The organism is Pleomorphomonas diazotrophica, assembly GCF_002844595.1.
Taxonomy (GTDB): Bacteria; Pseudomonadota; Alphaproteobacteria; order Rhizobiales; family Pleomorphomonadaceae; genus Pleomorphomonas; species Pleomorphomonas diazotrophica.
This window is the reverse complement of the sequence record NZ_PJNW01000011.1, coordinates 224,418-279,345: the sequence shown is the minus strand read 5'-3', so window position 1 is coordinate 279,345 and position 54,928 is coordinate 224,418. Positions and strand designations below refer to the sequence as shown.

The window sequence follows — 54,928 nt, the reverse complement described above, 5'->3', positions numbered from 1 at the left end:
GCCGGCAGGGCCTATGCCAATCCCTTCGGCTGGCCGGACCCGGAAATCTTCGCCGAGGGTGCCGACTGGGCATTGCCGCAGGGCGGCATCGACGCCAATGAGGACATCGTCACGGCGGCACGACGCGAACTCTGGGAGGAAACCGGTGTCACGAGCGCCGCGCTGATTGCCGTTACCCAGGAATGGTGGAGCTATGATTTTCCGGTGCGCGGCGCCAGGATCCACAAGCTCCATCCCTTTCGCGGCCAGCGCCAGCGCTGGGTGGCCTTCCGCTTCACCGGCGAGGAGAGCGAGATCACGGTGGCCGCGACCCACACGGAGGAGCCGCCGGAGTTTCTTGAATGGCGCTGGCGACCGCTTGCCGAGCTGCCGTCTGTCGCGCCGTTGCATCGGCGACAGCAATACGCGCGCGTTGTGAGTGCCTTTGAGGACGTCGGCCCGGCTTGAGCCTATCGCCGCCGCCGGCCGGCCGCCTGATCGGCGGCACGGGCGAGCGTCAGAAGTGTTTCTCCGACGATGTCGGCTGAAAGTGCCGGGTTGAGGCGGGCATCGCGCGCCGCATCGCCGAGCACGACGATCGCCCGCGCAAGCCGCGCCGGCGGCCATAGGCCAAGCGCCGCCTCAACCCTGCCTTTGCGCTTGAAGAACACCGGCGGCCGGGCGCCGTTGACTGCATCGCCGGGAGAGACGCCGCCATCGACGGCGGCACGCAACTCGTCGAGCAGCATGAAGTGTCGAAGCGCCGCGCCGGCGATCTGGCCGGCATCGACCCCCTCGGCCCGTGCCTTGGCCAGCCCTTCGACCAGTTCGGTCAAGGCGCCGCCGGCGGCAGCGTCGATCACCTCGTCGACGGCAAAGGTGGAGCTGTCGCCGATGAGCGTCTCGACATCGGCAAGCGTGATAGTCCCCGTGCCATGGGCATGCAGACAGAGCTTCTGGATCTCGCCGCGCGTCATAAGCCGGTCGCCACCCAGCAGCGACACGAGAAGCGCCCGCGCCTCCGCTGCGATGGAAAGGCCGGCGGCCCGCACCTCCTCATCGACCAACGCGCCGATCGACCGTTCGTCGTCGGCAAAGCAGGGAATGGCGTAAGCCCGGCTTTCCTGCTCGAACAGCACCCTGAGCGGGCTGGATTTCTTGAGGTCCCCCGCCTCGACGACGATCGCCGTGTCGGTCGGCGGCTGCTTGAACAGCGCCCGGAACCGCCCGGCGAGATCGGAGCGACCGCCGTCGCGCACCAGAATGGCCCGCCGGCTCGAAAACATCGATACGGCATAGGCCTCGTCGGCGAGACGCGTCGGATTGGCCGTGAGATCCGACGCCTCGATGCGCACCAGCGCGAAGGGGTCGCCTGGGTCCGCGAAGGCGGCGGCAATGGCTTTCGCCCGCTCGGACACAAGGCCGGTATCCGGCCCGTAGACCAGATAGAAGGCCACATCCTGCGGCGGCCGCGCGACGAGGCGATCGGCCTCCTGGGCGCGCGCCGCCACCATCGCCTCAGCCCTTGCCGATCAATGCAGAGGAGAGACGCAAGCGAATGTCGGCCGCCGCAGCCCGCGCCGCCCGATCCTCGGCATCCTGCTGGGCTCTGACATTGGCATAGCGCTGCGAACTGACGTCGAACGACGACGTGGTGTAGACGTTGTCCGAGGTGACCACGCGGCCGGTAGCGATCTCGGTCAGCGTGTAGGTGGCGGTGAGCGATACCAACTTGGCCACCGGAATATCCTCACGGGCGCGAATGGCGAGATCCGAGACGCGTATCGTCAGGATGAGATCCAGGCGATACTTCGGCGCGACCAGCGCACCGCCGCCACGGAGCTGGAAGATCAGCTCGTTCATCAGAGCCTGTCCCAGACGATCGGTCTGCGCCTCGACGGCGATCGAGGCAAGCTCGGTGGCCATCGCCGGGCTGGCGCCCATGGCCGCCGAACCGGTCGGTGCATAAACCGGGCGGACCTGGCAGGCCGCAACAAGACCGGCAACCGCGAGCAGCAGAGCACCGCGGCGAAGGATATCAGACGACCACATTGACGATCCTCTGGGCGACGACGATGACCTTCTTCGGGCTCTTGCCGTCGAGCGCCTTGATCACGGCTTCGAGCTTCAAAACCTCGGCTTCCACTTGGGCGGGCGAAGCGGTGCGCGCCACCGTAACATCGGCGCGCTTCTTGCCGTTGACCTGCACCGGCATGGTCACCTCGTCCTCGACGAGCAGGGCACGATCGACCGCCGGCCAATCAGCCAGCGCCACCAGGCCGTCGTGACCGAGCGCCGCCCAGCTTTCTTCGGCGAGATGCGGCGTCATCGGCGCCATCATGCGGACGAGCAGGCCAGTCGCCTCGGCCAGCGCGGCGGCGGCGGCGCCGTCGGCGGCCAGCAATGGCTTGTCGTTGGTGAGCGCGCCGGCCAACGTGTTGACCAGTTCATAGATCTTGGCGAGCGCCACGTTGAAGCGCAGGCCCTCGATATTCTCCTCGACAGCGGCCAGAGCCTTGTGCGCCGCCTTGCGCAGCGAGAGGGCCAGCTTGTCGCCACCCTCGGCGCGACCGGCGGTCGGCACCAGCTCGGATGCCTCCGACACGATGCGCCAGACGCGCTGCAGGAAACGGGCGGTTCCCTGGGCGCCCGCCTCGGTCCACTCGACGTCGCGCTCCGGCGGGCTGTCGGACAGCATGAACCAGCGAGCGGTGTCGGCGCCGAAGCTGTCGATGATGTCGGTCGGGTCGACGGTGTTCTTCTTCGACTTCGACATCTTCTCGATCGGGCCGATCTTGACCGGCGCACCGGAGGAGAGCAGCCGAGCCTTGCGGGCACCGGCCTCCTCGATGACCTCGACATCGGCCGGTGACACCCATTCGCCGTCCGCCGACTGGTAGGTCTCGTGCACCACCATGCCCTGGGTGAACAGGCCCCGGAACGGTTCGTCAAAGCCGACGTGGCCACATTTCTTCATCGCCCGGGTGAAGAAGCGCGAATAGAGCAGGTGCAGAATGGCGTGCTCGATGCCGCCGATATACTGGTCGACCGGCAACCAGGCGTTGGCCACCTCCGGCACGGTCGGCATCTGGGCGCGCGGCTCGGTGAACCGGGTATAGTACCAGGACGAGTCCACAAAGGTGTCCATGGTGTCGGTTTCGCGACGTGCCGGCTTGCCGCACTCCGGACAGACGCACTTGGTGAACGTCGGATGGCGATCGAGCGGATTGCCGGGACGGTCGAACTCGACGTCCTCGGGAAGTCGCACCGGCAGGTCCTTGGCCGGCACCGGCACCACGCCGCAGGCTTCGCAATGAATGACCGGGATCGGGCAGCCCCAGTAGCGCTGGCGCGAAATGCCCCAGTCGCGCAGGCGGTAATTCACCTGCCGCTTGGCCGCCGGCGCGCCATGAAGCGTCGTCGCCTCAAGCTTGCTCGCCACCAGGTCCTTGGCCGCATCGACGTCCATGCCGTCGAGGAAGTCGGAGTTGAACAGCTTTCCGTCGTCGGTATAGGCGACGTCGCCCACCACGAAGGCGGCGGGGTCGGCGCCCTCGGGCAGCACCACCGGCGTGACGGTGAGGTTGTACTTCCGGGCGAAATCAAGGTCGCGCTGATCATGCGCCGGGCAGCCGAAAATGGCGCCGGTGCCATAGTCCATCAGAACGAAGTTGGCGATGTAGACCGGATAGGTCCTTCCGTTGAAGGGATGCTTCACCGAAAGGCCCGTTGCGAGACCCTTCTTCTCGGCCGTCTCCAGCGCAGCTGCAGACGTGCCGATACGCCGGCACTCCTCGCAGAAGGCCGCAATCGCCGGGTCCTTTTCGGCCAGCGCCTTGGCCACCGGATGATCGGCGGACAGCGCCAGGAAGCTCATGCCGTAGAGCGTATCCGGCCGGGTGGTGAACACCTCGATGGTCGGCTCGCCGCCCACCGCCGCGCCATCCAGCTCGAACCGGACGCGCAGGCCTTCCGACCGGCCGATCCAGTTTTTCTGCATGGTCCGGACCTTTTCAGGCCAGCGGTCGAGCGTATCGAGGGCGGACAGCAGTTCATCCGAATAGTCGGAAATCTTGAGGAACCACTGCGTCAGCTCGCGCTGCTCAACCAGCGCGCCGGAGCGCCAGCCACGTCCATCGATCACCTGCTCGTTGGCGAGCACGGTCATGTCGACGGGGTCCCAATTGACCTTGGACTTCTTGCGGTCGACGAGGCCCGCCTTCATGAAGTCGACGAACAGCTTCTGCTGCTGGGTGTAATAGTCCTCGTCGCAGGTTGCGAACTCGCGGCTCCAGTCGAGCGACAGGCCCATGCTCTTCAGCTGGCCGCGCATGGTGGCGATGTTCTCGTAGGTCCAGGTCTTGGGATGGACGTGGCCCTTCATCGCCGCATTTTCGGCTGGCATGCCGAAGGCGTCCCAGCCCATGGGATGCAGGACATTGAAGCCCTTGGCGCGCTTGTACCGGGCGACAACGTCGCCCATGGTGTAGTTGCGCACGTGCCCCATGTGGATGCGGCCGGACGGATAGGGAAACATCTCGAGGACATAATACTTCGGACGCGGATCGTCGTTCTTCGTCTCGAATACCTTGGCCTCGGTCCAGGCCCTCTGCCAGCGCGTTTCCGCTTCGCGCGCATTATATCGCTCGGTCGCCATCGTCTCGTCTTCTGCTCTGATCCACGCCTGTCGCGGGTCGGCGGCGCAAGGGCGCACGGCCGCGCGAAAAACTCACGGCATGACCATCATCAGAAACGGTCCCTAGGGTCAATGCTTTGGAACACCGAGGCCGGCGTTTTCCGTCCGACCGCGGCAGGTGGGCGAAACTGACCTCGCCGTCAGGCGCCGACGAAATCGGTCGCGTGGTCCTTGGCGAAGGTTTCAAAGAATCGCGGCGGACGGCCGGTCATCTTCTCGATGGCCGGGCTGACGATCGATGCCTTGCCGTCGCGGATGGTATCAAACTCGGCAATCCGTTCGGCGATCAGCTTTTCCGACAGACCGTCGGCGGCGAGGCGCGCCTCGTAGTCGGCAACTGCGATTGGCCGGAAAATAACCGGCCGCCCCGTCACATGGCTCATCACCTCGGCGGCGCGCGACAAGGGTAGCGCGGCGGGGCCGGTGAGAACCAGCGTCTGGCCGTCGAAGTCGGACGTGGTCAGCGCGGTAGCCGCCGCTGCCGCTACATCGCGACCGTCGATGAAACTGATAAGCCCCTCGTCGGTCGGCAACGCCAGCTCGCCCTTGCGAACGGCATCCTTCCAGATGGTGCGGAAGTTGTCGGCGAACCAGTTGGCCCGGAGAATGACGAAAGGCAGGCCGGAGTTTTCCAAGACCAGCTCTAGACGGCGGTAGGGATTGTCCTCGGAGACGTCAGCGGCGATGGTGGATAGCAGAACTGCCTTCACCTTGCGGTCGACCACGTGTCGCATCACCGGCATCAGGGCGGCGATGACATCGAGCGGCGCCGACGGCATTAGGACAAAAACGCGATTCACCCCCTCGAACAAGGGCGCGATGCTGACGGGGTCGCGATAGTCGAACCGCAGAACCTCGGCATCCGGATGCGCCTGCCCTTCCAAAGCGGCCGCCTTCACGGTTTCGCCTTTGGCGACCAGTTCGGAAACGACCAACTGACCGATGGTACCGGTGGCGCCGAGAACGAGGATGCTGTTTGCCATGGGGGTCTCCGTCGGGAAGTCCGTTCCGGCCGGACGGCCGGCGCAAGAGACAACGCCCTCACCCCGCGTCCGGTTCCCTCCTCGTGCCGGTCTCCACCGCCTCAGCAAGACGATCGATTTCGTGGTCGGCATAAACGCCGATGCCGTGCGCGGCGAGCAGCGTGGCCGTGACGCCGGCTCCGGCCATCCGCCGACCCGAGAAAGTACCGTCATAGATGTTGAAACTGCCGCAGGACGGGCTGCGATCGATGAGAAGCGCAAAATTGCAGCCGTTTCGCCGGGCGAGATCGAGCGCCACCTCGGCACCGGCGACGAAGGCTGCCGTCATGTCCTCTCCGGCCGCGGTCACGACACGTGCGCGCCCGGCCAGCACGTCGGCGCCGATGCCTCCGGCGATCTCTGCAGCGGGTCGCGGCACCGGAAGCTCTCCCATGAGTTCGGGACAGATGGGCACCAACCGCCCCTCGGCCTGCCAGCGCTCGAGGCGCGGGTCGGCGAGTCGCCTGCCGGTACCATCGTAGCGGACCGGCCGGCCAAGCAGACAGGCAGAAATCAGAATACGGTCCATCGGCACCACCGCTGACATGGAAAGGGCGCCTTCCCGGAGAGGAAGACGCCCTGTTGTCTCGTTATGGAGGACCGACGTCAATCTTCGTCGGTGCGCATCAGGATCTCACGCTTGCCCGCGTGGTTGGGTGGGCCGACCAGCCCTTCCTTTTCCATCCGCTCGATGAGCGACGCGGCGCGGTTGTAACCGATGCCGAGACGGCGCTGGATGTAGCTGGTGGTGGCGCGCTTGTCGCGCAGCACCAGCGCCACCGCCTGATCGTAGAGGTCGGCGTTTTCATCGACCGGGGCAAGGTCGCCGCCGCCACTTTCTTCCTCGTCGTCGGCCGTGATGGCGTCGAGATAGTCGGGCGTTCCCTGCGTCTTGAGGTGAGCGACGATCGCCTCGACTTCGCCGTCGGAGACGAACGGGCCGTGGACGCGCTGGATGCGGCCGCCGCCCTGCATGTAGAGCATGTCGCCCTGACCGAGGAGCTGTTCGGCGCCCTGTTCGCCGAGGATGGTGCGGCTGTCGATCTTTGACGTTACCTGGAAGGAAATGCGCGTCGGGAAGTTGGCCTTGATGGTGCCGGTGATGACATCCACGGACGGGCGTTGCGTCGCCATGATGACGTGAATGCCGGCGGCGCGCGCCATCTGGGCGAGACGCTGCACCGCGCCTTCAATTTCCTTGCCGGCCACCATCATCAGGTCGGCCATCTCGTCGATGATTACAACGATGAACGGCAGCGGCTTGAGCTCCATCTCCTCGGTCTCGAAGATCGGCTCGCCGGTTTCCTTGTCGAAGCCGGTCTGAACGGTGCGGTTGATGCTCTCGCCGCGCTCGATCGCCTGCGCCACGCGGGCGTTGAAGCCCTCGATATTGCGCACGCCGACCTTGGACATCTTCTTGTAACGGTCCTCCATCTCCCGGACCGTCCACTTCAGGGCCACCACCGCCTTGCGCGGATCGGTGACCACCGGCGTCAGGAGATGCGGGATGCCGTCGTAGACCGACAGTTCGAGCATCTTCGGGTCGATCATGATCAGCCGGCATTCCTCCGGCGTCATCCGGTAAAGGAGGCTGAGGATCATGGTGTTGATCGACACCGACTTGCCCGAACCGGTGGTACCGGCGACCAGCATGTGCGGCGTGCGGGCAAGATCGATGATCACCGGTTCGCCGCCGATGGTCTTGCCGAGCGCCAGCGCCAGGCGACCCTTGAACTTCTCGAAATCCTGGCTGGCGATCAGCTCGCGCAGATAGACCATCTCGCGCCGCTGATTGGGCAGCTCGATGCCGATGGCGTTCTTGCCTGGAATGACGGCGACGCGGGCGGCGACCGCACTCATCGAGCGGGCGATGTCGTCGGCGAGGCCGATGACGCGGGACGACTTGATGCCGGGTGCCGGCTCCAGTTCGTAGAGCGTCACCACAGGCCCGGGCCGAACGTTGAAGATCTCGCCCTTGATGCCGAAGTCCTCCAGCACGCCCTCCAGCAGGCCGGCATTCTGCTCCAGGCTATCGGGCGTATACTGGACACCGTTGCCACCCTTGGGTTCGGCCAGGAGATCCATGGCCGGGAACTCGTAACGGCTCTCATCGAGCAGGGAGAGCTGCGTGCCACCCTTGGCCCGCTTGCCGGGCTGCATCGGTGGCGCCGGCGCCTTGACGCGGGCAGCCGGCTTTTCCTGCTGGGCGGCAGGCTTGCCGATGCGAGAAGCGGGGCCACGAAGCGGGGCGGGACGCGCCTCGTAGGTACGCGGCGCCGGCGCTACCGCGACCGGCTCCGGCGGCGCGATCAGCTCCGTTTCGTCATAATCGGACAGCCGATCGTCCAGGGCGAAGGGCGGCGCATCATCGTCATCGTCCTCGTCGAACACGGGCTCCGCGGGAGCGGCGCGCGGCCGTTCCGTCGACTGGAAGGACGGCTCGACGCGCGCGCCTCGCCGTTCGGCCGCCGGTGCCTCGTATTCGTCCTCGTCTTCGTCGTCATCGGCGGGCGACACCACGGGCCGTGGCCTTGCGGCAAGCGTCGGTTCCGCCCGGCGGGCGACGGGCGGCTCATAGTCGTCCTCTTCGTCATCATACTCCTCGCCCGGATAGGCAAAGGCCGGACGACGGAACAGGCGACGGGTCAGGCCGGCGCGCAGCGTCAGCCACCAGTGGCCGACAACGCCAGCCAGCGCGCCGAGCCGGCTTTCGCGCCCTTCCTCATCCTCGTCATCCTCATCGTAGTCATCGACGACAGCCGCCGGAGCACCGATGCGGTGGCCGGGCACGCCCGAGGCATAGATCATGGCGGCGAGGGCCAGCGGCCCGGTCAAGATCAGCACAATGAGACGCAGCGTATCCGTGAGGACGCCGTTGTTGAAGGCGGCCGGGAGCTGCAGCATGAGGTCGCCAATGGCGCCGCCGAGCCCGGTCGGCAGCGGCCAGCCGGTGGTTGGCGGCAGCGCCCCCATGAAGGCGGCACCGATCAGCGTGCCGATCAGCCAGCCGATCAGCCGGTTGCGCGCCACATGCGGGATGCGGCCGATGGTCAGCTGCCAACCCCAGATCACCACCGGCGCCAGGAACAGCGCGGCATTGAGGCCGATAAGTTGCATGATCAGGTCGGCGATCACCGCGCCGGCCGATCCCATGACGTTGCGGGTTGGTCCGTCGGCAATATGGCTCCAGCTCGGATCGTCCACCGACCAGGTGGCAAGCGCCGCCGACAGCGCCGCGACGCCGGCGATCAGCAGCAAGCCAGAGGCGCCGGCGATGTTGCGCAGCATGGCCTGTCGCAACCGATCCTCGCGGGTCGGCGCCGCGTGGCGCATCCGCTTGTCGAGTTCCTTGAGATTGGCGGCACGGCGAGCGTTGACCGGGCGCGGCTCATAGGGACCGTCGAGCCGGTTGCCGGCGTCGCGAAGGCGGGGGCTGGTCCTCATTTCTGCTCTCATGACAGAACCTCCGAGAGACGGCTCAGCGCCTCGCGACTCGTCTCCAGGCTTTCGACCATGGCGATACGGATGAAATCACGGCCCGGATTGATGCCATCGGACCCGGTCGCCGACAGGTAACCGCCCGGCACCACCTTGACGCCCATTTCTCTCCAGAGCCGCTGCGCCACCTGCTCGCCATCACCCCAGCGGCCCACGTCGAGCCACAGGAAGAAACCGCCCGGGGGCACGAGGTCCGGAAACCGATCGCCCAGGATCTCCTTGGCGACGGCGTACTTCAAATCATAGAGGCGCCGGTTTTCGACGACATGTGCCTCATCGGCCAGGGCAGCGACGGCCACCGCCTGGATCGGCATCGGCACCTGAGGCGCCGTGACGTTGCGCAGCGCCGCCCAGGCCTTCAAAAAGGCTGGGTCGCCGATGGCAAAGCCGCAGCGGGCGCCAGCGAGGTTGGAGCGCTTGGACAGCGAGTTGAAGGCGACGACGCCGGCAAGCTTGCCTCGCGCGGCCGACAGCACGCCATCAGGTGCCCGGCCACGCCAGATTTCCGAGTAGCACTCGTCGGAAAACAGGAAGAAGCCATACTCGCGAGCCAGTTCGATCAGGCCTTCCAACTGTGCGAGGTGGGCTACCGCTCCTTGCGGATTGGCGGGGCTGGCATGGAAGGCAGCCACCGTTCGGGCGAGGAGTTCGTTCGGCAGCCGGTCGAAACGCGGCAGAAAGCCATCCTCACGATGGGCGGCAACCAGTACGGGCTCGGCACCGGCTGCCTCGGCCGCGGCGGCGTAGACCGCATAAAACGGATTGGGCAGCAGAATGGCCGGACGCGACCCCTTGCTTTCGCCCGCAAGACGAGCGGCGGTAAGCGTTGCGTGGAACAGGCCTTCGCGCGAACCGTTGAGCGGCAATACGCCGTCGTCGCGGTCGATCGTGCCGGCGGCGAGCCCGAACCGCCGCTCCGCCCACCCGGCGACGGCATCGCGAAACGCCGGCGTGCCCTTGATCGGCGGATAGCGAACAAAATCGGCCAATGCGGCCGAAAGCACCGGCCCGACGAACCCCGGCACCGGATGGCGCGGCTCGCCCACTGACACGTCGATCGGTGGGCGGCCAGGCTCGACGCCGGCGATCAGCCGACCTAGGCGCTGAAAGGGAGACAGGGGAAGCGGCACGCGGGACGACATGAACACCAGGCTCGGGCAACGGGTGATTCGGCCCGCCGCTCAGGAGCAGCCGGACCTTTCTGCTGCCCGCCACTCTAGGCATCCATGGTTAAACGCTCTTTAACCCTACGCCGCCGTTGCCTCAGAGTGCCTCCTCGTCCTGCTCGCCGGTACGGATGCGCAAGGCATGCTCGATGGCGTAGACGAAGATCTTGCCGTCGCCGATCTGACCCGTCTTCGCGGCGGACGCGATGGTTTCCACCACCTTTTCCGCTTCGATGGACGGCACGGCCACCTCGATCTTCAGCTTGGGCAGAAAGCTGACGGCATATTCGGCACCGCGATAGATTTCAGTGTGGCCTTTCTGGCGGCCGTAGCCCTTGACTTCCGTGACCGTCAGGCCGTGGACGCCGAGGGAGGTCAGCGCATCTCGAACCTCGTCGAGCTTGAAGGGCTTGATGATGGCCGTCACGATCTTCATGGAGCACCTCTTTTCGGTCTGTTTCGAGATTGCGTGGCGGCGGACCGCCTCCGGTCGATGCGACGACCATAGCGTCATGGACGCGAGCGCCAAGAGGGAAATAGGGCGAAAGCTGTCCCGCACGCGAAGTTCTGCGGTCATTGCGCCCAAAGGATGAGGTCGTTCAAGGGACTAACCAACGCCAACGGGCGGACTCCTCTCGGAATCCGCCCGCCGCCTGTCGTTGAGAAAGGACGAGACTTAGTTGTAGGCGCGCTCGCCGTGGGTGGTGACGTCGAGGCCTTCGCGCTCGGCCGTCTCGGTAACGCGCAGACCGATGATCGCCTTGACGATGGTGAGAGCGATCACCGACACGATGCCCGACACCAGGATGCAGACGATGACGGAGACGATCTGGGCCGTGACCTGCGGCGCGAAGCCGACATAGTCGGCCTTGAGACCGCCCAGCGCCGGATTGGCGAACACGCCGGTCAGGATGGAGCCGACGATGCCGCCGACACCATGCACGCCGAACACGTCGAGCGCATCGTCGTAACCGAACTTCGACTTGACCCAGGTGGCCGCCCAGAAGCAGATCGCGCCGGCGGCGAGACCGATGATCACGGCACCGAACGGACCGGCGGTGCCGCAGGCCGGGGTGATGGCGACGAGACCGGCAACCACGCCCGAGGCGCCGCCCAGGAGCGAGGCGTGACCGCGGGTCAGCCACTCGGCAAACGGCCAGGCGATGGCAGCGGCGGCGGTGGCGACGATGGTGTTGACCAGGGCATAGCCGGCGATGCCGTCAGCCGCCAGCTCGGAGCCGGCGTTGAAGCCGAACCAACCGACCCACAGCAGCATGGCGCCGATATAGGTCAGCACCAGGTTATGCGGGGCGAAGTTGTCGCGGCCGAGGCCGATGCGCTTGCCGCCCATGATGGCAATGACCAGACCGGCGATACCGGCGTTGATATGCACCACGGTGCCACCGGCGAAGTCGAGCGCGCCCCAGGTGGCGCCGAGGTAGGAACCGGCGCCGCCCCAGACCATGTGGGCCATCGGCAGATAGGCGAAGGTGAACCACAGGACCAGGAAGAAGATCACCGCCGAGAACTTAACGCGCTCGGCCGAGGCGCCGATGATCAGCGCCGGCGTGATGCAGGCGAAGGTCATCTGGAAGGCGACGAAGACGATCTCCGGAATGGAACCCGACAGGGAGGCGGGAGTGATGCCGGCCAGCATCACCTTGTCGAGCGTGCCGATGAACGGCGACAGCGCAGTCGCCTCGCCCGGCATGGTGAAGGCGATCGAATAGCCGTAGGTGATCCACAGAATGGCCATGACGGCAAAGCCGATGAGGCACTGCATCAGGATCGACAGCACGTTCTTGGAACGCACGAGACCGCCATAGAACAGCGCCAGTGCCGGCACCGTCATCATGATGACCAGCACGGTGGAAATCAGCATCCAGGCGGTATGGCCGGGATCGGCGGTGGGCGCCGGAGCGGCGGCCTCGACGGCCGGTGCGACGGCGTCCTGGGCGAAAGCCGCGGCGGCCGAGAGCGCCAGGACCGGCGCGGCCGCGAGAAGTGGCTTGAGATACTTCATCGAAATCCTCTTGGATCGGTTATCGACTGTCCGTCCGGCCCCTGCCCGGTGATTGGCGAGAACGTGGACGGCAATACCTGGAAACCTGACGGCTTCCCGAATGGGTCAGAGCGCCTCGCCGTCGGTCTCGCCGGTGCGGATGCGTACGGCGTGTTCGATGGAGGTGACGAAAATCTTGCCGTCGCCGATCTGGCCGGTCTTGGCGGCCGTCGAGATGGCCTCGACCACCTTGTCGACCTGGTCGGTGGCGACAGCCACCTCGACCTTCAGCTTGGGCAGGAAGCTGACGGCGTATTCGGCGCCGCGGTAGATTTCGGTATGGCCCTTCTGGCGGCCATAGCCCTTGACTTCCGTCACCGTGAGCCCGTGCACGCCAAGAGCGTTGAGCGCGTCGCGCACCTCGTCCAGCTTGAAAGGCTTGATAATGGCCATGACGATTTTCATGGGGTTCCTTCCATCGATTGGTTCCCGGATCAAACGCGCACCCCCGCGATGCGCCCCGTCGCGGAACTCGATGCCGTCAATAGAATCAATCTTTGTGCCAAGCCGACCGTGGATGCGGCACAATCTGCTTTATCTTAACCAAATGCCTTGTTTTCGCCGATTTTGATGGCGGTCGCGGCTTCTCGGATGACCATTTCCCTTGCAAAAAGTCGAATGTGCTCATCTTGAAATCAGAGCGCCGGCTCATTGATGCCTATTCTATGGGCAGTATTTGCCCGTATGGAGCGCCGTCTGTCGCCATTCGCTCAATGAGCGCCCAGAAAGGCGTCACACACATCCTTGGCCGTTATCCGCAATCCCACTATGTTGAAGGCTGCGCCCGTGATCGGAAGGGAAGATGAGATGACCGAGCCTGTTGAAAGGGTAGATGTGCTGATCGCCGGCGGCGGCTACGTCGGCCTTTCCGCAGCCCTCGCCATCGCCGCCTCGGTGCCGGGCGCTCGCGTGGCGCTTGCCGATCCTCGACCCTGGCGCGAAGCATCGGGCGATCTCCGAGCCTTCGCCGTGGCTGCGGCTGGCCGGCGCATGCTCTCAGCCCTCGGTGTCTGGAGCGGCCTCGCCGACGAGGCCGAGCCGGTCCGCGAGATGATCGTCACGGATTCCCGCCTCGACGATCTGATCCGGCCGGTGTTCCTGACCTTCGAGCGACAGGAGGAGGGTGAGCCACTTGCCCACATGCTGCCGAACGGACCTCTGGTCTCCGCGCTTGGCGCTGCGGCCGAGACGGCCGGCGTCCGCTTCTTGACGCCGGACAGCGTGTTGGCCACCGAACAAACTCCGGGCGGCCGTCGCGTGCGGTTCACGTCCGGCAAAACCATCATCGCTTCGCTGGTGGTGGCCGCTGACGGTGCCCGTTCGCGCCTCAGGGCCGAAGCCGGTATCGGCACCAACTCCTGGAGTTATGGGCAGTCGGGCATCGTCGCCACCGTCGAGCACCACCGGCCACACGAGGGACGCGCCGAGGAGCACTTCCTGCCGGCTGGCCCCTTCGCCGTGCTTCCACTCAAGGGCGGCCACAAGTCCTCCCTGGTCTGGAGCGAACGAAGCGACATTGCCGACCGGCTGGTTGCCGGTGCGCCTTTCTTGTTCGAGGCCGAACTCGTCCGCCGCATCGGTCACCATCTAGGAGACGTGCGCGTCATCGGGCGGCGTCAGGCCTTCCCGCTCGGACTGACGCTGGCCCGTCGCTTTACCGCCGACCGGCTGGCCCTGATCGGCGACGCTGCTCATGCCATCCACCCGATCGCCGGCCAGGGTCTCAATCTCGGCTTCAAGGATGCCGCCGCGCTGGCCGAGGTGGTGGCCCTCGCCCTGCGGGCCGGCCGCGATCCCGGCGCCGCCGACGTTCTCGACGAGTATCAGCGCTGGCGCGGGTTCGATACCTTGCGCATGGCCGCCATGACCGACGGTCTGAACCGGCTGTTCTCAAACGACCTCGGCCCGTTGCGCCTGATCCGGGACTTCGGTCTAGGTCTGGTCGACCGGTTGCCGCCGATCAAGCGCGTCTTCGCCGATGCCGCCGCTGGCGCACCGGGCGCTTTGCCCCGCCTCGTCGTCGGCGAACCCATCTGACGCGGAAGACCTCAGCCGAAAACGATGACGGTCCGCTCGGACAATCGCGGCAATAACTTCAGCATGTCGGCGCGATCGAGCGCCAGACACCCGGCCGTCGGCCGAAAATCAGCATGTGCAAGATGGAAGAAGATGGCGCTGCCACCGCCCCGGACGCGCGGCCGGAGGTTGAAGTCGAGGATAAGGACGACATCGTAGACACGATCCTCGCGCCACATCGCCTCATGGCTCCGGGGATATGGGCGCCGGACCGGCCGGTTATAGTTGCGGTCGGCAGGCTCGTCGCACCAGCCGTCATCGGGCCGGAGTGGGCGAAGTGGAAAGCCAGCGCGCGGCCGAACCCCGAAACGGTCCGCCCGATAGAAACCACCGACGATGCGAAAGCTGCCGCGCGGGCTCGCCCCGTCGCCTTCCCGTTTCAACGCCGTCAAACCCGATCGACCGATGACCGCAGCGGTGTCCACGCCGGCACCGACAAGCCGCCCGAGCGTTACCCGGGGCGATCTCACGCGAACGTGAAGACGCGTGAGCGCCGCCCCCTTCGGTTTCAACTTGCCGTGCATATTTTCCGCCTTGCTTGACAGACGGTCGCGAAGGACCGACAGACGGTATAATTTTGTGAAGTATCCGGTCCGCCGTGATAATCTGGCAGAGATCGGATGAATCGCCAAGCCGGCGCAATGCACCCCGAAGACGAGGGGCCTCTTCCTGGCAGCGATCATCTTTGACGGGGATGACATGACCGCTCGAAAAATTCTGATCGTCGACGACGACCCTGACCTCCGTGAGGCACTGGTCGAGCAGCTGTCGCTGTTCGACGAGTTCGAGCCGCTCGAGGCGGAGACTGCCACCAAGGGCATGCAGCTCGCCCGTACGGCGCATGTCGATCTCGTACTGATGGACGTCGGCCTGCCCGACATGGACGGCCGAGAGGCGGTTAAGATCCTCAGGAAAGGCGGGTTCGCTGCGCCGGTGATCATGCTCACCGGCCACGACACGGACAGCGACCAGATTCTCGGCCTTGAAGCCGGCGCCAACGACTATGTCGCCAAGCCGTTCAAGTTCGCCGTTCTGCTCGCTCGCGTGCGCGCTCAACTTCGCCAGCACGAGCAGTCGGAAGAGGCGGTGTTCACCATCGGCCCCTACACCTTCCGCCCCTCTGCCAAGCTCTTGGTCGACGCCAAGGGTGGCAAGATCCGCCTCACGGAGAAGGAAACGTCAATTCTGAAGTTCCTTTACCGGGCCGGCGACAAGGTGATCACCCGCGACGTGCTGCTTCATGAAGTCTGGGGCTACAACGCGGGCATCACCACCCACACCCTTGAGACCCACATTTACCGGCTGCGCCAGAAGATCGAGAAAGACCCGGCCAACGCCCAGTTGCTCGTGACCGAAGGCGGCGGCTACAAGCTGGTGCCCTGAACCCTCAACGCCCTTCGGGGTGGAAAACCCGGCCGGCACCGGCAGGCCGGGGATTGGGCGGTTAACCTTCTGCGGGCGACATGCTAGGGAATCTGCGTCATGCGCCGCGTGGGCGGCGCATGACCTGCAGGTTCCGCCACTGTTCGTCCCGCCCGCGCCAGGCCATCCATGAGTCTCGAGTCCGATATAAAGCTGCTCGGCACGGTGTCCATGCTCTCCGATTTCACGGAGGACAAGCTGCGTCTGCTCGCCTTCTCGGCCGAGAACCGCGACTTCCGGGATGGTCAGCGGCTTTATTCGGCGGGTGACCGCGCCGACTGCGCTCATGTGGTATCGTCGGGCGAGGTGGCACTGTTCCCGCCGGGAGACACGGAAACCGCCGCCGAGGTGGTGGGCCGCGGCGCCCTGCTCGGCGGCCTCGCGCTGATCGTCGACAGCGAGCGGACGATGACCGCCGTGGCGCGCGGCCGGGTCGAAACCATCCTGATCCGCCGGCCGCTGTTCCGCCGCATGCTCGACGAGTTTCCCGAGATCGCCGCCGGCCTGCATCGCCGCCTGTCGGCCAACGTCCGCGACACCACCTCGCGGCTGATGTCGGTGCGCGACCGCCTCGACAGGCTGGGGAACTAGCCCCCTGAGCTCAGACCTCGATGCTGACCACCACCGGTGCGTGGTCGGAAGGCCGGTCCCAGTCGCGGGCATCCTTCAGGATGCGGAAATCGCTCACGCGCGCCGCCATGTTCGGGTGAGCCCAGATGTGGTCGAGTCGCCGCCCCTTGTCGGCCGCCCGCCAGTCCTTGGCGCGGTAGCTCCACCAGGAATAGAGTTTTTCCTCAAGCGGCACGAAACGCCGGGCGATATCGACGTAACCGACGGAAGAACGCACGGCTTCCAGCTTCTCGCACTCGATGGGCGTATGGCTGACGATCTTCATCAGCGCCTTGTGCGACCAGACATCATGCTCGTGAGGCGCGACGTTGAGATCGCCGACCACCACGTCGGGCAATCCGCCCCCTGCGGTCGGCAGAAAATCCTTCATCTCGTCTAGGAAGCGCAGCTTGTGATCGAACTTGGGGTTGATCGTCGCATCCGGCTCGTCGCCGCCGGCAGGCACGTAGAAGTTATGGACGCGGAAGGCCGAGTTGCCCTCCCCGATCACCGCCGAGATATGGCGTGGATCGCCGACCTTCTCGCAGAACTCCCGCACCTGGACGTCGGCGAGCGGCAGACGCGACACGATGGCGACGCCATGGTAGCCGCCGCGTCCGCCATTCAGCGCGACATGGTCATAGCCGAGCTTACGGAAGTCGGCGACCGGAAACTGGCCGTCCTGACACTTGGTTTCCTGCAGGAACAGCACGTCTGGCGCCGCCTCGTTGAGCAAGCGCTCGACGATGAGCCGGCGCATGCGCACGGAGTTGATGTTCCAGGTGGCGATCTTGACCTGTCGCATGGGCTTTCGGGATCTCCGGATGTGAAAAGGCCCGCGTGCAAAGCGCGCGGGCCCGGAACGATCGGTCAGCCGTGGGCTGCGCTCACTTGTCGGCCTTGGCAGCGTCGTTGAGTTTGCGGGCGCGGGCGTTGTTCGCCTCGAAGATACGGGCCGCCTTGCCGCGCAGGTCGCGCAGGTAATAAAGCTTGGCCCGGCGCACCTTACCGCGGCGCACCACTTCCAGCGAATCGATCATTGGCGAATACATCGGGAAGACGCGCTCGACGCCCTCGCCGTAGGAAATCTTGCGGACGGTGAAGCTCTCGTTGAGACCGCCACCCTTGCGGGCGATGCAGACGCCCTCGTAGGCCTGCACGCGGGTGCGGCTGCCTTCGGTGACCTTCACGTTGACGCGAACGGTGTCGCCAGGGGAGAACTCGGGCAGCTCGCGCTGGGCCTTGACCACGGCCATCTGCTCGGCCTCGAGCTCCTGGATGATCTTGCTCATCTTTGGATTCCTTCTTTTTCCTGAGCCGACCAGAGCGCCCGAACATCGTCACAGCGGAGCGAAGGGGCGGATACGTCAATCAACTATGGGCGGGGTTCCTACACGAGCCGGACCGGTTTGTCGACCACTTCGGGCCAGATTCTTTGCCGGAAACTGCTCATTTTCGGCCTCGGGACGCGGGATGTGCGGCCCAGAGGTCCGGCCGCCGCTCGGCCGTAACCCGTTCGGCTTCGGCGCGACGCCAGGCATCCACTTTCGCGTGGTCTCCGGACAGGAGAACCGATGGGATCGCCTCGTCCTCGAAGACAGGCGGGCGGGTGTATTGGGCGTGCTCCAGCAGGCCCTCCTCGAAGCTCTCGGTGACACCGGAGAGATCGTTGCCCATCACGCCGGGCAGCAGACGCACCACGGCATCGAGAAGCACGATGGCTGCCACCTCGCCACCCGACAGCACGTAGTCGCCGATCGACACTTCTTCGAGCTGCCGCCGACCGATCAACCGTTCATCAACGCCCTCGAACCGGCCGCAGACAATGACGACGCCGGGACCTGCGGCAAGCTCGCGCACCCGCGCCTGCCTGAGCGGCGCCCCACGCGGCGTCATGAGAAGACGCGGCCGAGGATCATCGGCCGGTGAGACCGCGTCGATGGCGCGCGCCAGCACGTCGGCGCGCATCACCATGCCGGGACCTCCGCCGGCCGGCGTGTCGTCGACGTTGCGATGCCGCCCCTCGGCGAAGTCGCGGATCTGCGTTGCCTTCAGCGACCAGCCGCCCTCGCCGAGCGCCCGGCCGGCCAGGCTGACGCCGAGCGGACCGGGAAACATCTCGGGATAAAGGCTGAGAACGTCGGCGGCAAAGCCGGTCACGATGCGTCCTCCCCGTCCGGTTCGCCCGGGTCGTCGAGAAGGCCGTCCGGCGGTTCGATGATCGCCTTTCCTGCCTCGAAATCGAGAGTTGGCACGACGGCGCGGGTAAAGGGCACGTAGACCGACGCGCGCCCCGGACGCCGGACGTCGAGAAGATCGTCGGCCCCGAAGTTGACCACCGCGACCACGGTGCCGATCGCTTCTCCGGCCGTCGTCTCGACGGCAAGGCCTATGAGATCGGCGTAGTAAAACTCTTCCTCGTCCGGCGGCGGCAACGCCGAGCGTTCGACGTGGAGCTTGATGCGGTTGAGCTTCTCGGCGGCGGTGCGGTCGGTCAGCCCCTCGAAGGAAACGACCAGCATGTCGTCCTTGAGATGTCGCAGCGACTTGATGCGGAAGATGGTTCCCCGGCTGTCATGCAGAGGGCCATAGTCGGCGATTGCCAGGGGATCGGCGGTATGCGCCTTGACGCGCACCTCGCCGCGCACGCCATGGGCGGCGCCAATCTCGGCAATGACGATGGACTTCAGCGGCTCGGCCACGGCGGGTCTCCGGCAATGAAAAGGACCGCCCCGCGGGGCGGGACGGTCCCTCAAGGGATGATGTCAGACCGAAATCACTCGGTCGGAGCTTCGGCGGCGGCGGCCTTCTCGGCACGCTCGGCGGCGCGCTCCTTGGCCTTGTCGCCCGGCTCGGCCTTCTTCGGATTGCTGCGGGCCGGTCGGCTGGCAAGGCCGGCCTTGTCGAGGAAGCGCAGCACGCGGTCGGTCGGCTGGGCGCCCTGCTCGAGCCAGTACTTGGCGCGGTCGGCGTCGAGAACGACGCGGTTCTCGGCGTCGTCGGCCAGCATCGGATCGAAGGTGCCGATCTTCTCGATGAAGCGGCCGTCACGCGGCGAGCGGGCGTCGGCGATAACGATCGAGTAGTGCGGGCGCTTCTTGGCGCCACCGCGGGCGAGACGGATCTTGAGGGACATCGGGATTACTCCAGCTTGGTTTGTCTTGGGTTAGGGGTGAGGCGCTGCCTACTGGCGAAGCGCCTCGTGGTGCCTGATCACTTCCGTGATGATGAAGTTCAGGAATTTCTCTGCAAAATCGGGATCGAGCCGGGCGTCGGCCGCCAGCGCCCGCAGGCGCTCGATCTGGACCTTCTCCCTGGAAGGATCGGCCGGCGGCAACTGATGCTCGGCCTTGAGCCGGCCGACTTTCTGCGTGCACTTGAACCGCTCGGCGAGGAGATGAACCAGCGCCGCGTCGATGTTGTCGATCGAGCCGCGCAGTTCCAGCAGTTCGGCCATCACCGGGTCGAGCGTCGTCATTTCTTCGGTCCCTTCGGCAGACCGGGAAGACCCGGCAATCCCGGCATGCGGCCACCGGGCAGACCCGGCAGACCGGAGAGACCGGGCGGCAGCGCCCCCGGCAGGCCCGGCGGCAAGCCGCCCTTCCCACCAAGGCCACCACCCATCCCCATGTCGCGGGCCATCTTTTCGAGCTGTGCCGGATCCATCTTCGAGGGATCGGGCATGCCGCCGCCCATCATGGCGCCGAGTTTGCCGAGGCCCCCGAACAGGCCGCCCTTCTGCTTGCCCATGGCCTTCATCATGTCGGCCATCTGCCGGTGCATCTTCAGCACCTTGTTGACGTCGGAGACGTCGGTGCCGGAGCCGGCGGCAATGCGCTTGCGGCGCTTGGCATCGATGACGGCAGGCTTGGCCCGCTCCTTCTTGTTCATCGACTGGATGACGGCGAGCTGGCGCTTCAGAAGGCGATCGTCGAAACCGGCGGCGGCGAGCTGGTTCTTCATCTTGCCCATGCCGGGCATCAGGCCGAGGATGCCGCTCATGCCGCCGAGCTTCTGCATTTGGGCAAGCTGATCGGCGAGGTCGTTCATGTCGAACTCGCCCTTGCCCATCTTGGCGGCCATCCGGGCCGCCTTTTCGGCGTCTAGGTTGGCGGCGGCCTTTTCGACCAAGGCCACGATGTCGCCCATGCCGAGGATACGGTCCGCCACCCGCTGCGGATGGAAATCTTCGAGCGCATCGGCTTTTTCGCCGACGCCCATCAGCTTGATCGGCTTGCCGGTGACGGCGCGCATCGACAGCGCGGCGCCGCCGCGACCATCGCCGTCGACGCGCGTCAACACGATGCCGGTGATGCCGATCTGCCCGTCGAAGGCGCGTGCCGTGTTGACGGCGTCCTGGCCGGTCAGCGCGTCGGCGACCAGCAGCACTTCGTGCGGCTGGGCGATGCGCTTGACGTCGGCCGCCTCGCTCATCAGCGCATCATCGACGGTGACACGACCGGCGGTGTCGAGCAGCACCACGTCATAGCCGCCGAGCCGGGCGGCGGTCAGCGCGCGGGCCGCGATCTCCTGGGCCGACTGTCCGGTGACGATCGGCAGCGTGTCGATGCCGTTCTGCTCGCCGAGAACCTTCAACTGCTCCATGGCGGCCGGACGCCGGGTGTCCAGCGAGGCCATCAGCACCTTCTTGCGCTGACGTTCGGTCAGACGACGGGCAATCTTGGCCGTGGTCGTCGTCTTGCCCGAGCCCTGCAGGCCGACCATCAGGATGGCGACCGGCGCCGGCGCTTCGAGGTCGATCGGCTGGGCATCGGAACCCAGCGTCTCCACGAGCTGGTCGTGGACGATCTTGACCACCATCTGGCCGGGGGTGACCGACTTCACCACCTCGACGCCGACGGCGCGGTTCTTCACCTTGTCAGTGAAGGACTTGACGACGTCGAGCGCCACGTCGGCCTCGAGCAGTGCCCGCCGTACCTCGCGCATGGCTTCTGCGACATCGGCCTCCGACAGCGCACCACGGCGGGTGAGCTTGTCGAAAATGCCGGCAAGGCGATCGGAAAGGCTTTCAAACATCGGCGGTCCTCATCGAACGGTCTGTCGGACCGCTCATATGGCCCCGTTCGCCGCGAAACCCAAGCACCGATCACATCCGCGGGCGCAACGCGCTGGCGGATGTTGACCTCCGGGATCGTGCCCCGGTCGGCGGCTCGGCTGTCGCAACAGGACGAGAATGAAGCGGCATTAGCGACAAGCCGGCGCCGAGTCAAGGAAAACCGGCGTTCTTGCCGACAAGCCGCCCTTCCGCTACCCGCGTCGATCGGCTAAGGATGGACGAGACTGAGAGAACGACGATGAGCATTCCCTACGCCAAGATGAATGGTATCGGCAACGAGATCGTCGTGCTCGACCTGCGCGGCCGTTCGGAGACGGTGACGGCTGAGGCGGCGCGCGCCATCGGAGCCCAAGAGCCTTTCGATCAGCTGATGGTGCTCTACGCCCCAAAGCGGCCGGACACGCTGGCGTTCATGCGGATCTTCAATATCGATGGCTCCGAGAGTTTCGCCTGTGGCAACGGCACACGCTGCGTCGGCACGCGCCTGTTTGAAGCCGGCGCACCGTCGTCCTTCCTTCTCGAGTCACGCGCCGGTCTTTTGCGCGTCGAAAAGGCAGAACGCGGCTTGGTAACGGTCGACATGGGCGAGCCACGCTTTGGTTGGAGCGACATCCCGCTTGCCGAACCCTTTGCCGATACCCGCGCCATCGAGCTGCAAATTGGACCGATCGACGCGCCGATCCTGCATTCGCCCTCGGTCGCCAATGTCGGCAACCCGCACGCCATTTTCTGGGTCGACGACGTCGAGGCCTATGATCTCGCCGCTATCGGACCCATGCTCGAGAACCACCCCATCTTTCCCGAGCGCGCCAATATCTCGCTCGCCCACGTGACGGCACCAGATGCGCTGACGCTCAAGGTTTGGGAGCGCGGCGCCGGACTGACGCGCGCCTGTGGCTCGGCGGCCTGCGCGGCCGCCGTTTCCGCCGCGCGCACGCGGCGCACCGGACGCAAGGTGCGCGTGACGCTTCCGGGCGGCGAACTCGTCATCGACTGGACGGCGGAGAACCGCATCCTGATGACCGGCGCCACCGAGTTCGAGCACGACGGCCTTCTGCCGGATGACATCTTCGCCGCCGCAGCCTGAAGGGAATCACCATGCAGATCGGCACGGCGAGCGCGACGGCCCTGGTCACCGCCGCGCTGAGGGTGGCACATCAGTCATATGACGATGGCCGCGTCTTTCGCGATCCCTTCGCCGAGGACATGCTGGGTCCGGAAGGCGCCCCGCTGATGATGGGCCTGCCCATCGTGCCCGGCTACCGGACGATGCGGTTTCTCATGGCCGCCCGCAGCAGGTACGCCGAAGATGCACTGGCCGAAGCGGTGGCTCGTGGCTGTCGTCAGGTGGTGCTGCTTGGCGCCGGCCTCGACACCTTGAGCCTTCGCAATCCCCATCGCGGGGTCGGTTTGCGCATCTTTGAGCTCGACCATCCGGCAACCCAGGCGGACAAGCGCCGCCGCCTGCTGCGCTTCGGGCCGAAGTTGCCGCTGAGCCTTTCGCTGGTGCCGGTAATCTTCGGCGAGGACGATATCGCTGCGGCCCTGACCGCGGCGGGCTGGCGAGCCGATGAGCCAACCTTCTTCCAGATGCTCGGGGTCGTCGTTTACCTGCCGGCAGCGATAAGGCAGATGCTTTTCGGCTTTGTCGCCAGGCTGCCGGATTCGGACATCGTGCTTGATTACTCGACGCCGCCGGAAAGCCAATCACCAGAGGGGCGCGCGGTCACCGAGGCGCAGATGATCGAGGCGGCGAAGATCGGCGAGCCCTGGCTCGGCCTCGTCGAACCGGAAGCGTTGGCCCGTGAGTTCGCCGACCTCGGGCTGACCGACATCGAAGACCTCGACCTTACAGGCCTCCGGCAGCGCTATCTCGGCGAGACGCCGCAGGGTACCGGTGATCTGGGTCCGCACGTTCTTCGCGCCCGACGGCCGACCTGAGCCGGCCATGCGGTTTCCGCTCTGGCAATTTCCGCGCCTTTCCGCCATATAGCCGGTCTGAACCACGAGCATCGGAACAAGAGAATGGCGATCGAGGTGATCACCTTCGGCTGCCGCCTCAACACGGCGGAATCGGAAGTGATGCGGCAGAAGGCAGTCGAGGCAGGCCTTTCCGAGGCCGTGCTGGTCAACACCTGCGCCGTCACCGGCGAGGCCGTTCGACAGGCAAAACAAGCCATTCGCCGCGCCCGACGCGCCAATCCCGCCGCCCGCATCGTGGTGACCGGCTGCGCCGCCCAGACCTCGCCGGAGCTGTTTGCCGGCATGGAAGAGGTCGACCTTGTGGTGGGCAACGCCGACAAGCTCAGCGAAGCGGCCTATCAGGCCATCCCCGATTTCGGCGTGTCGGCAGAAGAGAAGACCCGTGTCAACGACATCATGAGCGTACGCGAGACGGCTCTGCACCTCGTCGACGGTTTCGAGGGTCGCACCCGCGCCTTCGTGCAGGTGCAGAACGGCTGCGACCATCGCTGCACCTTCTGCATCATCCCCTTCGGTCGGGGCAACTCCCGCTCGGTGCCGATGGGCGATGTGGTGGCGCAGGTGCGCCGCCTCGTTGAAAACGGCTATGCCGAGGTGGTGCTGACCGGCGTCGATCTTACCTCCTATGGCGACGACCTGCCGGGCACCCCGCGCCTCGGTCGCCTGACCCGATCCATCCTCAAGGAGGTGCCGGAGCTATCCCGCCTGCGCATTTCCTCGATCGACTCCATCGAAGCCGATCCCGACCTGATGGCCGCCATCGCCGAGGAAGAGCGGCTGATGCCGCATATGCACCTGTCGCTCCAGCATGGCGACGACCTGATCCTGAAGCGCATGAAGCGGCGCCATCTGCGCGCCGACGCCATCCGATTCTGCGACGAAGCGCGACGCCTCCGGCCCGACATGGTGTTCGGCGCCGACATCATCGCCGGCTTCCCGACCGAGACCGAGGAGATGTTCCGCAACTCGCTCGCCATCGTCGACGACTGCGGCCTCACCCATCTCCACGTCTTCCCCTATTCGCCACGTCCCGGCACGCCGGCCGCGCGCATGCCACAAGTTGAGCGTGCCGAGATCAAGATTCGCGCCCAGCGATTGCGGGAGAAAGGTGAAGCGGCCTTCCGTGCGCACCTCGAAGCCGAGGCAGGCCGCCGCCACGCTGTGCTGGTCGAGAAAGATGGGCTCGGACGCACCGAACAGTTTACGCTCACCGAAATCGACCGCGGCGTCCCCGGCGAGATCGTGCCGGCCATCGTCACCGGCCGCACCGACCGTACCCTGATTTCCAAGGCCGCCTGAGGCGAAGGACCAACGACATGTCGGACGACAAGAAGCCGGGCCTCATCGGTCGGTGGTTTGGCGGCGGGCGCGAGGCGCCGGACACACGTGAATCACAAGCCGAGCCGGCGGCTCCGGCCGTTGCCGAACGTTCGTCCTGGTTCCAGCGGCTCACGAGCGGCATGTCCCGCTCCTCGCAAGCAATCGGCGGCGGCATCGTCTCCATTTTCACCAAGCGCAAGCTCGACGCCGACACCCTTGAAGAACTCGAGGACGTGCTGATCCAGGCCGACCTCGGCGTCGCCGTTGCGTCGGCCATCACTGATCGGTTGTCGGCCGAGCGTTACGGCAAGGACATTACCGACGACGAAGTGAAAAGCATTTTGGTGGCCGAGGTGGAAAAGGTCCTTGCCCCGGTCGCGGTGCCCTTCGCGCTGAAGCCCGACAAGGCGCCGCAGGTGGTGCTGGTGGTGGGCGTCAACGGCTCCGGCAAGACCACCACCATCGGCAAGCTCGCCTCGAAGTTCACCGCCGAGGGAAAGAAGGTCATGCTGGCAGCCGGCGACACCTTCCGCGCCGCCGCCATCGACCAGCTGAAAGTCTGGGCCGGGCGGACGAACGTGCCGATCGTCGCCCGCGACGTCGGCTCGGATTCGGCCGGCCTCGCCTTCGATGCGCTGACCCGGGCAAAAGCCGAGGGCATCGACGTGTTGATGATCGACACGGCCGGCCGCCTGCAGAACAAGGCCGAGCTGATGGCCGAGCTGGAAAAGGTCGTCCGCGTCCTCCGCAAGGTCGACCCCACGGCGCCACATGACGTGCTGCTGGTACTCGACGCCACCACCGGTCAGAATGCGGTCTCCCAGGTGGAGGTGTTCGGACGCACGGCCGGCGTCACCGGTCTGGTCATGACCAAGCTCGACGGCACGGCGCGCGGCGGCATCCTCGTCGCCATCGCCGAGAAGTTCGGCCTGCCGGTGCACTTCATCGGCGTCGGTGAAGGCATCGACGACCTCGAACCCTTTGCCGCCCGTGACTTCGCCCGCGCCATCGCCGGGCTCGGCGACTGAAGCGTCTGGCGCCCCCCTTCGCATGGCTGCGGATTGCCGGCCATCGGAGAAGCCGCTATTTGTGCAGTCTGGAATACGTCGAAGCCGCGACTGGCACCTGTCGCGCACGCTCCGAGGCAAGCATGTCCCTCGCCGACTTGGCCAACCCCACCCGTTTCCTGGCATTTGCCGGCCGTCTGATCCCCTGGCTTGCCAGCCTTACCGTCGTCCTGTTTGCCACCGGCCTGGTGCTCGTAGCCCGTTCGCCGGCCGACTATCTCCAGGGCGAGACGGTCAGGATCATGTATATCCACGTGCCCTCCGCCTGGCTCTCCATGCTGACCTACGGCATCATGGCAGTCTCGGCGCTCGGCACGCTGGTCTGGCGGCATCCGCTCGCCGACGTCGCCGCCCGCGCCGCGGCGCCGATCGGCGCCACCTTCACGGCCCTCGCTCTCGTGACCGGCTCGCTGTGGGGCCGGCCGATGTGGGGCACCTATTGGGAATGGGATGCCCGGCTTACATCGGTGTTGGTGCTGTTCATCATGTATCTCGGGCTCATCGCCCTCTGGCGGACCATCGAGGACCCGACGCGCGGCGCCCGCGCCGCCGCCATCCTGATCCTGGTCGGCTCGGTCAACCTGCCGATCATCAAGTTCTCGGTCGACTGGTGGAACACCCTGCATCAGCCCGCTTCAGTGTTCCGCATCGATGGCCCGACCATCGACGCCACCATGCTGCTGCCGCTCGCCACCATGGCGCTCGCCTTCACCGTCCTTCTCGCCACGCTGCATCTGGCGGCCATGCGCAACGAGATCCTGCGCCGACGCATCCGCGCCCTCGGTCTGACTGCCGCCGGAGCCGCCAGATGATCGCTTCTCTCGGCCCCTACGCCAATTTCATCCTGTTGAGCTATGCGGCAGCCACCCTCGCCGCCCTTGGTTTGACGCTGTGGGTGATTCTGGATCATCGCCGGCTGAGACATACGCTCACAGCTCTCGAAGCGCGCGGCTTGACCCGCCGCTCGGCGCGTGCCGCCGCCCGCCTCGCGCCCGAAACACCTTTGGAAACGACGCTGGAGACGCAGGCGTGAGTGCATCCTCACCCCGCCGCGTCGGCCTTCTCGCGCTCGTGCCGCTCGCCTTGTTCCTGGCGCTGGCGATGCTGTTCTACGCAAGACTCGGGGCGGGTGATCCTTCGGAGGTGCCTTCGGCGCTGATCGGCAAGCCGGTGCCCGACTTCCAGCTCGATGCGGTGGCCGGCCTGACGCGGGACGGATCCCCGGTTCCCGGTTTGTCGACCGCTGATCTTGCCAAGGGCGTTTCCGTCGTCAACGTCTTCGCCAGTTGGTGTGCGCCCTGCCGGGCCGAACATCCGCTGTTGGTCGAACTCGCCAAGGACCAGCGGATTCGCCTCTACGGCCTCAATTACAAGGATACGGACGATCAGGCGCTGCGATTTCTGAATGGCCTCGGCAATCCCTACGCCGCCGTCGGCGCCGACCGGAAAGGGCGCGTCGGCATCGATTGGGGTGTCTACGGCGTGCCGGAAACCTTCGTGGTGGTCGACGGCCGGATTGTCGCCAAGCTGGTCGGGCCGCTTAACCCCGATCGCCTGTCGACCGAGTTGAAGCCGGCCATCGACAAGGCGCTCGCCGCTCAGGCGACGCCATAATCTCGATAGCCGAAGATGGCGCTGCCAACCCGCACATGCGTCGCGCCCTGCCCGATCGCCGTCTCGTAATCCGATGACATGCCCATCGAGCGGAAAGCGACGCCGCTTCGCCGCGCCAGCTCGTCAAGCAACGCGAAGTGCGGTGCCGGCGGGTCGCCGACCGGCGGGATGCACATCAGCCCTGAAATGGTGAGGCCGTGCACCTCGCGGCAACGTTTCACGAACTCCACCGTTTCGCGCGGCGCGATGCCCGCCTTCTGCGGTTCCTCGCCGGTGTTGACCTGCACGAGCAGCTTCGGAAAACGGCTTTGCGCCTGCATTTCCTTGGCCAGCGCGGCGGCGATCTTGTCCCGGTCGACCGTGTGGATGACGTCGAACAGGGCCACGGCCTCACGTGTCTTGTTCGACTGCAGCGGTCCGATCAGGTGCAGTTCCACCGCTGGAAAGTCGGCCTTCACGGCCGGGAACTTGCCGGCCGCTTCCTGCACGCGGTTCTCACCGAAGACCCGCTGCCCGGCGGCGACCGCGGCGCGGATGTCGGCCTCGGGGAAGGTCTTGGAAACGGCAATCAGCGTTACCGAGCCAGCCGGCCGGCCCGCTTCCTCCTCGGCGCCCTCGATCACCGCTCGCACCCGCCCAAGCGCTTCGGAAATGGTCATACTCGCCTCTCCACTTTCCCGAAGGCCGCAGAACCTCCGGGCCGGAGGGCTGGAGACGATCCCGTCATCCGCCCCTGCCGCCTGTCTTTGGCGCGCGCGGCCGGCTTGTCAAGACGAGGCAGGACGCTCCACCTTGTTTCGCCATCTTCTGACCTTTAAGTGAGGTGGAATCTCGCGCCGGAACGCAGCTATCGCGCGGAAGGCGGCAATGAAGAGGATATCCGCGATGTTTCAAACCCTGAGGATGGGGCGCCGCGCGTTCCTGAACGGCCTTGCCGGTGCCGGCCTGGCGCTTGCGGCCGCGGCACTGCCCGGCGCGGTGACGGGCGCGTCCGCCAAGCCCAACCTTGCCAATCTCTCTCCCGAACAGCTCGCCACGGTGCAGGCGGTCAATCGCTACTTCAACTCGATCACCACCATCGAGGGCAAGTTCCTGCAGACGGCGCCGGACGGCGGCGAGACCACCGGCTATTTCGTCATCGACCGTCCCGGCAAGATGCGTTTCCGCTACTATCCGCCGGCCAAGCTCGACATTACCGTCGACGGCCGAACGGTGGCGGTGGACGACAAGGCCATGCAGTCGCAGACGCTCTATCTTCTCTCCGAAACACCGTTGCGCTTCCTGCTCGACAAGAACATCAATCTTCTTGAGGAAGCGGTGGTGCAGTCGGTCAGCGCCGATTCGGACTTCATCGTCATTCGCCTTCAGGACCCCGGTACCTTCGTCACCAGCCACCTGACGCTCTACTTCGACGCCCGCACCACCGAACTGAAGCAGTGGACGGTGACCGACGATCAGGGTTTCGACACCACGGTGGCCATCTACGAGACCAAGGTGGGCAATCCCACCAATCCCGAATGGTTTGAGATCAACTATTCCAAGTACAAGTAACGGCCTGCCAGGAGTGACCGATGACCGACGTGCCCGCCGCTGGCCGCAAGGCCGAGAATCCCTGGCTCAAGCTTGCCCTTGAGCTCGGACCGCTTCTCGTCTTCTTCTTTGCCAACGGCCGCTTCGGCATCTTCGTCGCCACCGGCGCCTTCATGGCGGCGATGGCGGTGGCGCTTGTCGCCTCCTGGATGATCAACCGACGCCTCGCCATCATGCCGCTGGTCACTGGCGTCGTCGTCGCCGTTTTCGGCACGCTGACGCTGGTGCTGCACGACGACACGTTCATCAAGATGAAGCCCACCATCGTCAACGGCCTGTTCGGTAGCGCGCTTCTCGGCGGACTCCTCTTCGGCAAGACGCTGCTCGGCTATGTCTTCGACGGCGCCTTTCACCTTGACGAAGCGGGCTGGCGCAAGCTGACCATTCGCTGGGGCCTGTTCTTCTTTCTGCTCGCCATCCTCAACGAACTGATCTGGCGCACCCAGACGACCGAGTTCTGGATCGCCTTCAAGGTCTGGGGCATCATGCCGCTGACCTTGTTGTTCTCGATCGCCCAACTGCCGCTTCTGTCGCGCCACGCCATCGAGCAACCGGACATTTCCAAGGACGCGGCATGACAAGCACGATTGCCAGCCTGGCGCTGCTCGTTGCCGACTATGACGAGTCGATCGCCTTCTACGTCGACAATCTCGGCTTCTCGCTCATCGACGATACGCCGCTCGGCGACGGCAAGCGCTGGGTGCGGGTCGCCCCCACCGGAGGCGGCACAGCTTTGCTGCTCGCTCGCGCTGACGGCCCCGAACAGGCGGCACATATCGGCAATCAGACCGGCGGCCGGGTTTTCCTTTTCCTGGAGACCGATAACTTCGCCCGCGATCACGCGCTGTTCTCGGCCCGGGGCGTTCGTTTTCTTGAAGAACCACGCCATGAGGCCTACGGCACTGTCGCCGTCTTCGAGGATCTCTACGGCAATCGCTGGGACCTCATCGAACCCAAGCGAGCCTGACAGCTTCCGTTTCCCATCGGTTCCTTGCATCCAAAGGCTGGATCAGCTCCGGCCTTTGGGGCTAGTGTCGCCTGATCCGTTTCGACGATAAGGACTTTTGTTCATGGCTGCCTACGACTTCGACACCGTCATCGATCGACGGCAGGTGCCCACTTCCAAATGGGACCGCTATCCCGAGGACGTGTTGCCGATGTGGGTGGCCGATATGGATTTCTCGGTCGCCGAGCCGATCGCTGCCGCCTTGCGCGATCGCCTAGAGCATCCTGTATTCGGCTACGGCGGCCCCGGACCGGCATCGCTGCGCGATCTGATCGCCGAGGACATGCGGGATCTCTATGGCTGGACCATATCGCCTGCCGACGTGGTGTTTCTGCCGGGCGTCGTGCCCGGCTTCAACCAGGCCCTCAAGGCCATCGCCCAACCCGGCGACAGCCTGGTAATCGAGACACCCGTCTATCCGCCGATCCTCGCCGCCGCAGGCCACTGGGACCTCAACCGCGTCGATGTTCCGGTGCTGCCGGTCGCCGAGGGATCGGCTGTCGATGTCGACCGCCTGACCGGCGCCCTCGCCGGCGCCGCCGCCTTCCTGCTCTGCAATCCACACAATCCCACCGGGCGGGTACGGACCCGGACCGAGCTCGAAGCGGTTGCCGAGGCCAGCCTTTCCTCCGGCGCGGTGATCATTTCGGATGAGATTCATTGCGACATCGTCTACGGCGGCGCCAGGCACATACCGGTCGCCGCCCTGTCTCCGGAGGTCGCCCGCCGAACCATCACCCTGATGGCCGCCAGCAAGACCTACAATATCGCTGGACTGAAGACCGCCTACGCCATCATTCCCGACGCCGACCTGCGCCGTCGCTTCGTCGCCGCCAACCTCGGCATGAGCGAGGGCGCCAACGTGCTCGGCCTCGTTGCCACCGAGGCGGCCCTTCGCCACGGCCGGCCCTGGAAGCAGGCACTCCTCTCCTATCTTGAGGCCAATCGCGACCATCTTGTCGCCCGTCTTGCACGGGAACTTCCCGGTATCCGCCTCAACTCACCGGAAGCGACCTATCTCGCGTGGCTCGATTGCTCCGCCCTCGAACTGGGCGATGCCTACCGTTTCTTCCTCGACAAAGCCAAGGTCGCCTTCAATCCGGGTCCAAGTTTCGGTGGCGACGATCATCACGTTCGACTGAACTTCGGCTGTCCGCGCACCCTGCTCGACGAGGGGATCGATCGGATGGTTAAGGCGCTGTCGCAGCGCTGATAGGTTCTCCATTAAGCATTTGAGGTAGCTTCAGAAACGCCATTTTCGAAGCCGAAACGAAACGCCCCGGCGGATCTCCGTCGGGGCGTTTCGTTTGCGAATCGATCTCCGTCCAGTCGCTCTGATCAGGCCTCCAGTCGGCGGATGATCTCGTCGAGCTGATCGAGGTTTGCGTAGCCCAACCGCACTTCACCGGCTCCACTGGGCTTGTGGCGAATCTGGACGGACAGCCCCAGCGCATCGGACAGCCGCTTCTCAAGCGCGCGCGTATCGGCGTCCTTGTCCGGCTTCGCCACTTTCGCCCGGCCATGCGGCTCGGAAATGGTCGCCTGGGCCAGCGTCTCGGCCGAACGCACCGTCAGGCCCTCCTCGACAATGCGCTTGGCCAGCGCTGCCGGGTCGGGCGCGGCGATCAGCGCGCGGGCGTGACCGGCGGTCAGCGCGCCGTCGTTGAGATACTGTTTCACCGGCTCTGGCAGCTTGAGAAGACGCAGCGTGTTGGCAACGTGGCTACGGCTCTTGCCGATCACCGCGGCGAGATCGTTCTGCGTATACTCGAACTCCTGGATGAGCTGGTCATAGCCCATCGCCTCTTCCAGCGGGTTGAGATCCTGCCGCTGGACGTTTTCGATGATGGCGATTTCCATCGCCTCGCGGTCGGTCACGTCCTGAATGATGACCGGGATCTCGTGCCGCCCGGCCTTCTGAGCTGCCCGCCACCGCCGCTCGCCGGCAATCAACTCGTAACCATTGCCGCCATTGGGCGCCGGCCGGACCACCACCGGCTGGATCATGCCGTGCTGGCGGATGGAACCCGCCAGTTCCTCAAGGTCTTCCTCCTTGAACAGCCGGCGTGGGTTCTTGGGATTGGCCTTGATGAGGTCGATCGCCACCTTGCGGATACCGCGCACCCGCTCCACCACCTCGAACTCTGAACTGGCGTCGCCGATCAGCGCCGCCAGTCCCCGGCCGAGCCGCCGACGTCCGCTCTCGTCGCTGACGCTGCTCATGACTTTCCCTTCACTTTCTTCAGCCTCGTGTCCGAACGCCGAACTAAGGCCTTTGGTCTGTTGCCACCGGTCGACCGCGTTCTTACGCCGCCACGGCGCGGAAGCGGCGCTCGCGCTGGATGATTTCAGAGGCCAGCTTCAGATAGGCTTGGCTGCCCGAACATTTGAGATCGTAAAGCAGCGCCGGCTTGCCGTAGGACGGCGCCTCGGAAACACGAACATTGCGTGGAATGATCGTCTCGTAGACGGCATCGCCCATATTGGTGCGCACATCCTGCACCACCTGGGCACTGAGGTTGTTACGGCCGTCATACATGGTGAGCACGATGCCGTGGATGCCGAGTTCCGGATTGAGGCTGCGCTTGACCTGCTCGACGGTGGAGAGAAGCTGAGACAGGCCTTCCAGCGCGAAGAACTCACACTGCAGCGGCACCAGGATGGAATGCGACGCCGACAGGGCATTAATGGTCAGAAGATTGAGCGAGGGCGGACAGTCGATCAGCACATAGGTGAAGCGCTTGTCTCGGCTTCCTGCCTCTTCCGTCGCGTCGACATGCCGGGCGATGGCCTTTCTGAGCCGATAGGCGCGATCCCCCGAACTGGCGATTTCCAGCTCCACGCCCAGATTGTCCAGCGTCGACGGCGCCACGGTAAGGCGCGGTACGGCCGTCGGCACCAATGCCTCCCGCAGCTCGGCCTCGCCGATCAGCACGTCATAGGTCGAGACCTTGCGCGACTTGCGATCGATGCCGAGGCCGGTCGAGGCGTTGCCCTGCGGGTCGAGGTCGATGATCAGGACTTCCTCGCCGATGGCGGCCAGCGCCGTACCAAGGTTGATGGCCGTCGTCGTCTTGCCGACGCCGCCCTTCTGGTTGGCGAGCGACAACACGCGAGGACTCTGCGGAAGGCGGTTCATCGGCGGGCATCCTGTGCTGGAAGACCGGCAATCGGCAGCCGGCGGACATGATCGACAAGAACGATGCGGCTGTCGGGTTCGATCCGGCTCTCTCGTTCTACCAGATCGAAGCTCCACGAGAGAGCGGCTTGCTGTCGTTCCGAAGCGAAATCCTGCCCCTTGTGGAAAACGCCGGTGGCGCCTGCCACCAGCCAAGGCTCGGCGTAGCTGAGAAGCTGATCCAGCGATGCCAGTGCCCGCGCCGAAACGGCCTCGAATCGATACTCACTGGACACCAATCGTTCCGGAAGCGACTCGATGCGCTCCGATACGATTTTCGTCGGCAGCTTCAGCTCGCGGGCGACCGTTTGCAGAAAAGCAGCCTTGCGCCCATTGGCTTCGACCAGCGTCACCGAAGCACCGTCAACGTCGGCCAGCAGGATCGCGGTCACAAGCCCCGGAAAACCGGCGCCCGAACCGAGATCCAGCCAGCGCTTGGCCGACGGAAACGCAGCGAGAGCCTGGGCGCCATCGGCAACGTGTCGCCGCCAGATGTCAGGAAGCGTTGACGGCGCCACAAGATTCTTGACCGGTTGCCATTTCCGAACGAGTTCGACGTAGCGGGCGAGACGCTCTTCCATGGCGGCATCGAGCGGATAGATTGCGCGGACGGCCTCGAGATCGACGGCGTCCTCAGCCCTGTTCGCTACCTTGGCGCCCATCAGGCAACCTCCCCTTGCGGGCGTGCCGCAAGCTTGCGCAGATGGGCGAGAAGCAGCGTCAGACTGGCCGGCGTCACGCCGTCGATACGGCCGGCCTGGCCGAGGGTCGCCGGCCGCGCTGTTTCCAGTTTCTGTCGCACTTCGTTGGAAAGGCCGGTCACCGCTCGATAGTCGAGATCAACAGGCAGCGCACGAGCCTCATCGCGCCGGAAAGCGGCGATGTCCGCCTCCTGTCGGTTGAGGTACACCGCATAGAGCGCTTCGGTTTCGAGCGCAGCAGTCGTCACGGCATCGAAACGGCCGAGATCCGGCCAGATGGCGGCAAGCCGCGCCAATGACATATCCGGATAGGACAGAAGTTCGTAGGCCGTCCGGCGCACCCCGTCCTGATTGAGCGAAAGACCGTGATCTTCCGCCTCACGCGGGCTGAGGGACAGCGAGCGCGCGATTTGCCGTGCCGCCTCGAGAGCGGCAATTTTTGCCGAGAAAGCACCGGCGCGCGCCGATCCGACGATACCGAGGGCAAGTCCACGCGCCGTCAGCCGCTGGTCCGCGTTGTCGGCCCTGAGCGACAGCCGATACTCGGCACGCGAGGTGAACATGCGGTAGGGCTCGCTTATTCCCTTGGTGACGAGATCGTCGATCATCACGCCGAGATAGGCCTCGGCACGGTCGAACACCGCTCCCTCCGCCCCGCCCGCCCGACGCGCCGCGTTGACGCCGGCGACCAGTCCCTGGGCAGCGGCCTCCTCATAGCCTGTCGTGCCATTGATCTGGCCGGCCAGGAACAATCCGGGCAGTTTCTTGGCCTCGAGCGTCGGCTGCAGCTCGCGCGGATCGACATGGTCGTACTCGATGGCATAGCCATACTGGACAATGCGCGCCCGCTCCAAACCCGGGATGGACGCGATAATGGCCTCCTGCACGTCTTCAGGCAGGGACGTCGAAATTCCGTTGGGATAGACGAGATCGCTGTCCAGACCTTCCGGCTCCAGAAAGATCTGGTGGCCGTCACGATCGCCGAAACGAACGATCTTGTCCTCGATCGACGGGCAATAGCGAGGACCGCGGCTGCCGATCTGACCGGAATACATGGGCGAACGATGGACGTTATCGCGGATCACCCTGTGCGTCGCTTCGGTCGTTCGCGTGATATGGCAGGCAACCTGCGGCTGGGCGATCGCAGCGGTCAGCGTGGAGAAGGGCTCCGGCTCATCGTCGCCCGGCTGTGCTTCCAGCGACGCGTAATCGATCGAGTGCCGGTCAAGACGAGGCGGCGTGCCGGTTTTTAACCGGCCGAGACGCAGGCCAAGCCGTAAAAGAGTCCGGGACAGGCCAAGCGCCGGCTTTTCGCCGATACGGCCAGCAGGCGTCGTTCTGGGGCCGAGATGAATCAGGCCAGACAGGAACGTGCCTGTGGTCAGGACGACCGCGCCGCAGGTCAACCGGCGTCCATCGGCCATGATGACCGCCGCAACTCGGTTGCTCGACAGCTCGATATCGTCGGCTTCGCCCTCAATGACGGTGAGATTGGCAGCCGACGCGATCTCAGCCTGCATCGCCGCCTTGTAGAGTTTGCGATCGGCTTGGGCACGCGGGCCACGCACGGCCGGCCCCTTGCGCCGGTTGAGCAGCCGGAACTGAATGCCGGCGGCATCGGCCACCCGGCCCATCAGGCCGTCCAACGCGTCGATTTCCCGAACGAGGTGCCCTTTGCCGAGACCGCCAATGGCCGGATTGCAGGACATGGCGCCGACAGTCGACAAAGCATGCGTGATCAACGCCGTTTTGGCACCACTGCGCGACGCCGCATGGGCTGCCTCGGTGCCCGCGTGACCACCGCCAATCACAATCACGTCGAAGCGTTCCAGCGCGTTCACTATCATTCCCGAGTTTTCTTGAAGTGGCTCGACACTGGCGTCGGCCTTGGTATCCCAACTCTCCGCAGCGTTCAGGTCGTGTCGGTCGGGATCAGGTGGGCCTTAATAAGGCATTTCGAGTGCCGAGGTCAAAGCCGAAAGCGCCGTTTTCTGGGATTCTCGGGTCAGATCTACGTCCCGAAGCCGGATTTCCCAATTCGGTTCGGTGGCGAATCCAAAGACTTTTCCACAGCCTGTGGAGTGTTTCACGTGAAACACCGTTAATTTTTCACCACTGAGCTTGCACAGTGGCGCCAGCGGCGTAGGCGCATGCGTCGCCTTGGGAATCGTTTCGGATAGGAATCGGTTACTTGCCGATGCAGAAGGTCGAGAAGATGGAGCCGAGCACTTCCTCGATATCAATGCGGCCGGTCAGGCGGCCAAGCGCATCACCAGCCTGACGCAGGTTGTCGGCGACGACCTCCGCCGGAAGCGCCTTTCCTTCGGCATTTCTCAAGGCTGCTACCGCCCTTGAGAGACAATCCCGCTGGCGCGCGCGGCTAACTAACGGGCTCTCACCTCCAAGTCGACTGGCGACTTCTCGCGTCAGGAGGTCCAGGAGCCTATCGACCGATGTGCGATCGCGAACGGACACCGCCTTGACCCCCTCGGAAATGCCAGCCAGATCGGCTTTCGTCCGTAAGCGCATGACCGGCACGCCAAGCGCCAGCACATCTTGCGGCGGAGCATTCCCGTTCTCATCGAGCCACAGGATCAGGTCGGCCGCCGTCGCCCGCGCCCTGCCCCGCCGGATCCCCTCGGCTTCGATGACGTCGCCGCCCTCCCGGAGACCGGCTGTGTCGACCAGCAAGACCGCGTAGCCCCCGAGATCGAGACGAACTTCAAGAAGGTCGCGGGTGGTTCCGGGGATGTCCGTGACAATGGCAACCTCGCGTTCGGCAAGGGCATTGACCAGGCTGGACTTGCCAGCATTGGGCGGACCAAGCACCACCACCTCCAGGCCGTCACGAACGCGCTCGCCACGTTGGCCCGCCGAGAGCTCACGCTCCATCTCCTTCCGCAGATTGGCGATGCCGACGCCGACCTCATGCGACAGGTCATCCGGAACGTCATCTTCATCCGAGAAATCGAGGTCGGCTTCGATATGTGCCCTGAGATCGATGAGGCGCCGCCTCCAATCCTCTGCCCGCTCCCGAAAAGCGCCCCCAGCCAGCCGCAAAGCCTGACGTCTTTGCGCTTCGGTCTCGGCAGCGATCAGGTCGCCGAGCCCCTCGGCTTCCGTCAGGTCGATCCGGCCATTCTCAAAGGCGCGGCGGGTAAACTCCCCGGCCTCGGCCAACCTTAACCCCGGCAAGTCTCCAAGAAATCCAAGAAAGGCCGCCACGACCGCACGTCCGCCATGCAGGTGGAACTCGGCAACATCCTCGCCGGTGAAGCTGGCAGGACCAGGGAAGAACAGGAGCAAGCCTTGATCAATGACGCGGCCATCACCAGCGCGCAGAGCGCTCAAGGTCGCTTGACGAGGTTTCGGTAGCTTCCCGGCCGATGTTTCGACTACGAATCGAACCGCCGGCCCCGATAGTCGGACCACCGCGATCCCGCTTGGCAACGCACCCGACGACAATGCGAATATCGTATCGGACACGACTCAATCCTTCGGCTGGATTCAGGTTTCTAAACAGCGCCCGTCTAGGAAGTCGACCGGCAGGCCATTCCGAAAAGGCAAAGGGCCCGAGGGCCCTTTGTCGGTCGATTCAGAAGGAACGGAGACGAATCGATCTGTGTTCACTGATTCACGTGAAACACCGGCGATCTGCCAGCCCGTCACGTCATGTGTTCATGGAATCGAAGAAGTCGCCGTTGGTCCGGGTCTGCCGCAGCTTGTCGAGCAGGAACTCGGTGGCGTCGGTGGTCCCCATTGGGTTGAGGATGCGGCGAAGCACGAAGGTTTTCTTGAGCTTGTCCGGCGCGACCAAGAGGTCTTCCTTGCGAGTGCCGGAGCGCTGGATATCGATCGCCGGGAACACGCGCTTGTCGGAAATCTTGCGGTCGAGGATGATTTCCGAGTTGCCGGTGCCCTTGAACTCTTCAAAGATCACCTCGTCCATGCGGCTGCCGGTGTCGATCAGCGCCGTGGCGATGATGGTCAGCGACCCGCCCTGTTCAATATTGCGCGCCGCACCGAAGAAGCGCTTGGGACGCTGCAGCGCGTTGGCATCGACACCGCCTGTCAGCACCTTGCCGGAGGACGGAACCACCGTGTTGTAGGCGCGGCCCAGGCGGGTGATCGAGTCGAGCAGGATCACCACGTCACGGCCATGTTCGACAAGACGCTTGGCCTTCTCGATGACCATCTCGGCCACCTGAACGTGACGCGTCGCCGGTTCGTCGAAGGTGGACGACACCACCTCGCCGCGCACCGAGCGCTGCATGTCGGTCACCTCTTCCGGACGCTCGTCGATCAGGAGAACGATCAGGTAGCACTCAGGGTGGTTGGTGGTGATCGAATGGGCGATGTTCTGCAGCAGCACCGTCTTGCCGGTGCGCGGCGGCGCCACGATCAGCGCGCGCTGGCCCTTGCCAAGCGGCGCCACGATATCGATGACGCGGGCGGAAAAATCCTTCGACGGCACGCCCTCGACTTCCATGCGAAAGCGTTCGTCGGGATAGAGCGGTGTGAGGTTGTCGAAATGAACCTTGTGCCGCGCCTTCTCGGGATCCTCGAAATTGACCGTGTTGACCTTGAGCAGCGCGAAATAGCGCTCGCCTTCCTTCGGGCTTCGGATCTGGCCTTCGACGGTGTCGCCGGTCCTGAGCGAGAAGCGACGAATCTGGGCCGGCGAAATGTAGATGTCGTCGGGACCCGGCAGGTAGTTGGCGTCGGGAGAGCGCAGGAAGCCGAAGCCGTCCTGCAGCACCTCGACGACGCCCTCGCCGATGATGTCGACCTCTTGCTCGGCAAGCTGCTTCAAAATGGCGAACAGCAGCTCCTGCTTGCGCATGGTCGAGGCATTCTCCACCTCGACTTCTTCCGCAACGGCGAGAAGTTCGGTGGGAGTCTTCTTCTTGAGATCCTGGAGTTTCATCTCCGACATGGACAAGGCATCTCTTGGCTGGAAAAAAGGGAATCGATCTCGAAAACACAAAGTTCCCCTGCTGGGGATACGCATCGACGATCTTTTCCGAAAGACGCGGGCTGGCAGCGACGGCGGGGAGCCGCCGCGGGAAAAGCTTTCCGAACCTCCTCGTCCGGAAGGTGCCTGTCCGCGAAGCGTGGGACGAAGTCCGCTATACTCTGTTCCGACCGGCGCGGCAAGACGGCAGCGGTTGGTGGCGTATCCTCGACGTCAGAACGGCTTCAGTACCACCAGGACCAGAATCCCGAAAAGAACGAGAGTTGGCAGCTCGTTCATCATCCTGAAGAAACGCGAACTGTGCCGGTTGGCGTCGATCTCGAAAGCCTTTCGCCAGGCATCGAGCTGATAGTGGTAGACGGTGAGGGCCAACACCAGAAGAGCCTTCAGCCAGAGCCAGGACGCGCCTGAGAACCAACCTCCCTTCAAACCGAGCCAGAGGCCGAAACCCCAGGTGCCATACATGGCCGGCCGCATGATGCCCCGAAGGAGCCGGCGCTCCATCACCTTGAAGGTTTCCGACTGTACCGATCTCGTCTCGGCGTCGGCGTGATACACGAAAAGACGCGGCAGATAGAAAACGCCAGCCATCCAGGCGAACACCGAAAACAGGTGGCCGATCTTGATCCAGTCGTAGGCGAGGCCCATCACAGCCTCCCGCGAACGCGTGCCAGCATGCGCGCGACATTGTCGATCAATCCGTCCGGCGTGATGCCGTGGCCGAGGTTGAAGATCAACCGTCCCCCGCCAAGCCGGTTGAGAACGCGATCGACCGCCGCATCCAGCGCCTCTCCACCCGTGACGAGATGCAGCGGGTCGAGGTTGCCTTGCACCGCGGCGAGCGGTTGCACCGCATCCCGCGCGAAATCGAGCGACGCCTGCCAGTCGATGCCAACCGCATCGACGCCCGTCTCCTGTACATAGGCCGGCAGGTGACCGCCCGCTCCCTTCGGAAAACCGATCACCCGTGCATCAGGTACCCGTTCACGTAGGCCTGCAACGATCCGTTTGGTTGGCTCGATAACCAGCCGCTGGAAACCGGCGTCGTCGAGTACCCCTGCCCAGGTGTCGAAAATCTGTACGGCGTCGGCGCCGGCTCGAAGCTGCGCCGTCAGGTAGTCAATGGACGCGTTCACAAGGACGTCGACCAGCCGATCCATACCCTCAGGGTCGATCAGAGCCGCCCGTCGTGCCGGCAACTGGTCCGCCGTGCCGTGACCAGCGATCATGTAGGTGATCAGCGTCCAGGGTGCCCCGCAGAAGCCGAGCAGCGTCGTCTCCTCGGGAAGCTCGGCGCGGATGCGCGACACCGTCTCGATGACCGGCTCGAGCCGCGCCAACAGGCGATCGGGTTCAAGGCTGAGGCGTGAGAGATCGACCGGTTCGAGCCGTGGCCCTTCGCCTTCCACGAACCAGACCTTTTGGCCCAGCGCATGAGGTACCACCAGAATGTCGGAAAACAGAATGGCCGCATCGAAGCCGAAGCGGCGGATCGGCTGTAGCGTCACTTCCGTGGCAAGCGCAGGCGCATAGCAGAGATCCAGGAAGGAACCCGCCTTGGCGCGTGTGGCGCGATACTCCGGGAGATAGCGGCCGGCTTGCCGCATCATCCAGACCGGTGGCGGCCATAACCGCTCGCCGTCGAGAACCCTGATGAGGCGACGGCCATTTGCCGTCCCGTCTGTCGTCGCGCCGTCGGCCGTTTCCAAGTCAAGAATCCTATTTGAAGAGATTTTCTTTTTCTTATTGGCGAGGGATAGCAGGGATTGTCGCCTCTCCACAATCCGAACCGTATCAGGGCGCATCGGCGGGTCTTGCCGGCAGCATGGCGGCCTGGAGCCTGTGGCTTTTGTGGAAAACTTTAACGAATGGCGGAATGCCGCAAGTCTTAACGAATGGTTAATGGGGACGGCCGTCGAAGAGTTAATGAACCGTTAAGCACCAGCATCGCTTTTGCACAGCGCCCACAGGCACCGCCGAAGAGAGACGATTTTCATCAGCCTGTTGACGGTTTGGCGGGTTGCCCACAGGGCCCGGTCGGAGGCACCGTCTTGGTCTCGCTTGTTCACGTCCGTCCACGAGGTCGGTGGCAGGCTGTGGACAGCGGTCCGGCGAAAGCATCCAAGTCCTTGATCGCAAGCGGCAAAAAAGAACTCGCCAAGCATGGCCTCATCTGAGATGCTGCCCGCCGTCTCTCGGAGCATGCGGCCATGAAGCGGGGCCAGACCTATTTCCATATCCACCTCGTGTCCGACTCCACCGGCGAGACGCTGCTCGCCGTCGGCCGGGCGGCCACCGCCCAATATGAATCGATGGTGGCGATCGAGCATATCTATCCGCTGGTGCGCTCGGTGCGGCATATCGAGCGCGTCATCGCCGACATCGAAGCGGCGCCCGGCATCGTCCTTTACACGCTGGTGCAACAGGATCTCGCCGTTCGGCTCGAGGAAGCCTGCCAGGCGGCGGCCATTCCCTGCATCGACGTGCTCCGGCCGGTGTTCGACGTGTTCCGCTCCTTCTTCAATGTGCAGGCGATCGGCAAGGCTGGCGCCCAGCACGCCATGGACGCCGACTATTTCAAGCGCATCGACGCGCTGAACTTCACCCTGGCCCATGACGATGGCGCCCTGCCCGACGATATCGAGGAAACCGACGTCATCCTGATCGGCATCAGCCGCACGTCGAAGACACCGACGTCGATCTATCTCGCCAACCGCGGCATCCGCACCGCCAACGTGCCGCTGGTACCCGGCATCCCCATCGCCGACAAGGTGGTCGCCGCGCGGCGGCCCCTGGTGGTCTGCCTGATCGCCACGGCCGAGCGCATCATGCACGTCCGGCAGAATCGCCTGCTGGCGCTCGCCGACCAGAACCAGGACTCGGCCTATGTCGACAAGGCGTCGATCGCCCAGGAAATCCTCTATTCCAAGCGCCTTTGCACCGAACATGGCTGGCCGATGATCGACGTCACGCGTCGGTCGATCGAGGAAACCGCCGCCGCCATCCTCGCCCTTTGGGACCAGCACCGCTATGGCAAGGTGCTCGACCCCTTCTCCGACGCCGGGTGAAAGATGAGCCTCGTTCTTGCCTCGGCGAGCGCCGCCCGCGCCGCCCTCCTGACCGGTGCCGGCCTGATCTTCAAGCGGGTTCCGGCCGACGTCGACGAACGCCTCATCGAGGAGGATCTCGTCGGTCTTTGCGCTGCCGACGTGGCGCAGGCGCTGGCCGACGTCAAGGCGGTGGAGGTGTCGTTGCGCCGGCCCGGCGATCTGGTGATCGGCGCCGATCAGACGCTGTCGCTCGGCGACGAACGCTTCCACAAGCCCGGCGATCGCGAGGAAGCCGGCCGGCAACTCGCTCGCCTCTCGGGCCGCACCCATGAGCTTCATTCGGCCCTGTCGCTGGCCAGAAATGGGGAAGTCCTCCATCGTGCTGTCGACAGGGCGAGGCTGACCATGAGGCCGCTGTCGACGCGCTTCATCAGCCACTATCTGGCGGTGGTCGGCGACACAGTGCTGGGTTCGGTCGGCGCCTACCAGCTCGAGGGCTATGGCGTTCAGTTGTTCGAGGCCATCGAGGGCAATCATTTCACTATTCTTGGTCTGCCCCTGTTGCCGCTTCTGGAGTTCCTGCGCGAGGAAAGGATGATCGAACAATGATCCGCGCCGCCGTCATCGGCTGGCCGGTGAGCCACTCGCGCTCGCCGCTGATCCACGGCCATTGGCTGACGACACTCGACATCGACGGTGACTATCGACGGGTCGCCGTCGAACCGGAACGGGCCGATGCCTTCTTTGCCCGTTTTGCCGAGAGCGGCTTGGCGGGCGGCAACGTCACTATTCCCTATAAGGAGATCGCCGCCCGTGCGGCCCATCACAGGGAGCCGGTGGTGGAGCGGATTGGCGCCGCCAACACACTGTGGATCGAAAATGGGGTTCTGTGCGCCGACAATACCGACGGAATCGGCTTTCTCGCCAACCTCGACGAACGTGCCCCCGGCTGGGACAGGGCATCCGGCGAGGCGCTGGTGCTCGGCGCCGGTGGCGCCGCCGCTGCCGTCGTGGATGCCCTGGTCGAACGCGGCTTCATGGTCCGCATCGTCAATCGCACCCTGTCGCGAGCCGAAGCCTTGGCCGGGCGATACCCCGGTCGTGCCTCTGCCGATGTCCTTTCGGCAACGAATCGATACGCGGCGACGGCCGGTTTCCTGGTCAACACCACCTCGCTGGGCATGAAGGGCGAAGGCACCATCGATCTCGACATGACAGTCGTGCCGGCTGGCAGCGTGGTGACCGACATCGTCTATGTACCGCTCGTAACGCCATTCCTCGCCGCCGCGGCGGCACGCGGCCTTCCCATCGTTGACGGCCTTGGCATGCTGCTTCATCAGGCGGTGCCGGGCTTCACACGCTGGTTCGGTCACCGGCCGACGGTGACGCCCGAACTTCGCGAACTGATCGAGGCCGATCTGTGATCGTCATCGGCCTCACCGGTTCAATCGGCATGGGCAAGACCACCACCGCCGATCTGTTCCGACAAGCGGGTCTGCCGGTGTTCGACGCCGATGCGACGGTGCATGCCCTCTATGACGGTCCGCTCGCCGCGGAGATCGAGGCAGCCTTTCCGGGAACCACAACGGGTGGAAGGGTGGATCGTGCCCGACTGGCCGATCGGCTTTCCAGTGACAACGACGCATTTCGCCGGCTGGAAGCCATCGTCCATCCGGCGGTGCGTCGCGCCGAGGCCGAGTTTCTGGAACGGGCGCGCGCTGGTAGAGCAGCGGCGGTCGTGCTCGACATCCCCCTCCTCCTCGAAACCGGCCGCCAGGACGATGTCGACAAGCTGGTGGTGGTGTCGGCCCCGGCCGAGATGCAGCGAGCCCGGGTGCTTGCTCGTCCGGGCATGACGGCGGAAAAACTCGAGGCGCTGCTCGCTCGGCAAATGTCGGACGCCGAAAAAAGAGCGCGAGCAGACGTCGTCATACCCACGGGCGCCGGCATTGCGACAGCCAAGGCGGCGGTGGACGCCTTTTTGCGTCAATTGCTGTCCTGAGGGAATTGTCAGGGGACAAGGCAGCCGGATTTTCTTGAAATCCACGACGGCGGCAGGCAGGATTCGCCCATGCGCGAAATCGTCTTCGATACCGAAACCACTGGCCTCGATCCCAAGACCGGCGACCGTCTGGTCGAAATCGGCTGTGTCGAGGTGGTCAATCGTTTTCCGACCGGCCGCAACTTTCATGTCTATATCAACCCTGGACGATCGGTACCCAAGGAAGCCTTCGACGTCCACGGCCTGTCCGACGAGTTTCTGGCCGACAAGCCGCGCTTTGAACAAGTTGCCGACGATTTCATCGCCTTTGTCGGCGAGGCCCAACTGGTTGCCCACAATGCCAGCTTCGACATGGGCTTCATCAATTTCGAGCTGAAGGCGTCAGGGCGTTCAGTCTTTGGCGCAGAACGCGTCATCGACACGCTGATGATGGCCCGCCGCAAGCACCCCGGCGCGCCTGCCAGCCTCGATGCGCTCTGCAATCGCTATGGTATCGACCGCTCGAAGCGTATCAAGCATGGCGCCTTGCTCGACGCCGAACTGCTTGCCGAGGTTTATCTGGAGCTGACCGGCGGCCGTCAGGCCGGCCTCGATCTCACGGTAGCCGTACAGGCGGCATCGGCGAGCGAAACGGGCGGCCGCGTCGCCCTGCGTCCGCGTCCCGTGCCTTTGCCGTCCCGCCTTTCGCCGGCCGAGGCAGACGCGCACGCTGCCTTCATCGCTGCCATTGGCGAAAAGGCGCTCTGGAACGCTTACTCCGGCAGCGATGAGCGGGCGGAAACCGCGTAAGAGTCGGTGTTTTTCCCAGTCGGGCTGCTTGGGGTGTTATTAGCCGGCAAATCATGTCATAGAGCGCAACGGCGCTCGTTCTCGCTTACCCGGCGATTGGAGGGCGCGCTTGGTGATCAAGTCTCCGAAAGGGTCCGTTGTGGCGAAGGCGACGCTTGAGAAGTTTCGGCAGGTCGCTGCCCTGCCCTATCGCCTGACACCCTATGGATATGAGGTGGTGATGATCACCACCCGCGATAGCGGTCGCTGGATATTGCCCAAGGGTTGGCCAATCAAAGGCCTCAAGCGGCATGAAAGCGCTGAAACCGAAGCGATGGAAGAAGCCGGCCTGATCGGCAGCGCGGCTCAGAAGCCGATTGGCCGCTTTACCTACGTGAAGCAGTTCCCCAAGCGTCAGGAGAAGGTGCTGGTGGATGTCTTTCCGCTGGCCATCGAGCGGCAGCTCGACGACTGGCAGGAAAAAGGTCAGCGCGAGGTGCGCTTCTTCAACCCGGTCGATGCCGCGGCGCTGGTCTCGGACACCGGTGTCGGCGATCTCATCCTGAGCTTCTTCGTCGATCTCGCGAAAAAGAAAGCGGCCGGCACCTTGAAGGAACCGGCCGCTGAAAATGCGCCTGCCTCGTCCGGCGAGACGGATCAGGCGAGCCCCTCGAACAATGCGGTCGACAGATAGCGTTCGGCAAAGGACGGCACGATCACCACGATGGTCTTGCCGGCGTTTTCTGGCCGCTGCCCGAGCTTGATGGCCGCCGCCAGCGCCGCGCCCGAGGAGATGCCGACCGGCACGCCTTCGAGCTTTGCCACCTGACGGGCCGTTGCCAGCGCCTCTTCCGAGGGAACCGGCAGAATTTCGTCGTAAACATGAGTGTCCAGAACCGGCGGCACGAAGCCGGCACCAATACCCTGGATCTTGTGCGGACCGGGATTGCCGCCAGAGAGAACCGGGCTTTCCGTCGGCTCGACGGCAACCACCTTGACCCCGGGCTTGCGCTCCTTCAGCACGCGGCCGACGCCGGTGATCGTGCCGCCGGTGCCAATGCCGGCGACGAAGATGTCGACCTTGCCATCGGTGTCGTTCCAGATCTCCTCGGCGGTGCTGACGCGGTGCACTTCGGGGTTGGCCGGATTTTCAAACTGCTGCGGGATGACGGCGCCGGGAATGCTGGCGGCGAGCTCGCCCGCCTTGGCGATGGCGCCCTTCATGCCCTTGGCTGCCTCGGTCAGCTCCAGTTCGGCGCCCAGCAGCTTCAGCATCTTGCGCCGCTCGATGGACATCGACTCCGGCATGACCAGGATCAGCCGGTAACCTTTGGCGGCGGCGACGAAAGCCAGCGCGATACCCGTGTTGCCGGAGGTCGGCTCGATCAGGGTGGATTCGCCGGGCTTGATCTTGCCCTGCGCTTCGAGCGCCTCGATCATCGCCACACCGATGCGGTCTTTGACCGAGGCAATGGGATTGAAGAACTCCAGCTTGCCGAGAATGGTCGCGTTTGCGCCGTTCTCCTTGGCGAGCTTGTCGAAACGGACGAGCGGCGTATCGCCGATGGTGTCGGTGATGGAGGCGTAGATCTTGCCGCGACCGCGGCGGGAAAGATCGCTCATGGGAAGTCCTCGTTGGTGCAGGCGCTGTGAAATTGGCACCATTCTACCGGTGGCCGTGGAACGCCACCAGTCAACCGAGGTCGCAACCCGCAAGTGGATTGGAAAATGATTCCAACGAGAGCCGATAAGCGAGGATGGATTGCTCCACCCTCACGAGCGACCCGTCGATCCGAAACCACCTGATCCACGCGTGGTGGCGTCGAGCGCTTCGGTCTCGACGAGACGGGCGCGGCTGACCGGCGCAATCACCATCTGGGCGATGCGCTCACCGCGACCGATTGTGAAGGACGTATCGGACAGATTGATCAGAATCACCTTCACTTCCCCACGATAGTCGGCATCGACGGTGCCGGGCGAGTTGAGAACGGTGACGCCATGTTTGGCGGCCAGCCCCGACCGCGGCCGCACTTGCGCTTCGTAACCAGAGGGCAGCGCCATGGCGAGGCCGGTCGGCACCAGGGCTCGCCCGAGTGGGGGCAAGGTCACCGGTTCGTCGACCGCTGCCAAGAGATCGAGACCAGCCGCGTCTTCGCTCTGGTAGGCCGGAAGCGGCAGGTCCCGAGCATGCGGCAGACGCAAAAGGGCAACCTCGACCATCGATAACCTCAAAAGCTGGTTTGTTGCAGAAGCGAATCGAAATCAGCCGAGCTGTTCGGCGATCAGGGAAATGAGCCGCTCGGCCACTTTATCCTTGGACAGCGTCGGCCAGATGTCGACGCCGGCCGACGAAAGGACGCGCACGCTGTTGCGGTCGCCGCCGAACACGCCGCCGGCCGGGGACACGTCATTGGCGACGATATAGTCGGCTCCCTTGGTCGCCAGCTTGCAGGCGGCATTCGTCTCGACATCGGTTGTTTCGGCAGCGAATCCAACCAGGATCTTCGGGCGCTGTGCGTCGTGGCCAAGCGTCGCCAGGATATCCGGATTCTCGATGAAGGAGAGGGGCGGCGCATGGCCGGCTGCTTTCTTGATCTTCTCCGATGCCACGTCCGCCGGCCGCCAGTCGGACACCGCGGCGGCCATCACCGCGGCATCGGCCGGTAGGGCGGCAAACACCGCTGTGAGCATCTCCGCCGCTGTCTCGACACGGACGACGTCGACGCCTTCAGGGTCAGGGATCGCGACCGGACCCGAGACGAGCGTTACCCGGGCCCCGGCGCGGGCAGCGGCGGCGGCGATGGCGTGCCCCTGCTTGCCCGAGGAACGGTTGGTGATGAAGCGCACCGGGTCGATCGGCTCGATGGTGGGTCCGGATGTGACAAGCACGTGCCGCCCGGCAAGTGGCTTCGGCTCTGCCGCTTCGGCGAAGAACGCCTCAACGCCCGCCAGGATCTCCACCGGTTCGGTCAATCGGCCAACGCCGGCCTCGTTGCGCTCGGCCATCCGACCCTCGGCCGGTCCGATGAAGCGGACGCCGTCGGCGGCCAGTTGCGCCGCGTTGCGCTGGGTTGCCGGGTGCGCCCACATGCGCTGGTTCATGGCCGGGCAGACGATGATCGGTGCGGCGGCTGCAAGCAAGCTGGCGGTAGCGAGTTCGTCGGCGATGCCGTTGGCCATGCGGGCGATGAGATTGGCGGTGGCAGGCGCCACCAGGATCAGGTCGGTGTCGCGCGAGAGCACGATGTGGCCAATATCCTGCTCTTCTGTGGGGTCGAACAGGTCGCTGAACACCTTCTCGCCGGAGAGAGCGCCCACCGTCATCGGCGTCACGAACTCCTTGCCCGACCGCGTCAGGATCACCCGCACCGCGGCGCCGCGCTCCTTGAGCCGCCGGATCACCTCGAGCACCTTGTAGGCGGCGATGCCGCCGCCGATGACGATCAGAATGCGCTTGCCCGCCAGCATCTCAGGCCCTCTCTCGCGTGTTGGAGGGGACCCTAGACCATTGCGGCGCAGAAGGTAAGCGGCAGGAAGCGGCCAGCTGTTGAGGCAGAAACGAAAGCCCCCTCAGCTGGTGGCGAACTTCTCGTCGAAGGAATAACCGGAGCCGCGTACCGTGCGAATGGGGTCGCGGACGCGACCGCGGTTGATCGACTTCCTGAGACGGCCGACATGGACATCGACGGTCCGCTCGTCGACATAGACGTCATGGCCCCAGACGCCGTTGAGAAGCTGCTCGCGCGAGAAGACCCGGCCCGGCGACTGCATCAGGAACTCCAGCAGGCGGAACTCGGTCGGCCCAAGATGGATTTCCCGCGCCGAACGGCGCACGCGGCGTGTCTCGCGGTCGAGTTCGATATCGCCCGCCGTCAGCAGGCTGGACACCGTCTCCGGTTTGGCCCGACGCAGCATTGCCTTGACGCGGGCGATCAGCTCGGGAACCGAGAAGGGCTTCACCACATAATCGTCGGCGCCGGTGGCGAGCCCGCGCACCCGTTCCGACTCCTCGCCACGTGCGGTCAGCATGATCACCGGCAGCCGCTCGGTCTCCGGCCGCGCCCTGAGACGACGGCACAGTTCGATGCCGGAGAGGCCCGGCAGCATCCAGTCGAGCAGCAACAGGTCCGGCGTGATCTCCTTGAGGCGAATGTCGGCCTCGTCACCGCGGAAAGCCTGCTCCACCTCGAAACCCTCGGCCTCGAGGTTGTAGCGCAGCATCAGCGACACCGCCTCCTCGTCCTCGACGATCATCACCTTGGCCATGGTGGTCCTCAACTCCCGAGCTTGTTAGGAACCGGCGATGGTGCTGGCGATGGAGGCGTCGGCCTTCGGCCGCTCCTCCTCGTAGGACCGGCCCGTCACCATATAGTGCACCGATTCGGCGATGTTGGTGGCATGATCGCCGATTCGCTCGATGTTCTTGGCGCAGAACAGAAGGTGGATGCAGAAGGTGAGGTTGCGCGGATCCTCCATCATGTAGGTGAGGAGTTCGCGGAACAGCGAGGTGTAGAGCGCATCAATCTCATCGTCGCGCTGTCGGACGCTGCCGGCCGCCTGATCGTCCTGGCTGGCATAGGCATCGAGCACCCGCTTGAGCTGCTGCAGGGCGATCTCGCACAAATGCTCGACGCCGGTGATGAGCTGCTTGTGCGGGAAGACGCCGTTGATGGCGACGACACGCTTGGCGATGTTCTTGGCGAGGTCGCCGACCCGCTCGATATCGTTGGCGATGCGCATGGCGCCGACGATTTCGCGTAGGTCATTGGCCATCGGCTGGCGACGGGCAATCACCAGGATCGCCTTCTCCTCGATTTCGTGCTGCAACCGATCGAGCTCTTTGTCGCCGGCGATCACGCGCTGGGCGAGGGCAAGGTCGAGGCGGGTCAGCGCTGCCACCGAATCACCGACCGCGCGCTCGGCGAGGCCGCCGATTTCGGTGACCAGGCGGGCGATCGCCTTGAGGTCATCGTCATAGGCGGAAACCGTATGTTCCATGGAAATCTCCTGCCGTTTCCGGTCAGCCGAAGCGGCCCGTGATGTAATCCTGCGTCCGCTGTTCCAGCGGATTGGTGAAGAGATGGTCGGTGGGGCCTTCCTCGATCAGGTGCCCGAGATGGAAGAAGGCGGTGCGCTGGGACACGCGTGCCGCCTGCTGCATCGAGTGCGTGACGATGACGATGGTGAAGTTGGCGCGCAGCTCGTCGATCAGCTCTTCCACCTTGGCGGTGGCGATCGGGTCGAGCGCCGAGCAGGGCTCATCCATCAGGATCACCTCCGGCGACACGGCGATGGCGCGGGCGATGCAAAGGCGCTGCTGCTGGCCGCCGGAAAGCCCGGTGCCGGGTTCGTTGAGCCGGTCCTTCACTTCGTTGAACAGCGAGGCCTTTTGCAGGGAGGTGACCACGATCTCCTCAAGGTCGGCCTTCGAGCGGGCAAGGCCGTGGATGCGCGGTCCGTAGGCGACATTGTCGAAGATCGACTTCGGGAACGGGTTCGGCTTCTGGAACACCATGCCGACGCGGGCTCTCAACTCCACCACGTCGAGGTCGGGATCGTAGATGTCCCGTTCATCGAGCTTGATGGTGCCCTCGACGCGGGCGCCGGCGATGGTATCGTTCATGCGGTTGATGCAGCGCAGGAAGGTCGACTTGCCACAGCCGGACGGGCCGATGAAGGCGGTGACCGCCTTCTCGGGGATGTCGATGGAAACCCCATGCAGGGCTTCTTTCTGGCCATAGGTCACCTTGACCTTGGCTGCGTGGATCTTGACCGGGCGGCTCGCCGGATCGGGGGTGCGGACGGTCTCGAAGGTCGTCGCGACCTGAACTGCGGACATGGCGAAAACTCCGGGAAACGATTACCAGCGGCGCTCGAAGGCGCGGCGAAGAATGATGGCGAGGCTGTTCATGGCGAGCAGGAAGGCGAGCAGCACGATGATTGCCGCCGAGGTGCGCTCGGTGAAGGCACGTTCGGGCTCGGTCGCCCACATGTAGATCTGGGTGGGCAGCGCCGTGGCGGGGTCGAAGGGCGTCGTCGGGTATTCGACGATGAAGGCCTTCATGCCGATCATCAGGAGCGGCGCCGTCTCGCCGAGGGCGTGGGCGAGGCCGATGATGGTGCCGGTAAGCACGCCGGGCATGGCGAGCGGCAGCACGTGGTGGAAGACGGTCTGCATTTTCGAGGCGCCGACCCCGAGTCCGGCCTCGCGGATCGAAGGCGGCACTGCCTTCAGCGCCGCGCGGGTGGCGATGATGATGGTCGGTAGGGTGGTCAGCGTCAGGACAAGGCCGCCGACGAGGCTCGCCGAGCGCGGCAGGTGGGCGAAGTTGATGAAGACCGCTAGGCCTAGCAAACCGTAGACGATCGACGGCACCGCGGCGAGGTTGTTGATGTTGACCTCGATCAGGTCGGTCCAGCGATTTTTCGGGGCGAACTCCTCCAGATAGATCGAGCCTGCCACGCCGAGGGGCAACGACAGCACCAGGACGACCAGCATCATGTAGAGCGAGCCGACCAGCGCCACGCCCACACCGGCCAGTTCCGGCCGCGTCGAGGCGCCGTTGGTGAACAGGCCGGTATTGAAGGCAAGGCGCAACGCTCCCTCCTTCTCGAGCTTCTGGATGATCGCGATATGCCTGTCCTTGACGAGGCGCTGGCTTTCCGGGATGTCGGCGCGGATCGAGCCCTTGACGAAGGAGTCGACGTCGCCGGTGGCGTAGAAGTCGACGTTTCTCTTGGTGCCGATCAGTGATGGATCCTTGGCGATCATCGTCCGGAGCATCGGCGCGGACCCCTTGGAGAGCAGGTCGAGACCGTCGTAGAGCGCGTCTTCGTCATTGGGGTCGAGTTCGAGGGTGCTCTGCAGCGACGCGGCGATCAGATCGTCGAAGCGGAAGGCGTTGCCGGCCATGATGGCGGCGGGTGAGCGGTCGCCATCCGGCGCGATGATGTTCGCATCGAAGTTGACGATCATGCTGATGCGTGTCTGCTGGAACGCAGTGTAGCCCTTTGCCACGATCGATCCGAACAGCGCAACGAGGAAGCAGATGGCGATGGTTACCGCCACGAGTCCGTAGGTGCGGAAGCGGCGTTCGGCGGCGTAACGGCGCTTGAGGCCGATGTCGAGCTTGGAGATGGAGCGGGTTTCCGAACCGCCGATCCGCGAGGCGGAAAGGGAGGACGTTGCTTCCGTCATTCGTATTGCTCCCGGTACTTGCGGACGATGGTCAGCGCCAGCACGTTGAGGCCGAGCGTGATGACAAACAGCGTGATGCCCAGCGCGAAGGCGACCAGTGTCTGCGGGCTGGTGAACTCAAGGTCGCCGGTCAGCTGATTGACGATCTTCACGGTGATGGTCGTCATTTCCTCGAAGGGATTGAGCGAGGCACGGGCGGCGACACCAGCCGCCAACACGACGATCATCGTCTCGCCGATAGCTCGCGATACCGCGAGCAGGACCGCTCCGACCACGCCGGGCAGCGCCGCCGGCAGGATCACCTGCCGCATGGTCTCCGACCGTGTGGCGCCGAGGGCCAGCGAACCGTCGCGCAGTGAGCGGGGAACCGCGGTGATGATGTCGTCGCTGAGCGAGGACACGTAGGGAATGATCATGATGCCCATCACCAGACCGGCGGTGAGCACGTTGTTGCCGGACGTGCCGAGGCCGAGCGGTAGGGCGATGTAGTCGCGGATCATCGGCCCCACGGTTGTCAGGGCGAAGAAGCCGTAGACGATGGTCGGGATGCCCGCCAGGATTTCGATCAGCGGCTTGGCGATCGAACGCACCTTCGAGGTTGCATATTCTGCCATGTAGACGGCCGAGAAGAGACCGATCGGCACGGCCACCACCATGGCGAAGAAGGAAATGTAGAGCGTGCCCCAGAACAGCGGCAGGAAGCCGAACTGGCCGCTCTCCGATGAGCCGGCGGCGGCGAAGCGCGGATCCCAGACGGTGCCGAGATAGAAGTTGGCCGGCGACACCATCGAGAAGAACTGCAAGGCCTGGAACAGCAGGCTGAGCACGATGCCGACGGTCGTGAGAATGGCTACCGACGAGGCGGCGATGAGCAACGCCAGAACGGTATTTTCGACGAGGTTGCGTGCCCTGAGACGCGGCTTCACCCGGACGAAGGCGAAGATCAGGCCGAAGCCGAGGGCGGCGACAACGGCAGCGTCGACAGCGGTATCGAGCCCGTCGGAAACAAGATTGAGCGCTGCGGCGGCGACCAACTGATAGGGTTTGACATCCTGCCCGAGCGGCAGCCCATGACGGGCGAATGTCGAGCGCGCCGCCACGACGCCAATGCGGATGTCCTCAAGCTCCTCAGGGGTTACCAGCTTGAGGCCGGCCGCCACCTGCTGCACGCCGGATACTTCGAGCGAGAGTTGCGCGGCGTTGGCCAGCACCTGCTCGGGCAGGTTGGTGCGCACGGTCTGCTCGATGAGAAACGGCTTGGCGACCGACAGCGCGACGAGAATGAGCAGCGCCGGCATCGCCGTCCAGATCAGCACGTAAGCGCCGTAATAGCCAGGCCGGGCAGCGAGCGATCCGCGCCCTTTGCCGGAGAGGACGACAGACTTCCAGCGGCCCAATACGAAGCCGAAGAAGGAAAGACCCGCGATCAGCGCGAGCAGCCAGAGCGGACCCATGCGGCCTCCCGGATGTTTCGCCCGCCCACCGGCGCGGCGCAAGAAGGAGGGGCCTCCGACGAGAGGCCCCTCCAGGACGTGTAGCGATCGATCAGAGGGTCTTGCCGGCCTGGAAGTCGGCCAGCACCTGCTGCCGCTCTTCCTTGGGCGCCGGGACGAGGCCCTTGGCGACGGTCGGCGACCGCGGGCCGATCATCTGGTCGGCCAGGAAGAACTCGACATAGTCCTTGAGGCCCGGAACGACGCCGAGGTGGGCTTTCTTGACGTAGAAGAACAGCGGACGAGACACCGGATACTCGCCCTTGGCAATGGTCTCCACCGACGGCGCGATACCGTTCATGGTCGCGACCTTCAGCTTGTCCTGGTTGTTCTCGTAGAAGGCGAGGCCGAACACGCCGATGCCGGTCTTGTTCGAGTCGATGCGGGCGAGCGTCTCGTTGTACTCGCCGTCGATGTCGACGGCCTTGCCATCCTTGCGCACCTTGGCGCAGGCCTTCTCGGCGTCGCCCTTGGCAAGACCCGAGGCGATGAAGGCGTCATAGGCCTTGGTGGCCTTGCAGCCTGCGACGAGCACGTTCAGCTCGAACACTTCGCGCGTGCCGTGCTTCTCGCCGGGGATATAGGCGGCGATTTCCCAGTCGGGGAAGCCAGCCTTGACGTCCGACCACTTGGCGTTCGGGTTGTCGACGAGCTGGCCGTCCTTCAGAACCTTGGCACCGATGGCATTGAACCAGTCGGCCGGCTCGAAGGCGAAGTCCGGGCCCTTGATGTCGGAGGCGAAGACGATGCCGTCATAGCCGATGCGGATTTCCTGCACCTCGGTGACGCCGGCCGCCTTGCAGGCGTCAAGCTCTTCCGCCTTGATCTTGCGGGAGGCGTTGGCGATGTCGATGGTGTCGTCGCCGACGCCCTTGCAGAACTCCTTGAGGCCGGCACCGGAGCCGCCACCCTCGACGATCGGCGCCTTGAAGTTCGTGTTCGCCTCGGCAAAGGCCTCGGCGACGATGTTCGCGTAGGGCAGAACGGTGGAGGAGCCGGCGATGTGGATCTGCTCGGCGGCGAAGGCGGCCGTACCGGTGACGGAGAGGCCGAGCACGAAGGCGCTGGCGGCGGTGGAGAATTTCACGGGAGTACTCCTAACGGTTTAGGATCTTGACGGTGGGATCACTGAAAGCCCGTTGGCTGTCTCGTCCCCGTCACGTCGCGGACCCTAGCGACCTGGCACTACCCTTCTATGACAAACCGACTACAATATTGTGACAGTATAATATATTGAAGAAAAACAGATAATCATGCTTCGAGCCGCTCGTCGGTGACGAGTTTCGTCTCTTTCGTCATCTCGGCTTCCACCAGGTCGGATCGGCGGGGCAGCCAGACGTTGACCGTGGTGCCGACGCCCACTTCGGAGCGAATGA

General features: G+C 64.8%; 57 protein-coding genes and 1 pseudogene (2 of these 58 only partly in view). 21 read left to right on the top strand and 37 right to left on the bottom strand.

The window, feature by feature from the left end:
• A protein-coding gene (locus CXZ10_RS14710; RefSeq protein WP_244617171.1) for an RNA pyrophosphohydrolase crosses the window boundary here: on the top strand, positions 1-447 show its 3' portion. Its footprint begins 126 nt before the window's first position; 447 of the gene's 573 nt are visible here — the last part of the coding sequence; its start codon lies beyond the left edge, outside the window; its stop codon occupies positions 445-447.
• 2 nt (positions 448-449) lie between these two features.
• Here the strand turns inward: CXZ10_RS14710 and holA are convergent, their stop codons facing one another.
• The 10 genes from holA to CXZ10_RS14660 form a co-directional block, all read right to left on the bottom strand.
• Entirely contained in the window at positions 450-1,493 is a 1,044-nt protein-coding gene (gene holA / locus CXZ10_RS14705; protein WP_101290087.1) for a DNA polymerase III subunit delta, read from the bottom strand.
• Positions 1,494-1,497: 4 nt separating this feature from the next.
• Complete coding sequence (gene lptE, locus CXZ10_RS14700) at positions 1,498-2,031, bottom strand: LPS assembly lipoprotein LptE (protein WP_101290086.1); 534 nt, start codon at positions 2,029-2,031, stop codon at positions 1,498-1,500.
• The gene (gene leuS / locus CXZ10_RS14695; RefSeq protein ID WP_101290085.1) at positions 2,018-4,636 is read right to left on the bottom strand and encodes a leucine--tRNA ligase; all 2,619 of its coding nucleotides are present in this window, start codon (positions 4,634-4,636) and stop codon (positions 2,018-2,020) included. Before leuS ends, lptE begins: the two co-directional genes overlap by 14 nt.
• Positions 4,637-4,815: 179 nt before the next feature.
• Complete coding sequence (locus tag CXZ10_RS14690) at positions 4,816-5,658, bottom strand: NmrA family NAD(P)-binding protein (protein ID WP_180336004.1); 843 nt, start codon at positions 5,656-5,658, stop codon at positions 4,816-4,818.
• A gap of 58 nt (positions 5,659-5,716) precedes the next feature.
• A complete protein-coding gene (locus CXZ10_RS14685) occupies positions 5,717-6,226 on the bottom strand; it encodes a 2-thiouracil desulfurase family protein (RefSeq protein WP_244617170.1) in 510 nt (169 codons plus the stop codon).
• Between the two features lie 77 nt (positions 6,227-6,303).
• Positions 6,304-9,141 (bottom strand): DNA translocase FtsK, encoded by a 2,838-nt coding sequence (locus CXZ10_RS14680; protein WP_244617169.1) that lies wholly within the window; start codon positions 9,139-9,141, stop codon positions 6,304-6,306.
• An 8-nt stretch (positions 9,142-9,149) separates the two neighbouring features.
• Complete coding sequence (locus CXZ10_RS14675) at positions 9,150-10,337, bottom strand: aminotransferase class I/II-fold pyridoxal phosphate-dependent enzyme (RefSeq protein WP_101290082.1); 1,188 nt, start codon at positions 10,335-10,337, stop codon at positions 9,150-9,152.
• Between the two features lie 121 nt (positions 10,338-10,458).
• Entirely contained in the window at positions 10,459-10,797 is a 339-nt protein-coding gene (locus CXZ10_RS14670; RefSeq protein ID WP_101290081.1) for a P-II family nitrogen regulator, read from the bottom strand.
• Positions 10,798-11,037: 240 nt separating this feature from the next.
• Positions 11,038-12,384, bottom strand: a complete 1,347-nt coding sequence (locus CXZ10_RS14665; protein WP_101290080.1) for an ammonium transporter — start codon at positions 12,382-12,384, stop codon at positions 11,038-11,040.
• A 105-nt stretch (positions 12,385-12,489) separates the two neighbouring features.
• Entirely contained in the window at positions 12,490-12,828 is a 339-nt protein-coding gene (locus CXZ10_RS14660) for a P-II family nitrogen regulator (RefSeq protein ID WP_101290079.1), read from the bottom strand.
• Between the two features lie 402 nt (positions 12,829-13,230).
• On the opposite strand from CXZ10_RS14660, the gene CXZ10_RS14655 reads away from it, so the two are divergent.
• Positions 13,231-14,460, top strand: a complete 1,230-nt coding sequence (locus CXZ10_RS14655) for an FAD-dependent monooxygenase (RefSeq protein ID WP_101290078.1) — start codon at positions 13,231-13,233, stop codon at positions 14,458-14,460.
• An 11-nt stretch (positions 14,461-14,471) separates the two neighbouring features.
• Here the strand turns inward: CXZ10_RS14655 and CXZ10_RS14650 are convergent, their stop codons facing one another.
• Positions 14,472-15,023 carry a L,D-transpeptidase family protein gene (locus CXZ10_RS14650; RefSeq protein WP_101290077.1) on the bottom strand — a complete coding sequence of 184 codons (552 nt, stop codon included), beginning with the start codon at positions 15,021-15,023 and terminating at the stop codon, positions 14,472-14,474.
• A 175-nt stretch (positions 15,024-15,198) separates the two neighbouring features.
• Here CXZ10_RS14650 and CXZ10_RS14645 point away from each other — a divergent pair, with 175 nt between their 5' ends.
• Both CXZ10_RS14645 and CXZ10_RS14640 read left to right on the top strand, forming a co-directional pair.
• Positions 15,199-15,882 (top strand): response regulator transcription factor, encoded by a 684-nt coding sequence (locus tag CXZ10_RS14645; RefSeq protein WP_101290076.1) that lies wholly within the window; start codon positions 15,199-15,201, stop codon positions 15,880-15,882.
• A gap of 168 nt (positions 15,883-16,050) precedes the next feature.
• Positions 16,051-16,512, top strand: coding sequence for a Crp/Fnr family transcriptional regulator (locus CXZ10_RS14640; RefSeq protein WP_101290075.1), 462 nt, complete (start codon positions 16,051-16,053; stop codon positions 16,510-16,512).
• A 10-nt stretch (positions 16,513-16,522) separates the two neighbouring features.
• On the opposite strand, the gene CXZ10_RS14635 is transcribed toward CXZ10_RS14640, so the two are convergent.
• The 7 genes and pseudogenes from CXZ10_RS14635 to ffh all read right to left on the bottom strand — a co-directional run bounded on the left by CXZ10_RS14635 (position 16,523) and on the right by ffh (position 21,567).
• On the bottom strand, positions 16,523-17,335 hold the full coding sequence (locus tag CXZ10_RS14635; RefSeq protein ID WP_101290074.1) for an exodeoxyribonuclease III: 813 nt from the start codon (positions 17,333-17,335) through the stop codon (positions 16,523-16,525).
• A 91-nt stretch (positions 17,336-17,426) separates the two neighbouring features.
• Positions 17,427-17,822, bottom strand: a pseudogene (gene rplS / locus CXZ10_RS14630) (50S ribosomal protein L19); the annotation flags it as partial.
• A gap of 157 nt (positions 17,823-17,979) precedes the next feature.
• Positions 17,980-18,690, bottom strand: a complete 711-nt coding sequence (gene trmD, locus CXZ10_RS14625; RefSeq protein WP_101290072.1) for a tRNA (guanosine(37)-N1)-methyltransferase TrmD — start codon at positions 18,688-18,690, stop codon at positions 17,980-17,982.
• Complete coding sequence (gene rimM, locus CXZ10_RS14620; protein WP_244617168.1) at positions 18,687-19,232, bottom strand: ribosome maturation factor RimM; 546 nt, start codon at positions 19,230-19,232, stop codon at positions 18,687-18,689. Before rimM ends, trmD begins: the two co-directional genes overlap by 4 nt.
• A 74-nt stretch (positions 19,233-19,306) precedes the next feature.
• Complete coding sequence (rpsP, locus tag CXZ10_RS14615) at positions 19,307-19,666, bottom strand: 30S ribosomal protein S16 (RefSeq protein WP_101290071.1); 360 nt, start codon at positions 19,664-19,666, stop codon at positions 19,307-19,309.
• 48 nt (positions 19,667-19,714) lie between these two features.
• Positions 19,715-20,008, bottom strand: coding sequence for a chorismate mutase (locus tag CXZ10_RS14610; protein ID WP_210199937.1), 294 nt, complete (start codon positions 20,006-20,008; stop codon positions 19,715-19,717).
• Positions 20,005-21,567 carry a signal recognition particle protein gene (gene ffh / locus CXZ10_RS14605; protein WP_101290070.1) on the bottom strand — a complete coding sequence of 521 codons (1,563 nt, stop codon included), beginning with the start codon at positions 21,565-21,567 and terminating at the stop codon, positions 20,005-20,007. Before ffh ends, CXZ10_RS14610 begins: the two co-directional genes overlap by 4 nt.
• Positions 21,568-21,845: 278 nt before the next feature.
• Here ffh and dapF point away from each other — a divergent pair, with 278 nt between their 5' ends.
• The 7 genes from dapF to CXZ10_RS14570 all read left to right on the top strand — a co-directional run bounded on the left by dapF (position 21,846) and on the right by CXZ10_RS14570 (position 27,591).
• Positions 21,846-22,694 carry a diaminopimelate epimerase gene (dapF, locus tag CXZ10_RS14600; protein ID WP_101290069.1) on the top strand — a complete coding sequence of 283 codons (849 nt, stop codon included), beginning with the start codon at positions 21,846-21,848 and terminating at the stop codon, positions 22,692-22,694.
• An 11-nt stretch (positions 22,695-22,705) separates the two neighbouring features.
• Positions 22,706-23,548 carry a class I SAM-dependent methyltransferase gene (locus CXZ10_RS14595; RefSeq protein WP_101290068.1) on the top strand — a complete coding sequence of 281 codons (843 nt, stop codon included), beginning with the start codon at positions 22,706-22,708 and terminating at the stop codon, positions 23,546-23,548.
• A gap of 84 nt (positions 23,549-23,632) precedes the next feature.
• Positions 23,633-24,889, top strand: coding sequence for a tRNA (N(6)-L-threonylcarbamoyladenosine(37)-C(2))-methylthiotransferase MtaB (mtaB, locus tag CXZ10_RS14590; RefSeq protein ID WP_101290067.1), 1,257 nt, complete (start codon positions 23,633-23,635; stop codon positions 24,887-24,889).
• A 17-nt stretch (positions 24,890-24,906) separates the two neighbouring features.
• Positions 24,907-25,938, top strand: a complete 1,032-nt coding sequence (gene ftsY, locus CXZ10_RS14585) for a signal recognition particle-docking protein FtsY (RefSeq protein WP_101290066.1) — start codon at positions 24,907-24,909, stop codon at positions 25,936-25,938.
• Positions 25,939-26,060: 122 nt separating this feature from the next.
• The gene (locus CXZ10_RS14580; protein WP_101290065.1) at positions 26,061-26,789 is read left to right on the top strand and encodes a heme ABC transporter permease; all 729 of its coding nucleotides are present in this window, start codon (positions 26,061-26,063) and stop codon (positions 26,787-26,789) included.
• A complete protein-coding gene (gene ccmD / locus CXZ10_RS14575) occupies positions 26,786-27,010 on the top strand; it encodes a heme exporter protein CcmD (RefSeq protein ID WP_101290064.1) in 225 nt (74 codons plus the stop codon). The genes CXZ10_RS14580 and ccmD overlap by 4 nt, the downstream gene beginning before the upstream one ends.
• Positions 27,007-27,591, top strand: a complete 585-nt coding sequence (locus CXZ10_RS14570) for a DsbE family thiol:disulfide interchange protein (protein ID WP_180335988.1) — start codon at positions 27,007-27,009, stop codon at positions 27,589-27,591. The genes ccmD and CXZ10_RS14570 overlap by 4 nt, the downstream gene beginning before the upstream one ends.
• Here CXZ10_RS14570 and CXZ10_RS14565 read toward each other — a convergent pair.
• Positions 27,576-28,250, bottom strand: coding sequence for a YggS family pyridoxal phosphate-dependent enzyme (locus CXZ10_RS14565; protein ID WP_101290062.1), 675 nt, complete (start codon positions 28,248-28,250; stop codon positions 27,576-27,578). The genes CXZ10_RS14570 and CXZ10_RS14565 overlap by 16 nt on opposite strands.
• 226 nt (positions 28,251-28,476) lie before the next feature.
• Here CXZ10_RS14565 and CXZ10_RS14560 point away from each other — a divergent pair, with 226 nt between their 5' ends.
• The 4 genes from CXZ10_RS14560 to CXZ10_RS14545 all read left to right on the top strand — a co-directional run bounded on the left by CXZ10_RS14560 (position 28,477) and on the right by CXZ10_RS14545 (position 31,400).
• A complete protein-coding gene (locus CXZ10_RS14560; protein WP_210199936.1) occupies positions 28,477-29,142 on the top strand; it encodes a LolA family protein in 666 nt (221 codons plus the stop codon).
• Positions 29,143-29,162: 20 nt separating this feature from the next.
• Entirely contained in the window at positions 29,163-29,759 is a 597-nt protein-coding gene (locus tag CXZ10_RS14555; RefSeq protein WP_101290061.1) for a septation protein A, read from the top strand.
• A complete protein-coding gene (locus CXZ10_RS14550; RefSeq protein ID WP_101290060.1) occupies positions 29,756-30,148 on the top strand; it encodes a VOC family protein in 393 nt (130 codons plus the stop codon). The genes CXZ10_RS14555 and CXZ10_RS14550 overlap by 4 nt, the downstream gene beginning before the upstream one ends.
• Positions 30,149-30,251: 103 nt before the next feature.
• Positions 30,252-31,400: a MalY/PatB family protein gene (locus CXZ10_RS14545; protein WP_101290059.1), complete on the top strand. Its 1,149-nt coding sequence runs from the start codon at positions 30,252-30,254 to the stop codon at positions 31,398-31,400.
• A gap of 125 nt (positions 31,401-31,525) precedes the next feature.
• On the opposite strand, the gene CXZ10_RS14540 is transcribed toward CXZ10_RS14545, so the two are convergent.
• The 8 genes from CXZ10_RS14540 to hemE form a co-directional block, all read right to left on the bottom strand.
• Positions 31,526-32,410 carry a ParB/RepB/Spo0J family partition protein gene (locus CXZ10_RS14540; RefSeq protein ID WP_101290058.1) on the bottom strand — a complete coding sequence of 295 codons (885 nt, stop codon included), beginning with the start codon at positions 32,408-32,410 and terminating at the stop codon, positions 31,526-31,528.
• Between the two features lie 82 nt (positions 32,411-32,492).
• Positions 32,493-33,326, bottom strand: coding sequence for a ParA family protein (locus tag CXZ10_RS14535; protein ID WP_101290057.1), 834 nt, complete (start codon positions 33,324-33,326; stop codon positions 32,493-32,495).
• Positions 33,323-34,027, bottom strand: coding sequence for a 16S rRNA (guanine(527)-N(7))-methyltransferase RsmG (gene rsmG / locus CXZ10_RS14530; protein ID WP_244617167.1), 705 nt, complete (start codon positions 34,025-34,027; stop codon positions 33,323-33,325). The genes CXZ10_RS14535 and rsmG overlap by 4 nt, the downstream gene beginning before the upstream one ends.
• Complete coding sequence (gene mnmG / locus CXZ10_RS14525) at positions 34,027-35,913, bottom strand: tRNA uridine-5-carboxymethylaminomethyl(34) synthesis enzyme MnmG (RefSeq protein WP_180336003.1); 1,887 nt, start codon at positions 35,911-35,913, stop codon at positions 34,027-34,029. Before mnmG ends, rsmG begins: the two co-directional genes overlap by 1 nt.
• A gap of 340 nt (positions 35,914-36,253) precedes the next feature.
• Positions 36,254-37,552, bottom strand: coding sequence for a tRNA uridine-5-carboxymethylaminomethyl(34) synthesis GTPase MnmE (gene mnmE / locus CXZ10_RS14520; RefSeq protein ID WP_101290056.1), 1,299 nt, complete (start codon positions 37,550-37,552; stop codon positions 36,254-36,256).
• Between the two features lie 184 nt (positions 37,553-37,736).
• Positions 37,737-39,002 (bottom strand): transcription termination factor Rho, encoded by a 1,266-nt coding sequence (rho, locus tag CXZ10_RS14515; protein WP_100080831.1) that lies wholly within the window; start codon positions 39,000-39,002, stop codon positions 37,737-37,739.
• A gap of 252 nt (positions 39,003-39,254) precedes the next feature.
• On the bottom strand, positions 39,255-39,689 hold the full coding sequence (gene hemJ, locus CXZ10_RS14510; RefSeq protein ID WP_101290055.1) for a protoporphyrinogen oxidase HemJ: 435 nt from the start codon (positions 39,687-39,689) through the stop codon (positions 39,255-39,257).
• Entirely contained in the window at positions 39,689-40,651 is a 963-nt protein-coding gene (gene hemE, locus CXZ10_RS14505; RefSeq protein WP_244617180.1) for a uroporphyrinogen decarboxylase, read from the bottom strand. Before hemE ends, hemJ begins: the two co-directional genes overlap by 1 nt.
• A 600-nt stretch (positions 40,652-41,251) precedes the next feature.
• Between hemE and CXZ10_RS14495 the strand changes: the two genes are divergently transcribed.
• From CXZ10_RS14495 to CXZ10_RS14470, 6 genes are all read left to right on the top strand, one after another.
• Positions 41,252-42,109, top strand: coding sequence for a pyruvate, water dikinase regulatory protein (locus CXZ10_RS14495; RefSeq protein ID WP_101290052.1), 858 nt, complete (start codon positions 41,252-41,254; stop codon positions 42,107-42,109).
• A gap of 3 nt (positions 42,110-42,112) precedes the next feature.
• The gene (locus CXZ10_RS14490) at positions 42,113-42,700 is read left to right on the top strand and encodes a Maf family protein (protein ID WP_101290051.1); all 588 of its coding nucleotides are present in this window, start codon (positions 42,113-42,115) and stop codon (positions 42,698-42,700) included.
• The gene (locus CXZ10_RS14485; RefSeq protein WP_101290050.1) at positions 42,697-43,515 is read left to right on the top strand and encodes a shikimate dehydrogenase; all 819 of its coding nucleotides are present in this window, start codon (positions 42,697-42,699) and stop codon (positions 43,513-43,515) included. Before CXZ10_RS14490 ends, CXZ10_RS14485 begins: the two co-directional genes overlap by 4 nt.
• A complete protein-coding gene (coaE, locus tag CXZ10_RS14480; protein ID WP_101290049.1) occupies positions 43,512-44,093 on the top strand; it encodes a dephospho-CoA kinase in 582 nt (193 codons plus the stop codon). Before CXZ10_RS14485 ends, coaE begins: the two co-directional genes overlap by 4 nt.
• A 69-nt stretch (positions 44,094-44,162) precedes the next feature.
• A complete protein-coding gene (gene dnaQ / locus CXZ10_RS14475) occupies positions 44,163-44,882 on the top strand; it encodes a DNA polymerase III subunit epsilon (protein ID WP_101290048.1) in 720 nt (239 codons plus the stop codon).
• Between the two features lie 220 nt (positions 44,883-45,102).
• Positions 45,103-45,555 (top strand): NUDIX hydrolase, encoded by a 453-nt coding sequence (locus CXZ10_RS14470; RefSeq protein ID WP_143741534.1) that lies wholly within the window; start codon positions 45,103-45,105, stop codon positions 45,553-45,555.
• Here CXZ10_RS14470 and cysK read toward each other — a convergent pair.
• The 10 genes from cysK to CXZ10_RS14420 form a co-directional block, all read right to left on the bottom strand.
• A complete protein-coding gene (cysK, locus tag CXZ10_RS14465) occupies positions 45,519-46,484 on the bottom strand; it encodes a cysteine synthase A (protein ID WP_101290046.1) in 966 nt (321 codons plus the stop codon). The genes CXZ10_RS14470 and cysK overlap by 37 nt on opposite strands.
• A gap of 150 nt (positions 46,485-46,634) precedes the next feature.
• Positions 46,635-47,081, bottom strand: coding sequence for a dUTP diphosphatase (gene dut / locus CXZ10_RS14460; RefSeq protein WP_101290045.1), 447 nt, complete (start codon positions 47,079-47,081; stop codon positions 46,635-46,637).
• Between the two features lie 42 nt (positions 47,082-47,123).
• Complete coding sequence (gene coaBC / locus CXZ10_RS14455) at positions 47,124-48,329, bottom strand: bifunctional phosphopantothenoylcysteine decarboxylase/phosphopantothenate--cysteine ligase CoaBC (protein WP_101290044.1); 1,206 nt, start codon at positions 48,327-48,329, stop codon at positions 47,124-47,126.
• A 102-nt stretch (positions 48,330-48,431) separates the two neighbouring features.
• Positions 48,432-49,127: a phosphate regulon transcriptional regulator PhoB gene (gene phoB / locus CXZ10_RS14450; RefSeq protein WP_101290043.1), complete on the bottom strand. Its 696-nt coding sequence runs from the start codon at positions 49,125-49,127 to the stop codon at positions 48,432-48,434.
• 24 nt (positions 49,128-49,151) lie between these two features.
• Positions 49,152-49,859, bottom strand: a complete 708-nt coding sequence (gene phoU / locus CXZ10_RS14445) for a phosphate signaling complex protein PhoU (RefSeq protein ID WP_180336002.1) — start codon at positions 49,857-49,859, stop codon at positions 49,152-49,154.
• Between the two features lie 22 nt (positions 49,860-49,881).
• Complete coding sequence (pstB, locus tag CXZ10_RS14440) at positions 49,882-50,700, bottom strand: phosphate ABC transporter ATP-binding protein PstB (protein ID WP_101290041.1); 819 nt, start codon at positions 50,698-50,700, stop codon at positions 49,882-49,884.
• A 21-nt stretch (positions 50,701-50,721) separates the two neighbouring features.
• The gene (gene pstA / locus CXZ10_RS14435; protein ID WP_101290040.1) at positions 50,722-52,059 is read right to left on the bottom strand and encodes a phosphate ABC transporter permease PstA; all 1,338 of its coding nucleotides are present in this window, start codon (positions 52,057-52,059) and stop codon (positions 50,722-50,724) included.
• The gene (gene pstC / locus CXZ10_RS14430; protein ID WP_101290039.1) at positions 52,056-53,513 is read right to left on the bottom strand and encodes a phosphate ABC transporter permease subunit PstC; all 1,458 of its coding nucleotides are present in this window, start codon (positions 53,511-53,513) and stop codon (positions 52,056-52,058) included. The genes pstA and pstC overlap by 4 nt, the downstream gene beginning before the upstream one ends.
• Before the next feature lie 91 nt (positions 53,514-53,604).
• Positions 53,605-54,639, bottom strand: a complete 1,035-nt coding sequence (locus tag CXZ10_RS14425; RefSeq protein ID WP_101290038.1) for a substrate-binding domain-containing protein — start codon at positions 54,637-54,639, stop codon at positions 53,605-53,607.
• Between the two features lie 164 nt (positions 54,640-54,803).
• Positions 54,804-54,928: the final stretch of an ATP-binding protein gene (locus CXZ10_RS14420; RefSeq protein WP_101290037.1), read on the bottom strand. It continues 1,255 nt past the right edge of the window; the window shows 125 of its 1,380 coding nt (coding positions 1,256-1,380); its start codon lies off the right edge, out of view; the stop codon is at positions 54,804-54,806.

Excerpts from the sequence above, each read along its gene's own strand:
- pstA (WP_101290040.1), bottom strand. The coding sequence starts at position 52,059 with ATGACGGAAGCAACGTCCTCCCTTTCCGCCTCGCGGATCGGCGGTTCG.
- CXZ10_RS14690 (WP_180336004.1), bottom strand. The coding sequence starts at position 5,658 with ATGGCAAACAGCATCCTCGTTCTCGGCGCCACCGGTACCATCGGTCAG.
- CXZ10_RS14655 (WP_101290078.1), top strand. The coding sequence starts at position 13,231 with ATGACCGAGCCTGTTGAAAGGGTAGATGTGCTGATCGCCGGCGGCGGC.
- CXZ10_RS14470 (WP_143741534.1), top strand. The coding sequence starts at position 45,103 with ATGATCACCACCCGCGATAGCGGTCGCTGGATATTGCCCAAGGGTTGG.
- mtaB (WP_101290067.1), top strand. The coding sequence starts at position 23,633 with ATGGCGATCGAGGTGATCACCTTCGGCTGCCGCCTCAACACGGCGGAA.
- phoU (WP_180336002.1), bottom strand. The coding sequence starts at position 49,859 with ATGGAACATACGGTTTCCGCCTATGACGATGACCTCAAGGCGATCGCC.
- CXZ10_RS14610 (WP_210199937.1), bottom strand. The coding sequence starts at position 20,008 with ATGACGACGCTCGACCCGGTGATGGCCGAACTGCTGGAACTGCGCGGC.
- CXZ10_RS14680 (WP_244617169.1), bottom strand. The coding sequence starts at position 9,141 with ATGAGGACCAGCCCCCGCCTTCGCGACGCCGGCAACCGGCTCGACGGT.
- phoB (WP_101290043.1), bottom strand. The coding sequence starts at position 49,127 with ATGGCCAAGGTGATGATCGTCGAGGACGAGGAGGCGGTGTCGCTGATG.
- CXZ10_RS14670 (WP_101290081.1), bottom strand. The coding sequence starts at position 10,797 with ATGAAGATCGTGACGGCCATCATCAAGCCCTTCAAGCTCGACGAGGTT.
- CXZ10_RS14540 (WP_101290058.1), bottom strand. The coding sequence starts at position 32,410 with ATGAGCAGCGTCAGCGACGAGAGCGGACGTCGGCGGCTCGGCCGGGGA.
- holA (WP_101290087.1), bottom strand. The coding sequence starts at position 1,493 with ATGGTGGCGGCGCGCGCCCAGGAGGCCGATCGCCTCGTCGCGCGGCCG.
- ffh (WP_101290070.1), bottom strand. The coding sequence starts at position 21,567 with ATGTTTGAAAGCCTTTCCGATCGCCTTGCCGGCATTTTCGACAAGCTC.
- CXZ10_RS14665 (WP_101290080.1), bottom strand. The coding sequence starts at position 12,384 with ATGAAGTATCTCAAGCCACTTCTCGCGGCCGCGCCGGTCCTGGCGCTC.
- CXZ10_RS14555 (WP_101290061.1), top strand. The coding sequence starts at position 29,163 with ATGACCGACGTGCCCGCCGCTGGCCGCAAGGCCGAGAATCCCTGGCTC.
- pstC (WP_101290039.1), bottom strand. The coding sequence starts at position 53,513 with ATGGGTCCGCTCTGGCTGCTCGCGCTGATCGCGGGTCTTTCCTTCTTC.
- cysK (WP_101290046.1), bottom strand. The coding sequence starts at position 46,484 with ATGAGCGATCTTTCCCGCCGCGGTCGCGGCAAGATCTACGCCTCCATC.
- CXZ10_RS14660 (WP_101290079.1), bottom strand. The coding sequence starts at position 12,828 with ATGAAAATCGTCATGGCCATTATCAAGCCTTTCAAGCTGGACGAGGTG.
- leuS (WP_101290085.1), bottom strand. The coding sequence starts at position 4,636 with ATGGCGACCGAGCGATATAATGCGCGCGAAGCGGAAACGCGCTGGCAG.
- CXZ10_RS14685 (WP_244617170.1), bottom strand. The coding sequence starts at position 6,226 with ATGGACCGTATTCTGATTTCTGCCTGTCTGCTTGGCCGGCCGGTCCGC.
- CXZ10_RS14550 (WP_101290060.1), top strand. The coding sequence starts at position 29,756 with ATGACAAGCACGATTGCCAGCCTGGCGCTGCTCGTTGCCGACTATGAC.
- hemE (WP_244617180.1), bottom strand. The coding sequence starts at position 40,651 with ATGATGCGGCAAGCCGGCCGCTATCTCCCGGAGTATCGCGCCACACGC.
- CXZ10_RS14640 (WP_101290075.1), top strand. The coding sequence starts at position 16,051 with ATGAGTCTCGAGTCCGATATAAAGCTGCTCGGCACGGTGTCCATGCTC.
- dapF (WP_101290069.1), top strand. The coding sequence starts at position 21,846 with ATGAGCATTCCCTACGCCAAGATGAATGGTATCGGCAACGAGATCGTC.
- CXZ10_RS14565 (WP_101290062.1), bottom strand. The coding sequence starts at position 28,250 with ATGACCATTTCCGAAGCGCTTGGGCGGGTGCGAGCGGTGATCGAGGGC.
- hemJ (WP_101290055.1), bottom strand. The coding sequence starts at position 39,689 with ATGGGCCTCGCCTACGACTGGATCAAGATCGGCCACCTGTTTTCGGTG.
- ccmD (WP_101290064.1), top strand. The coding sequence starts at position 26,786 with ATGATCGCTTCTCTCGGCCCCTACGCCAATTTCATCCTGTTGAGCTAT.
- CXZ10_RS14675 (WP_101290082.1), bottom strand. The coding sequence starts at position 10,337 with ATGTCGTCCCGCGTGCCGCTTCCCCTGTCTCCCTTTCAGCGCCTAGGT.
- CXZ10_RS14485 (WP_101290050.1), top strand. The coding sequence starts at position 42,697 with ATGATCCGCGCCGCCGTCATCGGCTGGCCGGTGAGCCACTCGCGCTCG.
- ftsY (WP_101290066.1), top strand. The coding sequence starts at position 24,907 with ATGTCGGACGACAAGAAGCCGGGCCTCATCGGTCGGTGGTTTGGCGGC.
- dnaQ (WP_101290048.1), top strand. The coding sequence starts at position 44,163 with ATGCGCGAAATCGTCTTCGATACCGAAACCACTGGCCTCGATCCCAAG.
- CXZ10_RS14635 (WP_101290074.1), bottom strand. The coding sequence starts at position 17,335 with ATGCGACAGGTCAAGATCGCCACCTGGAACATCAACTCCGTGCGCATG.
- CXZ10_RS14495 (WP_101290052.1), top strand. The coding sequence starts at position 41,252 with ATGAAGCGGGGCCAGACCTATTTCCATATCCACCTCGTGTCCGACTCC.
- CXZ10_RS14545 (WP_101290059.1), top strand. The coding sequence starts at position 30,252 with ATGGCTGCCTACGACTTCGACACCGTCATCGATCGACGGCAGGTGCCC.
- CXZ10_RS14580 (WP_101290065.1), top strand. The coding sequence starts at position 26,061 with ATGTCCCTCGCCGACTTGGCCAACCCCACCCGTTTCCTGGCATTTGCC.
- CXZ10_RS14490 (WP_101290051.1), top strand. The coding sequence starts at position 42,113 with ATGAGCCTCGTTCTTGCCTCGGCGAGCGCCGCCCGCGCCGCCCTCCTG.
- rho (WP_100080831.1), bottom strand. The coding sequence starts at position 39,002 with ATGTCGGAGATGAAACTCCAGGATCTCAAGAAGAAGACTCCCACCGAA.
- CXZ10_RS14650 (WP_101290077.1), bottom strand. The coding sequence starts at position 15,023 with ATGCACGGCAAGTTGAAACCGAAGGGGGCGGCGCTCACGCGTCTTCAC.
- CXZ10_RS14645 (WP_101290076.1), top strand. The coding sequence starts at position 15,199 with ATGACCGCTCGAAAAATTCTGATCGTCGACGACGACCCTGACCTCCGT.
- pstB (WP_101290041.1), bottom strand. The coding sequence starts at position 50,700 with ATGTCCGCAGTTCAGGTCGCGACGACCTTCGAGACCGTCCGCACCCCC.
- rsmG (WP_244617167.1), bottom strand. The coding sequence starts at position 34,027 with ATGGGCGCCAAGGTAGCGAACAGGGCTGAGGACGCCGTCGATCTCGAG.
- lptE (WP_101290086.1), bottom strand. The coding sequence starts at position 2,031 with ATGTGGTCGTCTGATATCCTTCGCCGCGGTGCTCTGCTGCTCGCGGTT.
- mnmG (WP_180336003.1), bottom strand. The coding sequence starts at position 35,913 with ATGATAGTGAACGCGCTGGAACGCTTCGACGTGATTGTGATTGGCGGT.
- rpsP (WP_101290071.1), bottom strand. The coding sequence starts at position 19,666 with ATGTCCCTCAAGATCCGTCTCGCCCGCGGTGGCGCCAAGAAGCGCCCG.
- CXZ10_RS14595 (WP_101290068.1), top strand. The coding sequence starts at position 22,706 with ATGCAGATCGGCACGGCGAGCGCGACGGCCCTGGTCACCGCCGCGCTG.
- coaBC (WP_101290044.1), bottom strand. The coding sequence starts at position 48,329 with ATGCTGGCGGGCAAGCGCATTCTGATCGTCATCGGCGGCGGCATCGCC.
- CXZ10_RS14535 (WP_101290057.1), bottom strand. The coding sequence starts at position 33,326 with ATGAACCGCCTTCCGCAGAGTCCTCGCGTGTTGTCGCTCGCCAACCAG.
- CXZ10_RS14560 (WP_210199936.1), top strand. The coding sequence starts at position 28,477 with ATGTTTCAAACCCTGAGGATGGGGCGCCGCGCGTTCCTGAACGGCCTT.
- dut (WP_101290045.1), bottom strand. The coding sequence starts at position 47,081 with ATGGTCGAGGTTGCCCTTTTGCGTCTGCCGCATGCTCGGGACCTGCCG.